Source organism: Candidatus Villigracilis sp. (genome assembly GCF_057083605.1).
This window is the reverse complement of the sequence record NZ_JBXMTI010000044.1, coordinates 1-40609: the sequence shown is the minus strand read 5'-3', so window position 1 is coordinate 40609 and position 40609 is coordinate 1. Positions and strand designations below refer to the sequence as shown.

At 49.7% G+C, this 40609-nt stretch carries 32 protein-coding genes and 1 other RNA gene; 24 read left to right on the top strand and 9 right to left on the bottom strand.

Annotated elements, in window-relative coordinates:
• A partial coding sequence (locus AC14M5_RS07385; RefSeq protein WP_484029003.1) for a sortase occupies positions 1 to 1311 on the top strand: 1311 nt, incomplete at its 5' end.
• Between the two features lie 46 nt (positions 1312 to 1357).
• Here AC14M5_RS07385 and AC14M5_RS07380 read toward each other — a convergent pair.
• Both AC14M5_RS07380 and AC14M5_RS07375 read right to left on the bottom strand, forming a co-directional pair.
• On the bottom strand, positions 1358 to 2728 hold the full coding sequence (locus tag AC14M5_RS07380) for an HD domain-containing phosphohydrolase (RefSeq protein WP_484029002.1): 1371 nt from the start codon (positions 2726 to 2728) through the stop codon (positions 1358 to 1360).
• A 30-nt stretch (positions 2729 to 2758) separates the two neighbouring features.
• Positions 2759 to 3202, bottom strand: coding sequence for a response regulator (locus tag AC14M5_RS07375; protein ID WP_484029001.1), 444 nt, complete (start codon positions 3200 to 3202; stop codon positions 2759 to 2761).
• A gap of 179 nt (positions 3203 to 3381) precedes the next feature.
• On the opposite strand from AC14M5_RS07375, the gene AC14M5_RS07370 reads away from it, so the two are divergent.
• The 13 genes from AC14M5_RS07370 to AC14M5_RS07310 all read left to right on the top strand — a co-directional run bounded on the left by AC14M5_RS07370 (position 3382) and on the right by AC14M5_RS07310 (position 18602).
• Positions 3382 to 3717, top strand: coding sequence for an STAS domain-containing protein (locus AC14M5_RS07370; RefSeq protein WP_484029000.1), 336 nt, complete (start codon positions 3382 to 3384; stop codon positions 3715 to 3717).
• Positions 3718 to 3803: 86 nt separating this feature from the next.
• Positions 3804 to 4214: an ATP-binding protein gene (locus AC14M5_RS07365; protein WP_484028999.1), complete on the top strand. Its 411-nt coding sequence runs from the start codon at positions 3804 to 3806 to the stop codon at positions 4212 to 4214.
• Positions 4215 to 4219: 5 nt separating this feature from the next.
• Entirely contained in the window at positions 4220 to 7486 is a 3267-nt protein-coding gene (locus AC14M5_RS07360) for a GAF domain-containing protein (protein WP_484028997.1), read from the top strand.
• A 205-nt stretch (positions 7487 to 7691) separates the two neighbouring features.
• On the top strand, positions 7692 to 8825 hold the full coding sequence (locus tag AC14M5_RS07355; RefSeq protein ID WP_484028996.1) for a M4 family metallopeptidase: 1134 nt from the start codon (positions 7692 to 7694) through the stop codon (positions 8823 to 8825).
• 1 nt (position 8826) lies between these two features.
• A complete protein-coding gene (locus AC14M5_RS07350) occupies positions 8827 to 9138 on the top strand; it encodes a protealysin inhibitor emfourin (RefSeq protein WP_484028995.1) in 312 nt (103 codons plus the stop codon).
• Positions 9139 to 9453: 315 nt separating this feature from the next.
• Complete coding sequence (aspS, locus tag AC14M5_RS07345; RefSeq protein ID WP_484028994.1) at positions 9454 to 11217, top strand: aspartate--tRNA ligase; 1764 nt, start codon at positions 9454 to 9456, stop codon at positions 11215 to 11217.
• Positions 11218 to 11360: 143 nt separating this feature from the next.
• Complete coding sequence (gene dapB / locus AC14M5_RS07340) at positions 11361 to 12188, top strand: 4-hydroxy-tetrahydrodipicolinate reductase (protein WP_484028993.1); 828 nt, start codon at positions 11361 to 11363, stop codon at positions 12186 to 12188.
• Between the two features lie 139 nt (positions 12189 to 12327).
• Positions 12328 to 12627 carry an Asp-tRNA(Asn)/Glu-tRNA(Gln) amidotransferase subunit GatC gene (gene gatC / locus AC14M5_RS07335; RefSeq protein ID WP_484028992.1) on the top strand — a complete coding sequence of 100 codons (300 nt, stop codon included), beginning with the start codon at positions 12328 to 12330 and terminating at the stop codon, positions 12625 to 12627.
• Positions 12628 to 12708: 81 nt separating this feature from the next.
• Complete coding sequence (gene gatA / locus AC14M5_RS07330; protein WP_484028991.1) at positions 12709 to 14169, top strand: Asp-tRNA(Asn)/Glu-tRNA(Gln) amidotransferase subunit GatA; 1461 nt, start codon at positions 12709 to 12711, stop codon at positions 14167 to 14169.
• A gap of 93 nt (positions 14170 to 14262) precedes the next feature.
• Positions 14263 to 14949: a tyrosine-protein phosphatase gene (locus AC14M5_RS07325; RefSeq protein ID WP_484028990.1), complete on the top strand. Its 687-nt coding sequence runs from the start codon at positions 14263 to 14265 to the stop codon at positions 14947 to 14949.
• 79 nt (positions 14950 to 15028) lie between these two features.
• Positions 15029 to 16480, top strand: a complete 1452-nt coding sequence (gene gatB / locus AC14M5_RS07320) for an Asp-tRNA(Asn)/Glu-tRNA(Gln) amidotransferase subunit GatB (RefSeq protein ID WP_484028989.1) — start codon at positions 15029 to 15031, stop codon at positions 16478 to 16480.
• A 122-nt stretch (positions 16481 to 16602) separates the two neighbouring features.
• Positions 16603 to 18108 (top strand): S9 family peptidase, encoded by a 1506-nt coding sequence (locus AC14M5_RS07315; protein ID WP_484028988.1) that lies wholly within the window; start codon positions 16603 to 16605, stop codon positions 18106 to 18108.
• Positions 18006 to 18602 (top strand): alpha/beta hydrolase family protein, encoded by a 597-nt coding sequence (locus AC14M5_RS07310; RefSeq protein WP_484029004.1) that lies wholly within the window; start codon positions 18006 to 18008, stop codon positions 18600 to 18602. Before AC14M5_RS07315 ends, AC14M5_RS07310 begins: the two co-directional genes overlap by 103 nt.
• A 150-nt stretch (positions 18603 to 18752) precedes the next feature.
• Here the strand turns inward: AC14M5_RS07310 and AC14M5_RS07305 are convergent, their stop codons facing one another.
• The 3 genes from AC14M5_RS07305 to AC14M5_RS07295 form a co-directional block, all read right to left on the bottom strand.
• Positions 18753 to 18896 carry a hypothetical protein gene (locus AC14M5_RS07305; protein ID WP_484028987.1) on the bottom strand — a complete coding sequence of 48 codons (144 nt, stop codon included), beginning with the start codon at positions 18894 to 18896 and terminating at the stop codon, positions 18753 to 18755.
• Positions 18897 to 19021: 125 nt separating this feature from the next.
• The gene (locus AC14M5_RS07300; protein ID WP_484028986.1) at positions 19022 to 21439 is read right to left on the bottom strand and encodes an FtsX-like permease family protein; all 2418 of its coding nucleotides are present in this window, start codon (positions 21437 to 21439) and stop codon (positions 19022 to 19024) included.
• Positions 21436 to 22173, bottom strand: coding sequence for an ABC transporter ATP-binding protein (locus AC14M5_RS07295; protein WP_484028985.1), 738 nt, complete (start codon positions 22171 to 22173; stop codon positions 21436 to 21438). Before AC14M5_RS07295 ends, AC14M5_RS07300 begins: the two co-directional genes overlap by 4 nt.
• A gap of 316 nt (positions 22174 to 22489) precedes the next feature.
• Here AC14M5_RS07295 and AC14M5_RS07290 point away from each other — a divergent pair, with 316 nt between their 5' ends.
• The 5 genes from AC14M5_RS07290 (at position 22490) to asnS (ending at position 25853) form a co-directional block, all read left to right on the top strand.
• Positions 22490 to 23047 (top strand): TetR/AcrR family transcriptional regulator, encoded by a 558-nt coding sequence (locus AC14M5_RS07290; protein WP_484028984.1) that lies wholly within the window; start codon positions 22490 to 22492, stop codon positions 23045 to 23047.
• A gap of 111 nt (positions 23048 to 23158) precedes the next feature.
• Complete coding sequence (locus AC14M5_RS07285; protein ID WP_484028983.1) at positions 23159 to 23440, top strand: UPF0175 family protein; 282 nt, start codon at positions 23159 to 23161, stop codon at positions 23438 to 23440.
• Positions 23437 to 23922 carry a PIN domain-containing protein gene (locus AC14M5_RS07280; RefSeq protein ID WP_484028982.1) on the top strand — a complete coding sequence of 162 codons (486 nt, stop codon included), beginning with the start codon at positions 23437 to 23439 and terminating at the stop codon, positions 23920 to 23922. Before AC14M5_RS07285 ends, AC14M5_RS07280 begins: the two co-directional genes overlap by 4 nt.
• A gap of 76 nt (positions 23923 to 23998) precedes the next feature.
• Positions 23999 to 24433 carry a hypothetical protein gene (locus AC14M5_RS07275; RefSeq protein ID WP_484028981.1) on the top strand — a complete coding sequence of 145 codons (435 nt, stop codon included), beginning with the start codon at positions 23999 to 24001 and terminating at the stop codon, positions 24431 to 24433.
• Positions 24434 to 24509: 76 nt separating this feature from the next.
• The gene (asnS, locus tag AC14M5_RS07270) at positions 24510 to 25853 is read left to right on the top strand and encodes an asparagine--tRNA ligase (protein WP_484028980.1); all 1344 of its coding nucleotides are present in this window, start codon (positions 24510 to 24512) and stop codon (positions 25851 to 25853) included.
• Between the two features lie 62 nt (positions 25854 to 25915).
• On the opposite strand, the gene AC14M5_RS07265 is transcribed toward asnS, so the two are convergent.
• The gene (locus tag AC14M5_RS07265; protein ID WP_484028979.1) at positions 25916 to 27970 is read right to left on the bottom strand and encodes a hypothetical protein; all 2055 of its coding nucleotides are present in this window, start codon (positions 27968 to 27970) and stop codon (positions 25916 to 25918) included.
• A 180-nt stretch (positions 27971 to 28150) separates the two neighbouring features.
• The gene (locus AC14M5_RS07260) at positions 28151 to 29170 is read right to left on the bottom strand and encodes a GH25 family lysozyme (protein WP_484028978.1); all 1020 of its coding nucleotides are present in this window, start codon (positions 29168 to 29170) and stop codon (positions 28151 to 28153) included.
• Positions 29171 to 29314: 144 nt separating this feature from the next.
• On the opposite strand from AC14M5_RS07260, the gene ssrS reads away from it, so the two are divergent.
• A non-coding RNA gene (gene ssrS / locus AC14M5_RS07255) (6S RNA) lies at positions 29315 to 29490 on the top strand.
• 43 nt (positions 29491 to 29533) lie between these two features.
• On the opposite strand, the gene AC14M5_RS07250 is transcribed toward ssrS, so the two are convergent.
• Positions 29534 to 30958 carry a flavin monoamine oxidase family protein gene (locus tag AC14M5_RS07250; RefSeq protein WP_484028977.1) on the bottom strand — a complete coding sequence of 475 codons (1425 nt, stop codon included), beginning with the start codon at positions 30956 to 30958 and terminating at the stop codon, positions 29534 to 29536.
• 700 nt (positions 30959 to 31658) lie between these two features.
• Between AC14M5_RS07250 and AC14M5_RS07245 the strand changes: the two genes are divergently transcribed.
• The 4 genes from AC14M5_RS07245 to AC14M5_RS07230 all read left to right on the top strand — a co-directional run bounded on the left by AC14M5_RS07245 (position 31659) and on the right by AC14M5_RS07230 (position 39295).
• Positions 31659 to 32543 carry a methylated-DNA--[protein]-cysteine S-methyltransferase gene (locus AC14M5_RS07245; RefSeq protein WP_484028976.1) on the top strand — a complete coding sequence of 295 codons (885 nt, stop codon included), beginning with the start codon at positions 31659 to 31661 and terminating at the stop codon, positions 32541 to 32543.
• Between the two features lie 134 nt (positions 32544 to 32677).
• The gene (locus tag AC14M5_RS07240; RefSeq protein ID WP_484028975.1) at positions 32678 to 33610 is read left to right on the top strand and encodes an EamA family transporter; all 933 of its coding nucleotides are present in this window, start codon (positions 32678 to 32680) and stop codon (positions 33608 to 33610) included.
• A 90-nt stretch (positions 33611 to 33700) separates the two neighbouring features.
• The gene (locus AC14M5_RS07235) at positions 33701 to 35041 is read left to right on the top strand and encodes a glutamine synthetase family protein (protein ID WP_484028974.1); all 1341 of its coding nucleotides are present in this window, start codon (positions 33701 to 33703) and stop codon (positions 35039 to 35041) included.
• 150 nt (positions 35042 to 35191) lie between these two features.
• Positions 35192 to 39295 (top strand): AAA family ATPase, encoded by a 4104-nt coding sequence (locus AC14M5_RS07230; RefSeq protein ID WP_484028973.1) that lies wholly within the window; start codon positions 35192 to 35194, stop codon positions 39293 to 39295.
• Between the two features lie 203 nt (positions 39296 to 39498).
• Here the strand turns inward: AC14M5_RS07230 and AC14M5_RS07225 are convergent, their stop codons facing one another.
• Positions 39499 to 40509 carry an ATP-dependent Clp protease proteolytic subunit gene (locus tag AC14M5_RS07225; RefSeq protein WP_484028972.1) on the bottom strand — a complete coding sequence of 337 codons (1011 nt, stop codon included), beginning with the start codon at positions 40507 to 40509 and terminating at the stop codon, positions 39499 to 39501.
• Between the last annotated feature and the right edge of the window lie 100 nt (positions 40510 to 40609).

The window sequence follows — 40609 nt, the reverse complement described above, 5'->3', positions numbered from 1 at the left end:
CAGTGTACGTTGAGCGCGCCGACGGGTGACGATGGGGATGGCATCCTGGAGACGACGGAGACCTGGGTCTACACCTGTTCGGTGACAGCCGCTGCGGGATCGCACGACAACACCGCCAGCGCTTCAAGCGATGAAACTCCGACCCCTGTCACGGACGATGCCAATTACTATGGCAACGCAGCAAGCATTTTCGATCCTCCTTCCGCCATCAAGACCTTCAGTGAGGCGGGCCTGCCGCAATTAGAATTCCGCATGGTTTGGATCAATAGCAGCAATGTTGATGCCATCAATGTCCAAATCGTAGATGAGATCCCAGCCGGAACAACCTACGTAGTTAATAGTCTCACCTGTGTATCACCGAGCCCTGCCAACACATTTACAAGCCCTGTAAATGCCACGACCCCCTTGGAGACAACTCTTTCATCGTGCGCATTTGATCCAAATTTTGGCACCAACGGCAGGATCCAGTGGCAGGGTACGATTGGTGAGGATGATGGCAATCTAGATGAAACCTCCGCTGTCAACGAATTGGTGATCACCTTCCGCGTAACGGTTGATGATGCGGTGAATCAGGTTCAAAACACAGCTCTTTCAGCCACTGATTTGGCTAATGGTGGAAGCTTTACAGATGATTGGAATAATCAGCCATCTATTGTTCCGTCGAATGTAGTTGTCTGGAATCGAACCACAAACGGTGGCGGTGGTGGCGGTAATAGTGGAGGCGGTAATCGCGACAGTACTAATGATCCAGCTGTGAGCTTGCCTTACTTCTTACCTGTCACAGGATTTGCACCCGGAATCAATACTATCCTGCCTGAGCAACCCGCATCGAAGATGTACGCAGCTACGGATGTATGGATGGAGATTCCGAGCCTGGGTGTTTCACTGCCAATTGTTGGCGTGCCTTTGGTGGACGGAGATTGGAATGTCTCCTGGCTGGGCAATCAGGCTGGTTGGTTGGATGGAACCGCTTTCCCATCCTGGCAAGGAAACAGCGCGCTGACCGGGCATGTGACCCTCTCTAATGGCAAGCCCGGCCCGTTTGCAAAACTTGGTAACCTCAAATGGGGTGACAAGGTGATCATCCACGCGTATGGGTATGCATATGTGTATCAGGTTCGAGAGAACAAGACCATTGCTCCGAACAATACTTCGGTGTTGAAGCATGAAGAGGATTCCTGGCTGACATTGATCACGTGTAAGAACTACAATGAAGCCAAGGATACATATGCCAACCGTATCTCAGTCCGCGCTGTGTTGATCAGCGTAACAAAAGAACAGGCGAAAACCTCGTCAGGCCGAGCGCGATAACCTAACCTTAAAGTAAGAGACGGCACACACTTTGTGCCGTCTCTTTTTATTTACTTTCAATTTCCATGATTGAGAGGAAGACCTTTATGAGCTTTGGGTCAAAAAGCTGGCCTGATTTTTCTCGCAGGTAAGCTATCACTTCTGCGCGGGGTAATTTTTTTCGGTAGGGACGGTCACTGCTTAATGCATCCCAAACATCTATGATGGCAAAAAGCCTTGCGGCGAGAGGAATGTCTTCACCTTTTAAGCCTCGCGGATATCCGCTTCCATCCCAGCGTTCGTGATGATAAAAGGGGATTTCAAGTGCAGGATGAAGATAGGTGATGGGGGAGAGCATTTCATAAGCATACATGGGATGACGACGCATTTTTTCCCATTCCACTTCGTTGAGCGGACCTGGTTTCTGTAATATTTCATCCGGGATCGCCATTTTCCCCATATCATGTAACAAGGCGCCGCGCTTGATGTGTGAAAGTTCTTCATCGGTAAAGCCAAGTGTGGCGGCCACCCTTAATGTCAATTCGGTAACGCGTTGTGTGTGGCCTTCAGTTTCGCGGTCTCGAAGGTCGAGGGCGCGCACCCAGCCTTCTATTGTTCTTTCGTAGGCCTCCTGCAGGTGAGTATGCGCGTCTTGCAGGGCTTGCTCGGTTCTTTTTCGTTCAGTAATGTCACGGGAAGCCGTCTGCACCTCGAGAATGGAACCAGTTTTACGGTCAAGAATGGCGCGGGTGGATGATTCCAACCAGACGTAATGTCCATCTTTGTGCAAGGCTCGATGAGCAATCGTGTAGGTGGCGTCGGATGGATTTCCATTGAAAAGGTTTCTTACAATTTTGCGGTCATCTTTATGAATAAGTTCAAAACTATTTTTTCCAGTGAGCTCTTCAGGGGTATACCCTAGAAGGGCTTCACAGGCAGGTGAGACGTAAAGCAGATTTCCGTCGGTTGAAAGCCGCGAGATCATGTCGCTGGCGTTTTCGGCGAGCAAACGGAATTGCGCCTCACTTTCAAGCAGAGCCTTCTGCATTCGTGCGCGTTCGGCGCGAGCAGCCCATTGCTCGATGGCGCGTTCAGCGAGATGAGGCATATCGAGCATGGACTCGGGGGATTTGACCACATAGTCCAGCGCGCCTGATTTTAGCGCCTCCACAGCGATGCGTTCGTTTCCATAACTTGTCATGAGGATAATGGGCGTGGCCAGCGGGTCTTGATGATCGGGAAGCAGTTCCATGCTTTCGCCATCCGGCAGCCGCCAATCTGCAATGATGAGCGCAGGTTCTTCTGTCAGCATATGCGAACGCGCTTCGGTGAGGGATCTAACGCGGTAGATGCTAACCTGGGAACCCTGATCTTCGAAAGCGCGTTGAATTAGTTCTGCGTGGGGGTCTTCATCTTCAATTAACAGAATGTTGATCATGTCATGCGACATCTTTTCTTTCGGAGAATTTTATACGCGAGGATGTGTATTCCAGCCTAACCAATAGAAACCCAGGTCATTCATAAGCTTGCTGAATTCTTCGAAGCCCACAGGTTTTACAAGATAGCTATTGACATGGTTATCGTAAGCGCGAGCCACATCTCTTTCTGCCTCGGAGGTGGTCAGGATAATGACAGGGATATTTTTTAGCTCGTCCTCTTCTTTTATCATGCGCAGAACTTCGAGACCGTCCACTCGAGGCAGGCGCAGATCGAGCAGGATCATGTGTGGGCGGGGACTTGATTCGGGCTTTTCATACTCGCCTCGCCTGAGCAGATAATCCAGCGCTGACTGGCCATCTATAAAATGCAGTATCCTATTTGCAATACGGTGATCTTCCATGGTTCTGATCACGAGTTCGGCATGATCCACGTTATCTTCCACCAACATGACTAGGACAGGTTCACCCATCATTATGATTCTCCTTCCTTGAGCACTTTATTGTAAACGATTTGACCATATAACAAGTATGGCCTTTCACCATTCATTTTGAAGATAAACATAGAGCGCCAGCCTCAGGGTTCGCCTGTGAGAACGTGATATAATTTTACCATTCAGTAACATAGACCTCACTTGTTGACGAAGGAGAAATTATGGAAATCACAACTCAGGAATTCAAACATTGCGATTTATTTAAGGTAAAGGGCCGCGTAGATAGCGCCACCGCTCCCGAGTTTTCTAAAGTTCTTGAGAAAGCCAATAATGATGGTCGTTTTAAGCTCATCATTGATATGAGTGAGCTTGAATATATGTCCAGCGCGGGCTTCCGTGCATTGCTGGCCACCCAGAGGAATTGCAAACGTTATAACCGCGGTGAACTTGCGCTCGTAAGCGTTCCAGAACGGATCCGCGAGGCGCTTGAACTGGCAGGGTTTACGGAACTTTTTAAGACCTACAACGATCCTGTTGAAGCGGTAGGCAGTTTCTAACGGACGCCCTGGCGCGTTCTTGATTGGAATACACAAGGAATGCCGTCTCATCTAAACGATAGAGGCGGCATATTATTTCATTATTTATGCCAAATTTGACATTTCCCGCCAGGTTTGAATTCCTGGATGAGATCCGTGAATTTGTTGCACGGGTCGCCCGTGAGGGCGGCTTCACGGATAAAGTTATCTATTCCCTCCAGCTTGCCGCAGATGAAGCCGCCTCCAATATTATCGAACATGCCTATGCAGGCGTATCGGATGCATCTCTGCATGTTTCATGTGATATGCGCGGCGATAAACTTGTAATTACCATGCGTGATACCGGCAAGCCTTTTGACCCATCCAACGTCAAACAACCGAACTTAAAGGCAGACCTTTCAGAACGCCAGATCGGGGGACTTGGTGTGTACCTCATGCGAAAACTCATGGATGAAGTCCATTATGAATCAAACGCAAAGACAGGCAACCTGCTGACGATGATCAAGCGGAGGGGATGAACCGCATGAACGCCGCAACACGCGCAGAGCGCCCTGGATCATGGGATTGGCTCCAGATCGCCAGCCTTGGGGAACAACTGCGAAGCGAAAATTCTCTTAGCGCACAACGCAATCGAATCGTATCCATGACAGAACGCCTCATTGAAGGGATGGTGGATGTCTGGTTACAGGAGAAAATTTTCCGCCTGCCAGATTGGGAGGATGGTCACGTCTTTCCTCCTCAACCGACCCTGGATGGAATGAAACAAGCCATCAAAGCCGGCAAACTCTTCAGCCAAAATAAGAGGACAAAAAGCGCCGCTTCGCACGCGACCTTTGCCGCGATCCCGCTCGAAGATCAGGGGATTACCCTGGGAGTTCTTCAAATTACCCGCCCCAAAGGGCCTGGGTTTTCCACCGAAGAATTAGATCTGCTTCAAGGCCTGGCCCAGATCGTCTCCGTCAGTCTGTTTGCCTCGCATCGAGCCGAGGTCGAGCAGTTCCGCCTTAGGCAGCTTAATCTGGTACGCGAGGTGAGTACGCAGATCGCGAACGTGCTCAACTTGGATGAACTGGCCTCCCGTGTTACTGAACTGATCCAAAAAACCTTTAATTATTATTATGTTGCCATCTTTACTTTGGATTCAAATTCCAATGCCTTGCGATTCCGCTCCAGCGCTGTTGCGCCTCGTAAAGGCAGGAAGAAAGCTTCCATCGCGCTTGAAGTGGAAATTGGGCAGGGGCTGATCGGTGAGGCCGCCCAACATGGCAACCAGATCGTTTGCGACGATGTTCAATCAGACCCACGTTATCGCTTCATAGACAGCCTGCCCGAAACAAAATCAGAAGTTGTTATTCCATTAAAAATAGAAGACCGTGTGCTCGGCGTGCTGGATGTGCAAAGCAACCAGAAAAGCGCTTTTCACCCGAACGACCTGCTCATCCTCCATGCGCTTGCGGATAATGTTGCGCGCGCGGTGGAGAGCGCTCATTTATATAGTGATTTGCGCCGCCGCGCCGACCAGCTTACCTTGGTCTCCGAAGTTAGCAAGAGCGTTACATCCACTCTTGAGCTTTCACAATTAATGCGTGATGCTGCATCTTTGATCCATGAAAAATTTGGGTATCCTCATGTTTCATTGTTCACAGTGCATCCAAACCGCCGCTTGATCGTTTATGAAGCGGGCAGTGGGAAACGCAGCAAAAAATTGGAAGGCTTCTCCATTCCACTGGACGATGCGAGCGGCATCATGCCCTGGGTGGCGCGGAATGGGAAAACCGTGTTGGCGAATGATGTATCAAACGATGATCGTTATGTCCATTCACCTTTACCTCCCAGGAATACACAATCTGAGCTGTGCGTGCCTTTGATCTTTAATGAGAACGTGATCGGCTTGCTGGATATTCAATCTGATAAGTTGAATGCATTCACTAAAGATGACCAGATGATGTTTGAAGCTGTGGCGGATACCATGGCGGCGGCGATCCGTAATGCAGACCTTTACCGATCCGAGCAATGGCGCCGACAAGTATCCGATAGCTTGCGTGAAGTGGCGGGTTTGGTCTCTGATAATGTAGGTGTGGATGAGGTGCTGGAGACTATTCTCACTGAACTGGATCGCAACCTTCCGATCGATATTTCCGCGGTATGGCTGCTACAGGATGGTGAGCTTTGCCTGTCTGCGGCACACGGTGTGGATGCAAGCAAACTTGAAAATATCTGCATTGCCAACCCTGATGCAACTTACGCCATGGCAGAGGCTTTGATCTCCGATTTTCCCATCATTCGCCGCCCCGATGAACAAGTGTGGCCGAGTGGGTTGGCGGCAGGATATGAAGGCAATTACTCTTCTATTGCTGCCCCTTTGCGTGTAGGTGATCGCCCGCTAGGCGTGCTGACACTTGCACATCACACTGCTGGGCGTTACGGCCACGAAGCGCAAGCCATCACCACCACCTTTGCCAGTTATGCCGCTGTTGCCATCGAGAATGCGCGTCTATATGATTCTGCACAGGAGCAGGCGTATGCCTCGGCTGCATTGTTGCAAGTGGCGCAGGCTGTTGTAAGTTTGAATGACTTGGATGAAATACTGGCTTCCATCACACGTATTATGCCGATCCTGGTAGGTGTAAAACGTGTTGCTTTATATCGCTGGGATGCGGAGCGCACATGCTTTTCAGCTTCGCAGGAATATGGTTTCTCGGAAGAGGAAGAAGTGATCATGACGGAAAAGGAGTTTCACGCTGGCGTGTTCCCCTTCCTTGATGCTGCGCGTGAACAAAACCTTTTAATCACGCATTCACTAAAATCTAACGAGATGCCAAAGTCCTGGTTGATGATCAAGCCTGATGTCCAGAGCGAAGCGGATGTGATCAATGCCGATCGATTGTTGATGGCGATGCCTTTGTCGATCAAGAATGATCTGTTTGGAGTCATGTTGATCGAAGAGACCGAGAATGGACGCCGTTTCCGCTCGCGCCGTATCGAGATCATCAACGGGATTGCCCAACAGGCCGCGCTCGCGATTCAGAATGATCTACTTCAGCAGGAGATGGTAGTGCGCGAACGCCTCGAAACCGAAGTGCAATTGGCGCGCCAGATCCAACAAACGTTCATCCCGCAAAGTTTGCCTGAGTACCCAGGCTGGCAGTTGGCAGCTCGTTGGCGAACTGCGCGGCAGGTGGGTGGTGATTTTTACGATGTGATCGAACTGCCGAACAAGCGATTAGGTATTTTTATTGCTGATGTAGCGGATAAGGGTATGCCTGCTGCATTGTTCATGGCGCTCACACGCACGCTGGTACGTGCTGCTGTGATCGAAACAGATTCTCCCGCCGAGGCATTACGCCGCGTGAACGACCTGCTGTTGCCTGATACCAATCAGGGCATGTTCGTAACCGCTGTGTATGGCGTCCTGGATATGGAGCAGGGAAAATTCACTTATGTGAATGCGGGGCACAATCCGCCATTTTGGGTGAGTACAAATGGAAATATTGAAAAGCTCACCCGTACAGCAGTTGCCCTCGGCGTGATGGAACAACCGAACATGAAGGAACGCACGATCTCGCTTGTGCAGGGAGATACACTGTTCCTTTATACCGACGGTCTCACAGAAGCCTTTTCACTGGATGGGAATTTGTTTGGTGATAGCCGTTTGGCGGAATCGTTAAAATCCGCCAGGGCACAGACTGCTGACGAAGTGATCATTGCCGTTGAGAATAGTTTGAACGAATTTATCGAGTCTGTCCCGCTGGGAGATGACCTCACCATGCTTGCCATAAGAAGGGTGTGATACTCGAATGGCTGGTAACACCTTCGTGCGAAATTGAATCAAGTTTTATAATGCGCTTGCAGTATGGGGGAAGACGGTTATCTTATTCAACCAGGCGGGCATTTGGTCTCATGTTACTGACTCAAAAAACTGGTGATTGAAAATAATTTTTCTGAAGCGTATACTGATGTTACAAATAGGATCGGCCGTGTAAAAAGGAGAAGCCATGCACACCCATCATTCAATTTTTTGTATCCTTCCCCCACATATGCTTCAGGAGATCGTCCGTAATGGCTCCGCGACCCAGCGCGACGTTGCATTGCGGACATTGATTACCTCCGAACAATTGCGTGGTCAGCGGCGCATTATGAAGTCTATGGCTACCTTTATGGCCGCAGTCGCCCCGACGGGGGTTAAAGAGCGTGTTATCTACGATGCCAAAAACGGCTCTGAATTACCGGGCACACTGGCGCGGAGCGAGGGCGATCCCGCCTCCATGGACCCAGCTATTAACGAAGCCTATGATGGTTCGGGCGTCACCTATGATCTCTTCTACGATATCTATGGACGAAACTCAGTGGACAACAAAGGCTTGAAGCTAAGCTCCACAGTTCATTTTCAGAAAAGTTACGACAACGCCTTTTGGGATGGCAAGCAAATGGTCTATGGTGATGGTGATGAAGACCTGCCAGTGGCCGAGCGATTATTCAACCGCTTCACGATCTCCCTCGATATTATCGGGCACGAACTGACCCATGGTGTTACCCAGTTTGAAGCCAACCTTGCCTACTGGGACCAGGCCGGTGCGCTCAACGAATCCCTGTCTGATGTGTTCGGTTCGCTGGTTAAACAATATCAGCGAAAGCAAACCGCCGACCAGGCAGATTGGGTTATTGGCGAGGGCTTGTTTACATCCAATGTCAGCGGGGTCGGCATCCGCTCAATGAAAGCACCAGGCACAGCTTATGATGACCCCGTACTTGGCAAAGACCCTCAGCCCACGCATATGCAAAATTACGTCCGCACTGTTGAAGATAACGGTGGTGTACATATCAACTCGGGCATTCCTAATCACGCATTCTACATCACCGCGCTTGAGCTTGGGGGCAATGCCTGGGAAAAAGCGGGTCGTATTTGGTACAAGACGCTCAGCGATAAGCTTCAGGAACGCTCCACTTTTCAAGAGGCATGTAATCTAACTTTTGAAACTGCGGGCGAGCTTTTCGGCACGAACAGCCTCGAGCAGCAAGCCGTCAAAAAAGGATGGGATGCAGTCGGCATCACAGTCGGTGGTGATGCACCTCCTGGCTGCTTAAGCACCATAATGAACGCACTCGGCCTGACCAAAACACCGGCATAAAATGCGGATCACCTTTGAACGTTCTGGCGGCCTCATGGGATTAACATCCAGTTTGACCATCGACCTGGATGAACTGCCCCTCGATCAAGCCGAGACTTTGCGCCGGCTTCTGGACGAGGCGAATTTTCTTACGCTGGCAGAGAACCCACCCAGCACCCCGAAGCCAGATGAATTTCAATATACTTGTACCGTTACAACTGACACAATTCAGCACACTGTCCACGCCAGCGACTCAACCGCACCAGACGAATTACGTCCGCTACTTCAAGAACTTTCCCAAAGGGCACGTTCACAGCGCAAGCCAAAAACATAATAAGGAATCACATCATCTCACCCACTTTGTGCTATAATGCCGCCATCATGAAATTCAGATACAACTTCGCCAATAACGATAATAATAATGACAATGACGATCCATATATCGTTGGACGAAGCTTTGCTGGTTGACAGATAGTACAAGTCAAATCGAATCGCCCGACGCAAATGCGAAGGGCGATTTATTTTATCTAAATATCACCACCCGTCATTGCGAGGGCGTTAGCCCGAAGCAATCTCCACTACAATAAGGGGATTGCTTCGGGAAAAGCACCCTCCTCGCAATGGCGAGGAAAATTTTCGGAGGCGCATTATGTACAGAACTCATACTTGTGGAGAATTACGGGCCAGCCACGCGGGGCAAACCATTACCCTTTCTGGCTGGGTACACCGACGCCGCGACCATGGCGGACTTGCATTCTTTGATCTGCGTGACCGTACGGGGATCGTTCAAATCACCATCAACCCCGATTTACCCAAAGAAACATTGGATATGGTTGCCAATGTCCGTTTTGAGTGGGTGCTCCAGATCGAAGGGGTTGTGCAATTGCGCCCTGATGGCATGAAGAATCCCAAAATGGCAACTGGTGAAATTGAAATCATTGCCAAGGATGTGAAGGTTTTGAATCCCGCAAAGACTCTGCCTTTCATGGTCAGCACGAATGCGGACCTGCCCGATGAAAATATGCGTCTCAAATATCGCTATCTTGACCTGCGCCGCGAACGCTTAACTCAAAATATGGTTCTGCGTCACAAGGTCATCAAGTTCATGCGTGACTATCTCGATGAGCAAGGCTTCATCGAAATCGAAACACCGATCATGTTCAAAGCCACACCCGAAGGCGCACGCGACTACCTTGTCCCCTCTCGTCTATTTCCTGGACAGTTTTATGCTCTTCCGCAATCTCCTCAACAATTGAAGCAATTGCTCATGGTGGCTGGCATGGATAAGTATTTCCAGATTGCGCGCTGTTTCCGCGATGAAGACCTGCGCGGTGACCGTCAGCCTGAATTCACTCAACTCGACCTCGAAATGTCCTTTGTCCATCGTGACGATGTGTTGGCGCTGGTTGAAGATTTATTCACTAAATTGGTTCCCGCCGTTGCACCGCATAAGAAACTATTTTCGACACCCTGGCCCAAGTTTTCATACAAAGAAGTTCTGGAAAAATATGGGACAGACAAGCCCGACTTACGCTTCGGAATGGAATTGATCGAAGTCAATGATGTCTTTGCTAAAAGTGAATTTCGCGTCTTTCAATCCACGCTGGAAGCTGGCGGCGTGATTAAGTGTATTGTCGCCCCGAGATCAGCGGACATGTCCCGCAAGGAAGTGGATGCACTCACAGAAGTGGCGAAGTCGTTTGGAGCAAAGGGAATGCCCACGTTGGCGGTCACAGTTGAAGGCGTGAAAGGAAGCGCGGCAAAGTTTGTGACGGCAGAAGAAGTCGAAGCGTTGAAATCCAAAACGGGAGCAGGAGTCGGCGATCTGATCGTATTCGCAACCGATGAGCGCAAAGTTGCCAACAAGGTTTTGGGCGGACTCCGCTTGTGGTTCCGGGATAAATTAGATCTTGCCGACAAAGACATGATGGCTTTCGCATGGGTAGTAGATTTTCCATTCTTCGCATACAACGAAGAAAACAAAGCTTGGGAATCGGAACACCATCCATTCACCATGCCGAAGTTGGAAGACCTCGACAAGTTTGACACCGATCCTGGCGCAGTCGCATCGGATGCATACGACATGGTCTGCAATGGATATGAGACGGCGTCGGGTTCGATCCGCATTCATCGCCGCGATATTCAAATGAAGATGTTCCAGATGCTTGGGCTGAGCGATGAAGATATTCAAGCCAAATTCGGACACATGCTCGAAGCCTTTGAATACGGCGCTCCCCCGCACGGCGGCATGGCGCCTGGTATTGATAGATTGGTTATGCTCCTCGCGGACGAACCCAACATCCGCGAAGTGATCGCCTTCCCGAAGAATCAAGCGGGCCGTGATGTGATGGCTGATGCACCTTCTGCTGTTGAGCCGAAGCAGTTGAAAGAGTTGCATATTAAGTTTGAATAAAAAGAAAACCTCGGTGGTTGAGTAGCCCTGCATGTTCGTCGCAGGGCGTATCGAAACCACCAGTAAATAGTTTACTTTTAATTTTCTATTTGCCTTTCATTGTTGGTTTCGACTGCTTGCGTCTCAACCAACGGAGTTAACCTATGACAATCCACGTTTGTCTTGCTGGCGCTACTGGATGGGCTGGCTCAGCAGTAGCTCGCGCAATAGCTCAACTTGAAGATATGACTCTTGTGTCTGCGGTATCACGCACACATGCCACACGTACTCTGGGTGATGTACTTACAGAACCGCGTCTGACTTGTCCCATATATGCAACAGCGCAGGAAGCACTTACAGCGCATCCATGCGATGTGTTTTTCGAGTTCACAAAACCAAATGTGGCGAAATCAAATGTGCTGACCGCATTGCAACACGGAGCGCATGTGGTGATTGGAACATCAGGATTAACAGATGCCGATTTTGAAGAAATTGCGGCAGTCGCCGAGCAACATCAACGCGGCGTGCTGGCTGTTGGCAACTTTGCACTAACTGTTGTTTTATTACAAAAATTTGCTGAGATCGCCGCAAGGTTTATCCCCCAATGGGAGATCATTGATTACGCCCACGATGATAAGAAAGATGCACCCAGCGGAACCGTCCGTGAACTGGCTTATCGGCTATCCAAAATTAGACCTTCAGAATTGACTGTTCCTCTTGAACAAGTTCAAGGTGTTGCGGAAACGCGCGGCGCGCGAATGACAGGTTCACAAGTACATTCCGTCCGCCTACCTGGATATACCATCTCAGCTGAAATTATTTTCGGCATGCCCGACCAAAAACTTACCATTCGTCATGACTCTGGTAGTAGTGCCCAACCTTATGTGGATGGCTCACTTCTTGCGATTCGCAAAGTCAATACTTTTGTAGGTCTGCACCGCGGACTTGATAGCGTTCTTGATTTGGGTCGAGTACCATCGGTGGTTGAGTAGCCCTGAGCGTACTTGCGAAGGGCGTATCGAAACCACCAGTAAATAGTTTACTTTTGATTTTTCTGTTTGCCTTTCATTGTTGGTTTCGACACACCCCTCAAAGAACATTCGGGCCCTCAACCAACGGAGTATGGATAATATGACTCAAAAAATAGACACCGACATGGTCAAGCACGTAGCCCACCTCGTGCGGCTTGGAATTTCGGAAGAGGAAGCGCAAAAGTTCAGCGGACAATTCTCGTCCATCATTGACTACTTTAACATGCTCAACGAAGTGGATACGGAAAATATCCCGCCTGCATCGGACATCACCAACAATACAAATGTCCTGCGTGAAGACGTAGCCAAACCATCCATGAACCGCGAGGAGTTTCTGAAGAACGCCCCCCAATCCGAACGCGGATATATCAAAGTGCCAACCGTTTTGGGCGAAGAATAATGATCACCGCGGAGACGCAGAGAGCACAGAGTTTTAAAATGCTCTTCTCCGCGAACTCCGCGTCTCTGCGGTAAAAAAACCATGCAACTACACAACCTCACCATCCGCGAAGCGCACCAGTTACTGATTACCAAAAAGATCTCCAGCGTGGAACTCACGCAGGCGACTCTTCAACGCGCCCACGAAATTGACCCGAAGATCAAGTCTTACGTAACCATAACCGATGACGTTGCGCTCGAACAAGCAAAGCAAGCCGATGAGCGAATCGCCAAAGGCGAAAACATCACTCCGCTCACAGGCATTCCCTTCTCCGCGAAAGATTGCATCTCCACGCGAAACATTCGCACAACCTGCTCATCCAAAATTCTTGAAGACTATGTCCCGCAATACGACGCCACGGTCATCAACAAACTTGCAGATGCGGGCGCAGTATTAATGGGCAAGAACAACATGGATGAGTTTGGCATGGGTTCATCCTGTGAAAATTCCGCTTTCTTTAACACGCACAATCCGTGGGATCTCGAACGCGTCCCAGGTGGTTCAAGCGGGGGTTCCGCCGCCGCCATGTCCGCGAGCCTTTGTTCATTTTCATTGGGCGAAGACACAGGTGGATCGGTCCGCATGCCCGCGGGTTTTTGCAACGTCACAGGTATCAAGCCTACTTATGGCCGCGTCTCGCGTTATGGCTTGATCTCGCTCGTCTCTTCATTCGATTGCATCGGCCCCATGACTCGCGATGTCTATGATTGCGCAACTGTACTCGAAACCATTGCAGGTCACGATGAACGTGACAGCACGACTTTCAACTCGCCAGTTCCGCAATATCATCAAAGCATCAACAAATCAGTCAAAGGCATGACCATCGGTATTCCAAAAGAATATTTTGTGTCAGGCATGGAAGCAGGCGTAGAAAGTTCCATCCAGGAAGCCATCCGCACGTATGAAAAACTCGGCATGAAGATTCAAGAAGTCTCATTGCCCAACACCCAATACGCGCTCCCCGTTTATTATCTTTTGCTTTTCGCCGAAGCCAGTTCAAACCTTGCGCGCTTCGACGGCACGCGCTTTGGTCTCTCCGTTTCTAAAAACGCGAAAGATGTGATTGACATTTACTTGCAGACTCGTCACGAGGGATTCGGCGACGAAGTCAAGCGCAGGATCATGCTTGGGGCGTATGCTCTGTCAGCGGGATATTATGACGCGTATTATCTCAAAGCCCAAAAAGTGCGCACGCTTCTTCGTCGGGACTTTGAAACTGCTCTTGCGTCCTGTGACATTCTCCTCGCCCCGACATGTCCCACCACCGCCTTCAAACTTGGCGAGAAAACAAACGATCCGCTCGAAATGTATCTCTCCGATATTTATGTCGTCGCCACGAACCCGGCAGGCGTTCCAGCGTTAGCATTGCCATGTGGATTCTCAAATAATATGCCCGTCGGTATGCAGCTCGTTGGCAAGCACTTGGACGAGCAGACTCTATTTCAGGTCGGTCACGCGTATCAGCAGGAAACAGATTGGCATAAGCAATTGCCGCCGCTTTGACATGTCACCCTGAGCGACAGCGAAGGGTCTCTTACATTGTCGTAGAGATGCTTCGCTCCACTCAGCATGACAACACAGAAGGAAAGTAAGCAAATGACTTTAAATCGATTTCTTACCTGGGATGGCTGTATCAACGTCCGAGACCTTGGCGGATTGAATACATCTACTGGATACAAAACCCGCTGGGGCGCAGTGGTTCGCTCGGACCATCCTGCCAAACTTACTGCGGACGGCTGGTCAGCACTTTATGCACACGGCATCCGCACGATTATTTCATTACGCACGCATGGAATGATCGAAGATTTTCCCGACATAGCTCTGCGTCCATCCGACGTCGAAAGTATGATCGTAGAAATAGAGGATGTCACCGATATGGAGTTTGCCATGAAATGGGCAAGCTCAGACTTATGGAGCACGCCTCTTTATTACCGCGACGCACTTGAGCGCTGGCCCCAACGACATGCTTCAGCGTTCAAAGCGATTGCACAGGCTCAACCCGGCGGCGTCCTGTTTCATTGCAAACGCGGACATGACCGAACTGGAATTATCTCTTTGTTGTTGCTTGCGCTTGTTGGCGTTTCAGCGGATGAGATTGTTGCTGATTACGAATTAAGTGTTGACCCCGAACGCGAGGAGCTTCTTGCCGGTGAGCATACGACCACGCGTGAGACCCTTCTAGCCGCCCTCGCATCCCTTAATGTGGAGAATTACCTTCGTGAAGGCGGTTTGACTCAAGTCGACCTCAATGCCATCCGTGCAAGGTTCATTGAATCCGAGTAATACACCAACAAACAGATAACTGTTCCTCATTGGCAACTGCCCACTGATTGCTACTATTCGACTACGAGACTAACCAACTATGCAACTAAAATACGAACCTGTCATCGGACTTGAAATTCACGCTGAATTGCAGACCAACTCAAAGATGTTCTGCAGTTGTTCTGCCGATTATGGTTCCACGCCAGAGCCGAATACATTTATTTGTCCTGTTTGCACGGGGTTGCCTGGGGCTTTGCCTGTATTAAATAAAAAAGCCATTGAACAAGCCATATTGGTTGGTTTGTCATTGAATTGTTCTATCAACGAATTCAACACTTTTGCGCGCAAAAATTATTTTTATCCTGACCTGCCCAAAGGCTATCAGATCTCGCAATATGAACTCCCGATTGCATCCAAAGGCTACCTGGATATTTTAGACAACACAGAAAATCCACAACGAGTCACAATTCGGCGTGTCCATATCGAAGAAGATACTGCCAAGTTATCTCATGAAAAAAACTACGCGCTCGTAGACTTCAACCGCGCAGGCGTGCCGCTGCTCGAAATCGTCTCCGAGCCAGATATGCGTTCTGTGGAAGCTGCGCTTTCGTATGCAACCAAAGTCCGTGCCATCCTGCGTTATCTCGGAGTCAACTCTGGAGACATGGAAAAGGGTGTCCTGCGCTTCGAGGCGAATATCTCCGTCAGACCCAGCGGCAGCTCCGAGTTAAGAACAAGAACCGAGATCAAGAACCTCAACAGTTTCCGCGTGCTGACTCGCGCATCCGCATATGAGATCGAACGTCAAATTAAAGTCTATGAAAATGGTGGCGAAGTGGTGCAGGAAACATTGGGCTGGGACGAAGCGCGCGGCGTGACCGTTTCACAGCGCGGCAAGGAAGACGCACACGATTATCGCTACTTCCCCGAACCCGACCTGCCTCCGCTACAACTGGAGCGCACGTGGATCGAATCAATAAAGGCGCGACTCCCCGAATTGCCCGATGCAAAAACATTTCGCTTCATGGAACAATACGAATTGAAACGACAGGAAGCAATTCTGCTCACCTCCGAAAAATCGCTCGCGGATTATTTTGAAGCTGTCGTTTCCAAATCCAAGAGTCCTGCAAAAGCCATCCACTCATGGATCGCAGGCGAGTTGATGCGCTACATGAACGACTCAGGATTGGCTTTGGAAGATATTATTTTGCCTGCCGAACAATTCGCGCAACTCGTGGACATGGTCACAGATAAAACCATCAGCGGCAATTCAGGGAAGATCGTGCTCAACGAAATGCTCAAGAACGGCGGCGACCCGCAGGAGATCGTCAAGGCCAAAAATCTCGCGCAGGTTTCAGATACAGGCTTCATTCTGGAAGCCATCGAAAAAATACTGAGCGACAACCCAAAAGAAGTTGACCAATATCTCGCAGGCAAGGAGACTCTCTTCCAATGGTTCATGGGACAAGTAGCCCGCGCCACCAAAGGCAAGGCTGACCCAAACGTGGCGAAGGAATTGATGGTGAAGGCGTTGGAAGAACTGAAGAAGTAAAACCAAAGTGACGGTCATATTTGAGATGACTGTCACTTTTTTTCTATATGAACAACACTTCAAAAAAGGAGTGTTATGCAATCTAATTGAATTCCTTGAAGCCAAATTCAAAAGGAGATCCCATGCCGGCCCCCAAGAAACGTTTGATCACTGCTGAAGACTTGTACACCCTGCAACAACTATCGGATGTGCGCATTTCACCGGATGGCGGTCACGTTGTGTATCGACTGCAACGAGTAGACCGAAAGACCGAAAAGAAATATGGAAATCTATGGATCGTGCCGACTGGGGGCGGAGAACCGCGCCAGTTCACGTCTGGTGATCAATCTGACTCCTCGCCGCGTTGGTCACCGGATGGAAGCTCGATTGCGTTTCTATCCAACCGCGCCAATAAAGAAAAGCCAGCTCAGATCTTCATGATCCCATTCAATGGCGGCGAAGCGCACAAGCTGACCTCCATCGAAGGCGAGATCAACCTTGTCGATTGGTCTCCCGATGGGCGCAAACTCCTGTGCACAATCCGCAAGACAGATGCGGAAGCGTTGGAACGCGAGAAGGATGAAGAGAAGAAAAAACTCGGCGTCGTGGTGCGTCATTATGATCGGCTCTTCTACAAGCTCGATGGGTACGGCTATCTGCCGAAAGAACGCACCCATATCTGGCTGGTAGATGCGCGCACGGGCAAAAGCAAGCAGCTCACCGACAGCCCCATCTTCGATGAAGCCTTCCCCATCTTCTCGCCCGATGGCAAGTCTATTGCGTTTGTATCCAACCGCATGGACGATCCCGATGCCAACCCCGAACTTGATGACGTGTTTGTGATGTTTGCGGATGGCGGCGAACAGCGCAAACTCAAAACGCCATTAGGAATGAAGTCTATGCTCTCATTCTCCCCGGACGGCAAATGGCTCGCGTATTTGGGAACCGAAGGCGAGCATGAAGACTACAAAAACAACAGCCTGTGGGCCATGCCCATGGATGGTTCAAAACCTGCGAAGAACCTTTCAGAGAAATACGACCTGCACACAAATGCCGATGTCATCACCGATTTCGGCGCGACTGAGACCGTTCCGCCGGTGTGGTCGGCCGATGGCAAATATATCTACTTCCAGGCAGCAGTTCACGGGTCGACAGTATTGAAGCGTATCAGCGTCGACGGCAAAGAGCTGACCGAAGTCATCGGCGAAGGAGGGGCGCTTGGCACATTCTCGTTCGATAAAGCCCAGAAATACGTTGCCTACTTCCATGGTGAGATACACGACACGCCTCAGGTCCATTTGCGTGAGATGGGCAGCAACTCCATCCGCTACTTAACCCATATAAATCGTGATGTTTTCGCATCCATCAAATTGCCCAAAGTGGAGGAAGTCTGGTACAAGGGCGCGGATGGGACTGACCTGCAAGGCTGGATCATGTTTCCCCCCAACTTCGACGCGAACAAAAAGTATCCTTCCATTCTTGAGATCCATGGCGGGCCGTGGACGCAGTACGGCAAGTTTTTCATGCACGAGTTCAATTACTTTGCATCGAACGGCTACGTTGTGTACTTTACCAACCCGCGCGGCGGACGCGGTTATGGCGAGAAGCATTCGAAGGCGCATTTGGCGGCGCGGATTATGATGACCTGATGGCTTTTACAAATTTGGTGGCGAAGAGGCCATACATCGATACCAAACGCATGGGCGTGACAGGCGGTTCCTATGGCGGATTTATGACCCTGTGGATCGTCGGACACACCAATCGCTTCAAATCCGCCGTGGCACAGCGCAGTGTGTCCAACTGGGTCAGCATGTGGGGATCGAGCGATTTCAATTGGATATTCCAATTCTGGGCAAAATCAGGATCGCCACAAGAAAGTACAAACAGGCTGTGGGATATGTCGCCGGTCAAATATTTGGGCGAAGCCAAGACCTCAACCCTCATCATTCATAACGAGTACGACCACCGCTGCCCCATCGAACAGGGCGAGCAGGCTTTTGTCGCGCTCAAACGCGCCGGAGCCGAAACCGAATTCGTGCGCTTCCCCGAAGAACCCCATGGCCTTTCGCGCATTGGTCGCACCGACCGCCGCATTGCACGGCTCAATCACATTCTAAGGTGGATGGATAAGTACCTGAAATAGAAGACTTAAAGTACTTCCCGTGCCACGGAAGTCAAGGCGGACCTGAATGTAGCGAAGGCAGTTGTTGGTAAAGGCATTGGAAGAGCAAAGGAAACAATTAAAGTTAAGATGGTCTCCCACATTCACAGGAGACCATCTTAATCAGTGACATTATCCTCCGTGAATTGCTTTGAGCATATCCAGGATATTAAAATAGTTAACCAGGATGTGCATTGTTCCCAGCAAAGCTAAAATAACTACGACCCAAACTATAACTTTCACGATCTTCTTTTTTGTATCAACCTTTTGTTCCATTTTATTTCTCCTTTTTGATTTGAAAGGCCCTAAAGGTTTCCTTTGCCATTAAGCAATCGCTATGAGCAAGTCGTCCCTGCAAATTTTCTACTTGGTTTACGAGGAAAACCTTTAGGGTCTCTTAACTAAATATACGCCAGCGTCTCTCTCACCGTCAGACGCGACGCCTGTTGGGCAGGATAGGCACTTGCCGCAATCGAGCCAATGACAATGACCGATAGCCAAATGCCGAGACCCACAGGCGACATGATCAACGGCAACGGCGAGCGGAAAGACATCATCCCGATCAAATAGCCGATCCCCAATGAGAGCGGAATGGAGAGCGGCAAGGCAATCACCCAACTCATTAATCCGATGAAGACACCTTCACTGATGATATTTCTCAAAATGGTCTTCGACCTTGCGCCGATGGCACGCATGACGCCGAATTCACGTGTTCGTTCAATGACGCTTGTGCCCATGCTGGAGGTCAGCCCCAGTGCGCCGACCACCGCCATGACGGTTGAGATCAACATCAGGGCAACGATGAAGATGTACACGTGACCGCTGATGGCTTCGCCCAATAACGCCTCTGAAACCGTGACCTTGACGCTGACATTCCCCTCTGCTAATGCCTGCTCGACATTACGAGTGATGGATGCCATCGCCGCTTCGTCGCGGTCACGCATCGCAATGCGGACGGCATTCGTCAATTCGATAGGCTGACCTGTTACGTTCGCAAATGTCTGCGGCAGGACATAAGCCGTTGATGGGGAAAGAATTTGACGAATCACACCAACCAGGCGGAAGGTTTTGGGCTGTCCTTCGACCAGCAATTGGATTTCGTCGCCCATCTTTGCATTGGGGAATAGCGCCGCCGCATTTTGATTGAGCACAACGGCATTCGTGTCATCCCCTTCAAGCCAGCGACCATTCAACAATGGCGTTTCGATGAAATCACTTCCAAATGGAATGGAGCGAAGCGTAAAACTTCCATGACCGCCATCGGGATAGGTCCGCACGATTTCCAAAGCGTCGGGGCGATTCAACGCGGCGGGAGTCAGGCTCCATGATTCGCTTTTCTCCACGCCAGGGATGTTCGCAAGGATCGAGTCAATTTGCTCGGCAGGCATGGGTGAGTTGAATCGAACCTCCAAATCGTAGTGACGGTCTGCGGCGGCTTGGTCGAGATAGGCTTGCCACCCGCTGCGCACGTTGATACCTGTCATGAACATGGCACCTGCGGCGGACAAAAGACTCAACGTGAGGATCAACCGTCCACGGCGGCGGAAGGTGTTGCGCAGGGATAAGGTCAGGGTGTTGTCGAATGCCGATAGTTTTTTGAACCAACCGTCCCGTAAGTTTGAAGCGGATGTCGTCTCACGCGTGATTCCGTAATCGTTGAGAGTCTCCCGAACGGTGATGCGAGTCGTGCGAAGGATCGGATCCAATGCCACCAACGATGGAATCAGAATGCCCATCAATAGCAAGACAAGATAGACCCACGCGGGAATGGCGTCGCTATAAATTTCGAGATTGAGAAGCTGCGCGACAATGCCCGCAAAGCCGCGACCCGCCGCGATGCCCAACGGCACACCGATTAGCGATGCCGCAGCGCCCAGGACGACGATCAACATAAGATACAAACCTGTGATTTGCATCGAGCGCGCGCCGATGGCTTTCATGATTCCAATTTGTCGAATCTGTTGCGCGAGCAAAGCATTGATCATCGTTGCGGTGAGGATGGCGCTCAACAACAAAGCCATTACACTAAACACAAGCAGTAAGGTCAGCACGGAATTCATCTGACTCTGATGCGGATGCCTGCCCGGCGGCGGGATGCGAATTTCATGTACAACATAGCCCTGCCCCTTCAACCAGGCAGCCAACTCGCTCACCGTTGATTCAATGGTGGCAAGGTTATACGGTTCATTATTCACAACGACCTTCAGAATATTCAGCGTTTCATTTTCACCAAGCATCGTCAACATCGCGGGCGTGATGTATGCATATACCGTCTGCTCCTGCCAGGCGGGCGCAAGTGCGGGGTCATGCACCGTTCCCGAAATTTTTACCTGCTGTTTCGTACCGTTCGGTGTTTGGATCGTGAGCGAGTCGCCAATCTTCAAATCCAACATCGGCAAGACTTCACGTTCGACAAGGATCGTTTGCTCGGACGGAGGATACGCGCCCGCTTCGGGAGCGACCGCGCTGACATGCGACGTTTCAAAATCTGGGACGACAAACAATAACGTGGGCATCCATTCGTTTGGATTAACTTCCACGCGTCCCACCACCCATGAAGTTGCCTCGGCTTCCGATATGCCTTCTCTTTCGCTGACGGTTCTCACGAGCGCATCATCCACTCGATCCAATTCGATGAACGCAGAGGCGGGATTCGTGCCAAGATAATTAAGGCTCATCTCGCGGCTCAAAATGGTGTATGCGCTCAAGATCATGCCCACGCCGAAGATGCTGACGGCTATCGCGATCACCATCATCGCCATGCGACCACGTGCGGCTTGCAGGTCGCGCAATAGTTTTTTCCAACGCGGACTGTTCATTTTTCCCGTCCGTTCGCTATTGCGCCATCTACCAACATAATAGAACGCGTAAAGAAACGTGTGAGGTCGCGTTCGTGCGTGACCATCAACACAGTCTTGCCCTCCCTTGCGAGATTCGCAAACAACTGCATGACCGCATCTGACGTGGCTGAATCGAGATTGCCAGTCGGCTCGTCTGCCACGATCAATGGCGGATCATTCGCAAGCGCGCGGGCGATGGCGGCACGTTGTTGCTGTCCGCCTGAAAGATCGGCGGGGAGTTTATCTGCCTGTTCTGCAATGCCAACTTTCTCCAGCAGGGAGATCGCCCGCGCCCGCCGCTCGCCCACAGGGAATGTGTTGCAAAAATCCATCGGCAAAATGATGTTCTCCGCCACAGTCAACGTGGGCAACAATTGAAAGAACTGAAAGACGACGCCCACATTTCTGCCGCGCCATACCGCCAATTGTTCCTGATCCAGCGCATGGACAGCCGTGGACGCGACAAAGACTTCGCCCGAAGTAGGCGTGTCAATGCCTGTAATCATGTTGATGAGCGTAGACTTCCCGCTCCCCGACTTGCCAACCACCGCAACGAACTCGCCCGCGTCGGCTTGCATGTCCACAGCTTTCAACGCCAGGAACTTGCCTGCCGCAACATCATACGCCTTGGAGACGTTCCTCAACTCAATCAGGCGATTCTCCACGACAGGCTGAACCATCACCTGATTCTGACTTGCCAATCCTGTTTCCATTTTTTATTGCTCCTTTTCTTCTAAACAAATTTGATGTACACTGTATATGTTTCTGAACACTGTGTTCGGTTATACGAGAGCAGGAAATGAATGTCAACAACCAATGTGTTGAAATTCGTAAGTTATTGAACATGGAAGAGTGTTTTGTTCAGGAAAAACGCGGTGGTTGAGTAGGCAGCGCGCGAAGCGGTCCGCCGTATCGAAACCACCAGCAAACAAAGTGATTTTATTAGAGAGTATTTTTGGAAACTTGTTGGTTTCGATACGGGCGAGACAAGCACTCGCCCTACTCAACCAACGAGTACAGAGGTGATAAATGCCTAAAAAAGCCAAACCTGAAGACCGCCGCATCCAGCGGACACGACAACTACTGCAAAATGCCTTGAGCGAATTGATTCTGGAAAAGGGATATGAAAAGGTCACGGTGCAGGATGTGATCGACCGCGCCAATGTGGGACGCTCCACGTTCTATGCACACTTTGAAAGCCTGGACCAACTCCTCCTCAGCGGATTTGAACCCCTGCGCGCCCAATTTGAGGAATTTCTATCAGGAACAACTTTCGACATCGAGAGTCCCTGGGCGTTGAGTCTGACCATGTTTCAACAAGTGCAAAAACAACAGGGCGGGTATATCACGCTCACTCACATCCAGAAATTTCTATACGGGTATTTACTTGACCATATAAAACTACAATCCCCTAAGAGAAATAAAAACATCCCCCCTGAACTTCTGGCACATTACGTTGCCAGTTCTTTTATTGCCTTACTGACCTGGTGGATCGATAATAAATATCCGCTCCCCGCCGAGAAGATGAACGAATACTTCCGCCAACTGGTCGAGCCTGGGACGATGGCGATCATGCTTGGTGCATGATATAGAGGGACAAAGCCGACCCGAATGTGGCGAAGGAGTTGCTGGTGAAGGCGTTGGAAGAAAAAAGAAAATAAGAACCCGTGTTAAAATTACGGAAACAAGGAGTTTCCAATGACAGAAACAACTTTTAGTGTTCATGTTCCAAGCAACCTTCTCAATCTGGGATTAAGCCAGGAAGATATTCAACGCCGAATTTCAGAATGGCTGGTATTTTCGCTTTTCTCAGATGGAAAGATTTCATCAGGCAAGGCTGGAAAACTGCTCGGTCTAAGTCGCCTTGAATTTATTCAATTGCTGCAAACACGGGGAATTGCTTTTATCAATTACAGTGAAGATGAAATTAAGGAAGAGTTGAATGCAGTTAAAAAGCTTACTCCAAAAGCCAAAAAATGATTGTAGTTTCAGACACCACACCCTTGATTGGATTAGCATCTATCAACAGGCTAGAACTTTTGCACGAACTATTTGATGAAGTTTATGTTCCTCAGGCAGTTTTCGACGAGACAGTTACATCTGGGCGTGAAGAGGGAAAGGCAAAACAAGCAGTAACAAACGCAAACTGGATTCACGTTGTTGAAGTAAAGGACAGGCTTGCAGTAAATATTCTTCTCGACGAAATGGATGTGGGAGAAGTTGAAACTATCATTCTTGCGAGTGAATTGAACGCAGATTGGGTCTTAATGGATGAGAAGAAGGGGCGTAGAAAGCTTACCCAATTAAACATTCCAAAAATCGGAACACTTGGGATATTGCTCAAGGCGAAACAACTTGGTCTTATCGCCATCGTAAAGCCTGAAATTGAAAATCTGCAAAAAACAGGGTTTTCCATCTCCCCATTAGTCGTTGAAGAAGTTTTGAAAGTGGCCGGAGAGTAAGTCGTCCGCGCCACAAAAGGCAAGGCGGACCCGAATGTTGCAAAAGTGTTGTTGGTGAAGTCGCTGGAAGAAAGGCGTGGGTAAATATATGTATCCGTTTCCACATGCAATAAACAATTATTTCAACTTTTTAAATGATTATGGATTTTCTATAATCGAAAAAGAAGAATTCAATGAAAGTGTAATGGGAAACGGGTATTTTTGCTTTATGTCTGAGACAACTGGTATTGAAATAGTTTTGGATAGAGGGCAAGTCTTAATGAATATTGGAAAAAGCCATCAGGATAGGAAGGATTGGCTCGAATGGTCTATTGTGATCAAGGCTTATGCGCCCGATGTCAAGGCGTACGATTTTGAAATAAATATTGATTCACAGGTCAAGAGAATAAGTGAACTTCTCAAACAACACTGTGTAGCACTGCTTGAAGGTGATTTTAGCAACGAAGGCTTGCTTAATATAATCGAAGAAAAGATTGGCAAAGGATTCCGAAGACGTTTCTCACAATCCTAAACAAACCATTTCTCCATGAACCATTATAATAAGCGCCAGCAATAATAATTACCATCCAAAATAAAATGAGGTCTTCATGGCTGACTACATCAGCGTTTCAAAAATTTCAAATTACGTCGAAAAAGAAGTTACTATCAAAGGCTGGGTCTACAACCGCACCGATAAAGGCAAGCTGGTCTTTTTATTGGTGCGCGATGGCTCGGGTTTTGTGCAGTGCGTGGCCTTCAAAGGCGATCTTGACCCTGAAGTCTTTGATAGGGTCATGCGCCTGCCGCAAGAGTCTTCTGTCATCATTACGGGTTCCGTCCGCGAGGATAAGCGCGCGCCCGGCATCCCCGGTGGATATGAGGTTGGCGTGAAGCAGATCGAGATCGTTCAGGAGGCGGGCCTGGATTACCCCATGTCGCTCAAGGATCACGGTGTGGATTTTGCGCTCGATAATCGTCACCTGTGGATCCGCATGCAGAGTCAGTGGGCCATCCTGCGCATCCGCTCGACGGTTATGGCGGCCACACGCGAATGGCTTGATAACCACGGCTTCATCGCGATGGATACCCCCATCCTCACGCCTGCCGCCGCCGAAGGCACCACCACTCTTTTTGAAACGGAATACTTCGACGAGGGCAAAGCCTATCTCGCGCAAACAGGTCAACTGTATAACGAAGCGAATATTTTTGCATTCGGAAAAGTCTATTGCTTCGGTCCCACCTTCCGCGCGGAGAAATCAAAGACGCGTCGCCACCTGACCGAGTTCTGGATGCTCGAACCTGAGATCGCCTTCTGTGATCTGGATGGTTTGATGGAAGTCGAAGAGCAGATGCTGACGCACATCATCCAGCGCGTCCTGCGGGACCGTATGCCTGAGTTGAAATCCCTCGGGCGGGATATTTCCAAGCTGGAGAAGATCGTCGCTCCCTTCCCGCGCATTTCCTACGATGACGCCGCAAAGATGATCGCAGAATTACGTGAAAAAGAAACTGACCCAGAAAAGAAGGAATTGCTCGCCTTCGAATGGGGCATGGATTTTGGCGCTCCGCACGAGACCGCCATCACCAATCAATATGAGACGCCTGTCTTTGTGTATGGCTATCCCAGCGCGGTCAAAGCCTTTTACATGGAACCGTGGCCGGGCAGACCTGAGGTCTGCAAGTCTGTGGATTTACTCGCACCTGAAGGCTACGGCGAAATCTGCGGCGGTTCCGAGCGCATGAGCGACCATGACGCATTGTTGGCAAGAATTAAAAAGGAAGGCCTGCCAGAAGAAGCCTTCAAATGGTATTTGGAACTCCGTAAATATGGCTCTGTCCCCCATTCAGGGTTTGGCATGGGTACGGAACGAGTCACATCATGGATCTGCGGCATTGAACACATCCGCGAGGCGATCGCATTCCCGAGGACGATCAAGAGGGTGTATCCATAGTAATAAAGAGCCTCACGGTTTCAACCGTGAGGCTCTTTTTGTTCTTGAATCAACCAACCCGCTTAGGGGGATGCAGGCGGTTCTTCATTCTGTGTTTCCTGTGTTGAAGAAGGTTTCGAAGCAGTATGAGAAGCTACCATTCGATCTTCTTTCTCTTCGGCGGGCGCGCTCCGTTTACGTGCTTCGTTGACCCTGTTCATCGCGATGTCCATCATTGAAAAGAAAAGCTCAATATTGTATCCGACCAAAAAAGCGATGGCCAGCGGTGAAACGGAACCAAGGAAGTTTGTGGACTCGCCCGGCAGAAGGAATGAAAACCAGCCGACCATAATGCCCGCCAAAGCACCCAGTGAGATGCGCAACAGATGTTGAATCCTGGCACCTTCCGAATAAAGGACATTTTCAACCTGCCTCGAGAGGGTTCTCAGCACAGAAGTGCTGGCTCCTAAAATGCCATATAAAAGCGGTAGGACATAACTCTGCAAGATGACCAGAACAAATTGCCCAGCCAACTGAGCCTGACGCGAACTTTCCCGTCTGGCATCGGCCTGAGCCTGACGTTTCAGGGCATTCAATTCATCCGTCAATCTCTGTTTATCCTGACGCCATTGAATGACGATCTCCCCGGCGGGAACCAGCCGGGCGACCAGATCCTGGCTTTCGGCCTGCAGGCTTTGTATCTGCTCGGTATTGAAGTTCTTTCTTGCACCTATATCTATCAACTCTGTTTCCAAATCTTCCAACGTGCTGGTATTGCCTGAAATGGCACTCAGTTGATTTTGGAGCGTGGCAATCTGGTTTTCAACAATTTCCTTTTCCGCATTTAGCCCGGTCAGCTGCGCCTCCAGGGCACCCCCAAGGCTATCGCCCGTGACAGGATCTGTAGATGGGCTGGTCAGCTGAGTTTCAATCGCTGTAATCTGACTTTCAATTATCCCCTTCTGTGTCTCTAAAGCAGTCAACAGCTCCTGCAGAGTTCTGGTTAGATCCTCGACGGTTGCCGTGCCACTGGAGAGGGCGCTCAGTTGAGATTTGATATCCTCTATCTGTTTTTGAATCTCTGCCTCGCGCACATACAATTCATTATTGTCGGCATAAAGCTTGCCCAACTGCAGGTCTATGCTTTCCAATCTTGGGGTTAATGTGCTGTTCAAAAGATCGGCCGCTTTAAGACCATCCGGGTCCTCGGCCAATTGCTTGTCGATTGCATCTATCTGTGCCTGCAGACTTTCGATCTGCAAGGCGTACTCATCACCCGGCGTCAAATCTGCTGTTGCAGAATCCCCGGCAAAGGGTGTCAGATTGATCCTCTCAGAGTCCTTGTCAATAAATTGATCCCAGGGGCTGCTCCAAATCAATAAGATTGAAGAGTTTCGCTCCAGTTGGGATTTAAGTAATTCCAATTCCGTTTCCAGCCGCGCTCTTTCGGAAATAATTTCAAGAGTATCACGCTCCCATTCAGGGCTGGAATAAAAAGTGTACGTCCCGCTGGCCTTGAAGCTCTCTGTATTGATTTCGTTTTGTTTGTAGAGTATCTCTAATGCAGTGTAATCCTGTTGATTTTCGTTGATCTGAAGGTTTATATCCGCCTCCCGCTGCAACAGATCAGACAACTGGGTGGTCAATTGATTGCCGATCACCCAATAGATTTGCAGAATCAGCAAAAGGATCAGCACAACAACTGTAAAAACGATATATCGGTTGACGATCTTGCTGGCCTTGCTGGATGTTCTCCCCCCCGACCAGCGCGACAAAACTGAAGTGTTTCCGAATAGTCTGCTAATAGCTGTATTTTCGATCTGGAGGTTGGCTTTGATGCTTTCCGCGGTGACTGGTTTCACCAGTTTCCATATATCCTGATAGGCAAGCCAAAAGTCCGCCTCCTCTTTAGCACTTACCTCTTCATTATTTTCAACGCGACGCCTGGCGGCGATCAGCGTTTCAAGCGTCTCGCGTTGAATGTCATTCGGGCAATTGGTCGAAGCATACATCAACAAATATTGTGCATCGGACACCGCATCTTCAAAGCGTTTCTTATAAGGCGCGAGTTCAACCGCCTCCTCATGTTTTTCTGGGAGACCAGATTCAGGTTTTGGGTTTTCTGTTAGCTTTGCCATCTAAAACTCCCTTGTTCAGTATTCATTTAAATTCGGCAGAGGGGATGGAACGAGTCACTGCATGGATCGTGTATCGAAAATATCCGCGAGGCGATTGCGTTTTCTATATACGATTAAGAAGCTGTATTCACATATCAAAACTCGGAGGCCATCAAGACCTCCGAGTTTTTTTCAATAAAATTAAGGTATTACCAGCACTTGCCCCACACTAATATTGTTGATGTTCGCAATATTATTTGCAGAGGCAATCGCCGCAACAGTGGTTCCAAACTTGACGGCGATGATCGAAAGGTTATCACCTGCACTCACGGTGTAAGTCCGCTGGGAGGAGGGGGAGGTACCAGAACCGCCTCCACCAGTTGTCGTCGTGGAAGACGAGGCGCTTTCCTGGGGAATGGCAATCGCAACCGGGACGGTCAACTTATCGCCTGCGATGAGCAATTGCGGATTCGCGGCCACTAATTCGCGCACAGTCACCCCGTATGCATTCGCAATTGATTCAAAGTTATCGCCCTTTTTGATCGTATGCGTTTTCGGGGTCTGGTCTGGAATTTTCGCACCGGCAAATACATACAATTCTTCGAGCGTGCCATTGAACACATTCATATCCACCGAAGCGTTTATGCCGTTGACCACGCCCTTATCGCTATATTGCCAGAAGGTCCAATTGAACCAGCCGCGCGGCAAAAATGGTTTTGCGCCTTCCACAAATTGGTTGGGGTATTGTGCCAGCCAGAGCGGATAATCCTTGGCCCAGGCCGGTGGCCCGCCGCCTGCTACGATAAGAAAATCCTGCAAAAAATATTGACCCGAATAAATAATGGGCTTTTTGCCAAATGCGGCTTCCACGCGGTCCAGCCAAACTTTGGCGGCAGGCACGATCTTTTCCTTCGACACTCCGTCGTTGGTTTCGAGATCGAGCACATGCGGAAGTTCAGCATTGTCCTTGAACGATTTCACATAGTCGATGAAATAATCCGCCTGTTTTTTGGCATCCACATTACAGCGGAAGAAATGATAGGCGCCGCGTAAAAGACCCGCAGCTTTTGCACCAGACCAGTTAAATTTGAAGGTGGAGTCTTGGTACGTAATCCCCTCTGTGGCTTTCACAAAAACGTAGCGGTGCCCGGCGGCGCGCACTTTGGGCCAGTCAATACCCGCATCCCAATACGAAACATCAATTCCAGGAACTCTCGCCATGTTTACCTCCATTTTTTATCGATGCGAAAACAACTAATCTAGCGTAGCACAAAACATTCAGAAAATCAATTACTTTCTTAATAGTCGCAAACCTTAATGTTTAATAATTATCTACCATTGCCTATTGGAGTATGGTATAAGAATCACGCCCTGCTGTGTGCGTGATATCGCCCTCACGTTTTGAGCCAACACCTTTAAAACGGTCTCTTATTTTGAAGAAATAACGCGATAGGCCTGAGCCAAGGCGGCGTTTCCCAATACGAGACCACCTGCTCTAGCAGGTTCAAAACCTGGCGGTACACGGCATGAGCGGGGTATTTTCAACCTCATGCCCACTACTCTCCCGAAATTGGGAGAGTAGTTTTATTTTTCCTGATGGATCGCGGCTGCCGCACGCAACCCCGACTCGAACGCACCCTGGATCCAGGCATGGTAGAGGGATGCATGTTCCCCCGCAAAATGGATTCTGCCCTCGGGTTTGACAATTTCATCGTGGAGCAATATCTGCTGACCCGGGTCGAAGAGGGCGAAGGCGCCTCCTGCGTAGGGATCGTCATGCCACATATGCGAAGCGCCCGCTTCAAACTCCTCCCGGGCCTGCGGATGTATCGCTGCGACATTTTCCAACGCCTGTTCGATCCGTTCGTGCGGCAGGAGTGAACCCCAGCGCTGTGCATCTTCAGACCAGGTGTAACTGGCAAGCAAAATGCCGCGTCCTGTCTCCTTGCCATAATCTGTATAAAACAAATTGCGGATGGCCAGGTCGGTGACCGTGCCGCCGCCATAAATACCTTCATCCGTTTCCCAAAAGCGACGGCGGGTCTGAAAGAATATCTTGGCCGAGGCATCGTAATGCAATTGACGGATCGCTCGTTGCTTCGCGCGCGAGAACGGCTTTAACACCTCAACATGGCGCAACACGGGGAATGGAACGGTGATAATTGCATAATCGGCACGCATCTCAAACTTGCCTGCCCTCGTCTGATAATAGATGACGACCTCGTCGGGTGTCTGGTCGATGGCGATCATCCTCGCGCCATAGCGGATGCGTGATCCGTGTGCGGGCAGGAAGGCATGAGGCAGGTTATCCATTCCGCCTTCGATCTGGCACATATTAGTGTAATAGTTACCGCCATCTTCGCGGAATAATTCGAGGAACGAGGAATTCATAACCGACTCTTGATTGTTCAACAGGCCGAACATTTCGATCAGCCCCTCAGACCAGCCCTTCAGCTCCAGAAATTCACGTACCGAATACTGGTCATATTGCTCAACGATCTCATCCCAGCCTTCCTTCTCCACTTTTTCCACTAGTGGACGAATGGTCGCCTCCCAAATATCACCTGCAAGTTTTCCTTTTTCTTGCTCAGAGGTTGCAAACCCCATCAACTCAGGGTTCGACTGCACTTCCGCCATGCGGCGTTTCACTCCCCCCACATACACATACGCCTGCGGATTGCCCATCATAAAGTCTTTGGTTTTCAATCCAAATTTTTCAATATAGGCCATTGTCAACGGGTGAGCGCGGGGGATGCGCATGGCTCCTGCCTCGCCATACAGTCCTTGAGAAAACGGCTCGCGCAAAGTATAGATCCTGCCTCCCACGCGGTGCTGTGCCTCAAGGATATGAACATCGTGCCCAGCTTGGAGCAATTCATATCCTGCGGAAAGACCTGCCAAACCAGCGCCAACAATAACTACTTTTTTGGGTCTGCTGGTTTTGAATTTTTTTACAAGCCCCTGTTTGACGACCCCAACATAATCCTCAATGGGCAATTCGGAATTCATAACGGCCTCCTACAAAAATAAGTAATTTATCTTAGCCATAAGCCGCGTAAAATTCAATCCCCAATTTAGTACTTGACGAACCGGTAACCTGCGTGTAAAATCGCCGCCATTAGCTAGTCGGGATGACAATTGAATAACGGAGATATAAGCGGCTGGGTCTTGCATAGCAAGATCACGAGGTGAAGGTTCTCCCGTGCGAACGGGACGCTAACCAAACTCTCCTCTCCCTTTGGGACATTGTGCCCGTAGGGTAGAGGTCGGGTGAGGGAAAATCGGATAGATCAGCGGATGCCTTCGAAGCCAGATCACTGGCTTCCTTCTCCCTTCCAAAGAAAGCGGATATGAGTACAGGAGTTTAAAAAAACTCTGTTGCTCACCACTGAAAACCATGCGGCGACGCGTGAGACAAGGTGGACGCAGTGAACAGGCATTATTGATTAATTATATTGATCAATTGCTTGTAATATTTGGAAGGGCGTTTCTTTTTAATACCAGCGTGTATTGAAACAGATATGCCCAGGCATATCTGTTTTTTATTTCCTTAAACAAACCTGACAGGTCTTATGGAAAAATACAGAATCCTTCAATCATCTCTGGAGACCTGTCAGGTTTTAGCGTAAATGAGAAAAAATGAGCAAGAAACGGGTAGTATCCACGTGCATTGCCAAATACAATCTCCATCATCAAAAAGGAGATTGATATGGATAACAATAAAATTGAACCTTCACAACATTATAAATTGATCGAACAAGCCATTCAGTACATCGAGGCCAATGTGCAGCACCAGCCGGAACTGGAGGAGATCGCCTCCGCCATAGGGTTGAGCGAGTATCACTTCCAACGCCTGTTCACCCACTGGACGGGCATCAGCCCCAAGCGCTTCATGCAATTTCTGACGAAGGAACATGCGAAGAAACTTCTTAGCCAATCCGAGAATCTCTTGGAAACCACGCATCAGGTTGGGCTTTCAAGCCTGGGGCGTTTGCACGATCTTTTTGTCACTACAGAAGCGGTAACACCGGGCGAGTACAAATCTGGCGGCGCGGGTATTACCATTCGCTATGGAATTCACCCATCGCCTTTTGGCAAATGTCTCATTGCCACTACCGAGCGCGGCATTTGCGGCCTGGGTTTTGTGGATGCAAGCGAAGGCAAAGCCATTGACAACCTGGTTGCGGATTGGCAGCAGGCAGAGATGGTTGAAGATTACAAATCCACTGCCCCGCTAGTCACGCACATCTTCTCTGATGTTTCGACACGGCTCAACACAAGCCTTGAAGTTGATTCACCGCTCAAGCTTCATCTGCGTGGGACAAATTTCCAGATCAAGGTGTGGGAGGCGTTGCTCAATATTCCCACAGGCGCAGTGACCACGTATGAGCATATTGCCGCTCACATTGGCAATCCAAAGGCAGTGCGCGCTGTCGGCTCGGCAGTTGGGCATAACCCCATTGCTTATTTGATTCCATGTCACCGGGTGATACGCAAGAGCGGTGAGTTTGGAAATTACCTTTACGGGTCTGCCCGAAAGAAGATCATATTGGCGAAAGAATTCGGCCTCCCGAAGGACATCGGGACGATGTGAGCGGAGAGACGAGCGATCTTCGAGGAACGTAGTCGAAGGCCATCCTGAAACCATAATATCCTTCGACTGCGCCGCACAAAGATCAAGAACGTGCGGCTCCGCTCAGGATGAAGGCATAAATATAAAAGGAAAAAATGAAATCTAGAATCTGGTTACCGTTATTAGCGTTATATATTGTTTGGGGTTCGACATACTTTGGCATCAAAGTAGCTATCGAGACCATCCCTCCGTTTTTTCATGCAGGGATTCGCTTCCTGGTCTCAGGCATCATCCTGGTGATCTGGCAGCGTTCGGCGGGCTATGCAATGCCGACCCGCAAGCAATGGATCTCTACAGCCATCATCGGCACATTGCTGCTGCTCGGTGGTAATGGGTTGGTCGCATGGGCAGAGCAATTCATCCCTTCTGGGATTGCCGCTCTCATTATCGGTTCAGTGCCAATGTTCCTGGTTGTGGCCGAAGCATTCAGGCCGCATGGTGTAAAACCGAATTGGCAGTCCATCGTTGGCTTGCTGATCGGCTTTGTGGGCATCTTCATCCTTGTGGGGCCCGGTGAAATTTCGGGAAGCACCACACAGTTCGATCCCTTCGGTGTGATCGCCCTGCTGTTCGCATGTTTATTTTGGTCCCTTGGCTCCGTCTACAGCAAATCAGCAGACTTGCCAAAATCATCTCTGATGAGCACAGGCGCGCAAATGTTGATGGGAAGCATCAGTTTGTTCCTTGTTTCGGTATTAACGGGCGAATTGAATGGCTGGGATATGACAGCCATTTCATCCCGCTCGATCTACGGGTTGCTGTATCTTATCTTTGCAGGTTCATTGATCGGGTTTGCATCTTATGGCTGGCTATTGCAAAACGCCCCGATCTCGCTGGTGGCAACCTATGCATATGTCAACCCGATCGTGGCGGTATTACTTGGGAATTGGATCGGCAATGAACCGTTGGAACCACGCATCTGGCTTGCGGCAGCGATCATCATCGGGTCGGTCATGTTCATTAATAGCAGAAGCAAGCCCCAGGTCAGGCAAGAAGCGAAGGAGGTTGTAGTGGAGAGTGGTCAGTAGGCAATCATCAGCGATCAGTGTTCGGTTATCCGTTGTCGGATGTCAATCATCAATAATCATAAAACCAAAATTGAAAAGGAGAAGTAAACCATGGACGGAAAAGATTTGCTCAAAAAAGTAAAAGAAGATAATGTAAAGTTCTTATCACTCCAGTTTACCGATGTGATGGGCGCGGTCAAGAGCGTGGATATGCCGATCCGCCATCTTGAAGACGTGCTGGAGGATGGCGCGTGGTTCGATGGTTCATCGGTGGAAGGTTTCGCGCGCATTCAGGAAAGTGATATGCGTTTGATGGTCGACCCCGATACATACGCCGTATTGCCCTGGTCTTCAGCCGATTCAAAACGTGCGCGCGTCTTCTGCGATATCTTTACCCCGGGCGGCGAACCCTTCGAAGGCGATCCGCGCGGGTCATTGAAACGCATCTTAAAGAAAATTGGAGATCGCGGCTGGAAGTACAACATTGGCCCAGAGCCTGAGTTCTTCCTGTTCAAAGGCGAGAATGGACACGGCGTTCATCCTGTGCCTCATGATACAGGCGGTTATTTTGATTTCTCTTCCTTCGATGAAGCCGTTGTGGTGCGCACTGCGTTGATGGATGCCCTTGATGCAATGGGACTCGATGTGGAAGTGGGTCACCACGAAGTTGCATTAGGCCAGCACGAAATTGATTTCCGTTTTGCGGATGCACTCAAGGCCGCCGACAATGTGTTGACTTTGAAGTACACCGTGAAAGCGATTGCTGCGCAGCACGGACTGGTCGCTTCTTTCATGCCGAAACCTGTGTACGGCATTAATGGCTCTGGCATGCACTGCCACCAATCCCTCTTCGATACAAAATCGGGCAAGAACCTGTTCTTCGATGCGAAGGATGCCGCTCACCTTTCACCTGTGGCTTATTCATTTATTGCAGGTCAGTTGGAACATGCCCGCGCTTTAGCCGGTGTAGTCGCGCCGACTGTGAACTCATACAAGCGCCTCGTGCCTGGTTATGAAGCACCTGTATACATCGGTTGGGCTCAGCAGAACCGCTCGGCTTTGATCCGCATTCCGCGTTACACCGAAGGACGTGATAAGGCTGTCCGCGCTGAACTGCGCTTCCCTGATCCTTCATCGAACCCATATATGGCATTTACAGTAATGTTGGCCGCCGCTCTGGATGGCATTGACAAGAATCTCGCAGCGCCCAATCCGTTGAACAATATCAACCTGTATCACCTGGATAAGGAAGAACGCGCCAAATTAGGTGTGACCGAACTTCCTGGCTCATTGGCTGAATCCCTGGGCGAATTGGAGAAGGATGAAGTGTTGAAATCTGCGCTCGGAGCCACACTTTACGATGCCTACATGCGCGCCAAGTGGGAGGAGTGGGATGAGTTCCGCCTACGTGTGACAGATTACGAGATCGAGAAGTATTTGGAAACAGCTTAGTTCAGTAGACAGTTATCAGTTGTCGGTAATCAGCTAGACCTCCGAGTTTTTTGCAAAACTCGGAGGTCTTTGTTACGCCTGGAAGATAGACAGAGACAACCTGCGATATAATTTCGGCAGTTGCTCGCTCCTCTTCCAAGGTTCAACTGAATGAACTCATCCCTGATCAACACTTTAAAGAGTTATATCCCCGATATTTTGAAGAGCCGCATTGCGGATGATCCCACGCCGCCTAATAAGCCTTTTATTGAAAATTACAGCGCGGCGGTTTTATTTGTAGATATATCTGGTTTTACTGCGTTGACTGAAGAGTTCGCGGCACGCGGCCCTTCAGGTGCGGAGGATATTTCTGCGGTATTGAACGATTTTTACGGCCAGTGGATCGATATCATCAAAACTTATGGGGGGGATATTATCAAGTTCGCGGGCGATGGGCTGCTTGTCATCTGGAAGGAAGAACACATTGATAATGCCACCTTATGTGCCGCGCAAACTGCGCTGGAAGCTCGCAAAAAATTGGAAAATTTCCGCGCAAGAGACCGTGCCCTTTCGACCAGAATTGCTCTGGGGGCAGGTCAGATCGCTTTAACAGGATTGGGAGGGGTGTTCAATCGCTGGGAAATCGTGATCACCGGAGACGCTATTGATCAGGTGGGTAAGGCTCAGACTTCACTAAAGCCCGGTCAGATCATTGCCTCGCCTGAAGCATGGGAAAAACTTAAGGGAGAGGCTTCGGGAGAGTCCGCATCAGATGGGCATATGCTGTTGAGCAGTATCAGCACGAAGGTCGAGCATGAAGCGGGGCGGGCATTTGATCTTGAAGAAAATTGTATCCCCGCATTAAGGTCATACATCCCAGGTGCAATTGCAAAACGAATCGATGCGGGCCAGTCTGACTGGTTGGCAGAGCTGCGGCGTGTGACCAGCCTGTTCATCAATATCCCTGAAATGACGCGCGGCGCGGATACAGACCTGGCCCAGAAGATTGCGCAAATTTTGCAGAGTTCGATCTATCGCTATGAAGGCAGTGTGAATAAGATCGCGGTGGATGAAAAAGGTGTTTCACTTTTGGCGGCATTTGGGCTTCCGCCTTTTTCGCATGAGGACGATCCCTTACGCGGCGTGCTGGCCGCGCAGGATATTATGGCCGCAATCAAAAAACTTGATCTGAATTGTTATATCGGCATTGCCACAGGACGCATGTTCTGCGGCGTGATCGGTAATGAAAAACGCAGGGAATATACCATCAACGGCGATGCAGTTAATGTGGCGGCTCGTTTAATGCATGCCATTTCAGCCAATATGACCACGCCCGCTGGCAACCCCATCGAAATCATTTGCGATGCAAGCACATATGAAGGCGCCAGGAGCCGAGTAGACTTCATCACGCTGGCCCCGATCACGATCCGCGGCAAGGCCCAGCCTGTGCCCGCTTTTGTGCCGCAGGCCCGCCACGCAAAAGATATGGGGCATATTGCATTGTCCGATATGATCGGGCGCGAGAATGAACGCTTTGCATTGGCTGAAGCACTGCGGGCTTTGATCACAAAGGAAAGCAGGGTGGTGGTGATTGAGGGTGAGGCAGGGTTTGGAAAATCACGGCTGGTGGAGGAACTATTCCGCCAGTCTGATGCGATGAATGTGAAGATTCTGCTTGGCCTTGGCGAAGCGATTGAACAGAACACTCCGTATCATGTCTGGAAGGATATTACACAAAAAATATTCGACCTCGATGAGCAGGAAAGCACCACCGAACAAAAACTCGCTTTTGAAAAAATGATCGATGCAGATAATGACCTCAAGGAGCGCGCGCCATTGTTAAGCGCGGTACTGCCTTTTGCGATCCCTGATAATGAGAATACAAAAAATATTATTGGAGATGCGCGCGCGAGCGCCATGCATCAACTGATCATCGAGCGGCTCGCGCAGGTTGCCAGCCACGCCCCCACCGTATTAGTCATCGAGGATGTGCATTGGCTGGATTCGGGTTCATGGGCATTATTAAGTCTTGCGGCGCAGCGGGTCAATCCCCTGCTTGTCGTCACTACTGCCCGCCCGATGGGCGAGCTCGCGCCAGCCGAATACACTCATATGCGCGATATGGCTTCTGCAAAATTTTTGTCGCTTACCGCGCTGGGAAATCTGGATATTGAAACCCTGTTATGCCAGCGCTTGAATGTGCAAAAATTGCCCGATGAACTCGTCATCTTCATTCGCAACAAAGCAGAAGGACATCCCTTTTATAGCGAAGAGCTTGTTTATGCATTACGCGATGGCGGATTCATTGAAATAAAAAACGACGAGTGCCGCATCACATCCAGTGCGGGGAATTTGGATGAACTTAACCTGCCTGGCTCATTGGAAGGTGTGATCACCAGCCGCATTGACAAAATGCCGCCTTCGCATCAACTCACGCTGAAAGTTGCTTCCGTTATCGGACGCGTTTTCGCCCTCCAGGAATTATCCGCCATCTACCCCATCAAATCGGAGCTGGCTTCATTGCCTGAGTATTTATCTCATCTCGAAAAACAGGAATTGACCATCCTTGATTCGCCCGACCCTGAAGTTTCCTATTTATTCAAACATATCATTACCCAGGAAGTAGCTTACAACCTGCTGCTTTTTTCACAGCGACGTTCCCTGCACCGCGCCATGGCCGAATGGTACGAAGGCTCCTTCATGCAGAATATCATCGCATATTATCCCGTCCTTGCCCACCATTGGAAGCAGGCCGACGTTCCGCAAAAAGCGATTGAATATCTGGAGAAATCAGGCGAGATGGCTTTCCGCACCGGGGCGTACCGTGAGGCGGTTCAATTCTTCTCGCAGGCATTGGATAAAGCAGAAGCCTTCAAAGAGGTCAATGTATCCACACTGAAGCGGGCCTATTGGCTGCGCTCCATTGGTGAAGCGCAAATGGGACTCGGCGACATGGACTCGGCGCGGGAACATTTCCGTAAAGCCGCACTGATCCTGAAACACTCCAGCCCACGAACTTCTCTTGGCATTATTTTTGGTTTGATCACTCAATGGCTCATTCAGAGTCTGCATCGCCGCTTCCCCAATATTTTCGTCGGACGATTAAAAGATAAAGACGCAGAACTTCAGGAAGTGGCACAGATCTTTACGCATCTCGGCCATGTGAATTACATCAAGCTGGAAAGCCTGCCCATGCTTTATCATACTTTGGGAAGCCTAAATCTTTCCGAAGATGGCGGCAGCATGTCACCTGCGCGTGTCTGGGCACTTGGTTCCGCCAGTGCGATCCTCGGTTTTATTCCCAACCATGGAATGGCAAAACATTATGCAGAGAAGGCGCTGCACGCTTCAACACAGGTGGATAACCCCCGCTCACAAATGTGGACGTACCTTGCCGTGGGCGTATACAAACTTGGTGTGGCAGAATGGGATGCCTCACGGAATGCTCTGAAAAAAACCAAGGAAATTGCCTTGAGCGCTTCCGATAGGCAGATTGAAGGCAATGCTGAAACCATACTGGCAGGCCTGGAGTATTATCGCGGCGGTGATTTTGAAGCATCACAAAATTACTACAACAACCTGCTGGCACAGGCAAAACAATCTGGCAATCTTTTGCATCTGACCTGGGCGGCCTATGGAAATTCATTTCTCCACATCATTCGCGGCGAATTCAATCAAGCGCTTCAAAACGCAAAAGACGGGGAAAGGCTTGACCCAACCCCCATCAATGTTGCGCATCTGAAAAGCATTCGCGGCATTGCCAATTGGCGTCTGGGTGAGGAAGAGCTGGCGGTTCAAAACATTGCCCAGGCACTATCCATTTTGAAGACTCTCCCTCCGCAGGTGTATTCGTTACTAATGGCGTATAGAGTCACAGCGGCCATAACTTGTGAAGTTTGGGAACAGGGAAAAACTTTTGATATCCCTGGCTGGAGTTCAACAACGGAAGTTCAGAAGACCTTGAAAGCCATCATTCAATTGCTGAAAAAATATACACCTGCCTTTCCAATCGGGGAACCCTGTCTGCTGTATTATCAAGGGATGCAAAACTGGATGGAGGGTAGGCCAAAATACGCTTTCAAGCAATGGGATGATAGCGCAGAGGCCGCCCGAAAACTTGCCATGCCCTGGGGCGAAGCCAATGCCCTGCGTGAAATCGGAAAGCGTTCTGAAGGTGAAGAGGGCAGAGAATATCTGCGAAAAGCGCTTGACTTGTTTACAGCCAGCCACGCAACATATGATGTGATGGATACTAAAAGATTGTTGGAAAAATAAAAAAGGACTTCCAAGTTATTTTGGAAGTCCTTTTTAGTTACGCAGGATGTAGGCCGTTGCGTCACCCTCCCGAAGGATATTGGGACGATGTGAAGGAGCGCTCTTCAGCGGACTGAAGGGTCTCAAAAGTAAGTCACGAGATGCTTCGCGCCTGAAAAGCGGCACTCAGCATGACACAATCCCTTATCCACTATTGACGTTATTTATGCAATATGCAGAATGGATTTCTCCACCTTGTTGCCAACCTTCGCCACACGCCGCCAACTACTATTATCGTTGAGTGAAATCCAGCGGCGTTCTTCGGTGCGATAGAACCAATCTTTGTCCTGCTGATAATAAACAAGCACACCATGTGATTCCCAAATATTGAGGATCTCATTCCCATGCGCGTGTGTATCGTCAAAATCGGTTGTGGCGCGCTGACCCATCTCACTATAAAGTTCATTCAACTCAAGCAGGAGAGTGTTGATCTCTGGGGAAAGGTGGCTTACTTTCAGCCCAATCCGCTTCGCCTCTTCAAATAAAATCGGATACCCGTGCGATGGATATTTTGAATTCAATGTGGCGGCGATCTTATCTGCAGTTTGCTCTTCCTTGATATGGTAGGCGAGCAGTTCCTTGCATAACATAATGGATAATGACTCTGCACGGTCCACTGCGCCAATGACCAGCGGATGCACATGCTCGAACAATTGCTGATATGGATTCTCGCTCTTATCGGACCCTTGAGCCTGCCACAGTTTCACGACGCGGTTCAATTCATCCAGGCTGACGCTCACGCGGTCATTGTCACGGTCAATGGGTGAAAGTGAATGCGTCAGGGAAGTATCCACCGAGGTGAGATAGGCCATCGGGCCCATGTGGATTTCGTTTGCGCCAAGCGTGATCATGGTCGCAGCGGAAGCGCATTCAAGAGGGATGACCGCCACAATTTCCTTGCAATATTGACGCAGGAGATTCACGATCCGCAGGGAGGCTTGTCCGTTGCCTCCGCTGGATTTGATGAACAGATAGATCTTCTCCTGCTGCCCGATCTTCTCCATTAATTCAAACAATGCCAGCACATCATCATGGCAGACACTTCCGCGCGGGTTGTTGAAGTAGGTCACAAGTGTGCCGCCCAGCATCTTATTCACACTTTTGATGATGGCTTGTGTTTTATTAAATAAAATAGGTGGTTGTTTTTCTTTATGATGGGTGTTTTTCGCTGGCATACTTTACTCTCTTTACCTCAAGACTGGGTGGGATATTATCATCTTTTCAAAAAATTAATGACTCACCATCGTGATTCCCTGAGCGGAGCGAAGGGTCTCT

Excerpts from the sequence above, each read along its gene's own strand:
- gatA (WP_484028991.1), top strand. The coding sequence starts at position 12,709 with ATGCAACTACACAACCTCACCATCCGCGAAGCGCACCAGTTACTGATT.
- AC14M5_RS07360 (WP_484028997.1), top strand. The coding sequence starts at position 4,220 with ATGAACGCCGCAACACGCGCAGAGCGCCCTGGATCATGGGATTGGCTC.
- AC14M5_RS07305 (WP_484028987.1), bottom strand. The coding sequence starts at position 18,896 with ATGGAACAAAAGGTTGATACAAAAAAGAAGATCGTGAAAGTTATAGTT.
- AC14M5_RS07370 (WP_484029000.1), top strand. The coding sequence starts at position 3,382 with ATGGAAATCACAACTCAGGAATTCAAACATTGCGATTTATTTAAGGTA.
- AC14M5_RS07265 (WP_484028979.1), bottom strand. The coding sequence starts at position 27,970 with ATGGCAAAGCTAACAGAAAACCCAAAACCTGAATCTGGTCTCCCAGAA.
- gatC (WP_484028992.1), top strand. The coding sequence starts at position 12,328 with ATGACTCAAAAAATAGACACCGACATGGTCAAGCACGTAGCCCACCTC.
- AC14M5_RS07290 (WP_484028984.1), top strand. The coding sequence starts at position 22,490 with ATGCCTAAAAAAGCCAAACCTGAAGACCGCCGCATCCAGCGGACACGA.
- AC14M5_RS07285 (WP_484028983.1), top strand. The coding sequence starts at position 23,159 with ATGACAGAAACAACTTTTAGTGTTCATGTTCCAAGCAACCTTCTCAAT.
- gatB (WP_484028989.1), top strand. The coding sequence starts at position 15,029 with ATGCAACTAAAATACGAACCTGTCATCGGACTTGAAATTCACGCTGAA.
- AC14M5_RS07350 (WP_484028995.1), top strand. The coding sequence starts at position 8,827 with ATGCGGATCACCTTTGAACGTTCTGGCGGCCTCATGGGATTAACATCC.
- AC14M5_RS07250 (WP_484028977.1), bottom strand. The coding sequence starts at position 30,958 with ATGAATTCCGAATTGCCCATTGAGGATTATGTTGGGGTCGTCAAACAG.
- AC14M5_RS07300 (WP_484028986.1), bottom strand. The coding sequence starts at position 21,439 with ATGAACAGTCCGCGTTGGAAAAAACTATTGCGCGACCTGCAAGCCGCA.
- asnS (WP_484028980.1), top strand. The coding sequence starts at position 24,510 with ATGGCTGACTACATCAGCGTTTCAAAAATTTCAAATTACGTCGAAAAA.
- AC14M5_RS07380 (WP_484029002.1), bottom strand. The coding sequence starts at position 2,728 with ATGATCAACATTCTGTTAATTGAAGATGAAGACCCCCACGCAGAACTA.
- AC14M5_RS07245 (WP_484028976.1), top strand. The coding sequence starts at position 31,659 with ATGGATAACAATAAAATTGAACCTTCACAACATTATAAATTGATCGAA.
- AC14M5_RS07365 (WP_484028999.1), top strand. The coding sequence starts at position 3,804 with ATGCCAAATTTGACATTTCCCGCCAGGTTTGAATTCCTGGATGAGATC.
- AC14M5_RS07225 (WP_484028972.1), bottom strand. The coding sequence starts at position 40,509 with ATGCCAGCGAAAAACACCCATCATAAAGAAAAACAACCACCTATTTTA.
- AC14M5_RS07240 (WP_484028975.1), top strand. The coding sequence starts at position 32,678 with ATGAAATCTAGAATCTGGTTACCGTTATTAGCGTTATATATTGTTTGG.
- AC14M5_RS07235 (WP_484028974.1), top strand. The coding sequence starts at position 33,701 with ATGGACGGAAAAGATTTGCTCAAAAAAGTAAAAGAAGATAATGTAAAG.
- AC14M5_RS07280 (WP_484028982.1), top strand. The coding sequence starts at position 23,437 with ATGATTGTAGTTTCAGACACCACACCCTTGATTGGATTAGCATCTATC.
- AC14M5_RS07325 (WP_484028990.1), top strand. The coding sequence starts at position 14,263 with ATGACTTTAAATCGATTTCTTACCTGGGATGGCTGTATCAACGTCCGA.
- AC14M5_RS07260 (WP_484028978.1), bottom strand. The coding sequence starts at position 29,170 with ATGGCGAGAGTTCCTGGAATTGATGTTTCGTATTGGGATGCGGGTATT.
- AC14M5_RS07230 (WP_484028973.1), top strand. The coding sequence starts at position 35,192 with ATGAACTCATCCCTGATCAACACTTTAAAGAGTTATATCCCCGATATT.
- dapB (WP_484028993.1), top strand. The coding sequence starts at position 11,361 with ATGACAATCCACGTTTGTCTTGCTGGCGCTACTGGATGGGCTGGCTCA.
- AC14M5_RS07295 (WP_484028985.1), bottom strand. The coding sequence starts at position 22,173 with ATGGAAACAGGATTGGCAAGTCAGAATCAGGTGATGGTTCAGCCTGTC.
- AC14M5_RS07375 (WP_484029001.1), bottom strand. The coding sequence starts at position 3,202 with ATGATGGGTGAACCTGTCCTAGTCATGTTGGTGGAAGATAACGTGGAT.
- AC14M5_RS07355 (WP_484028996.1), top strand. The coding sequence starts at position 7,692 with ATGCACACCCATCATTCAATTTTTTGTATCCTTCCCCCACATATGCTT.
- aspS (WP_484028994.1), top strand. The coding sequence starts at position 9,454 with ATGTACAGAACTCATACTTGTGGAGAATTACGGGCCAGCCACGCGGGG.
- AC14M5_RS07315 (WP_484028988.1), top strand. The coding sequence starts at position 16,603 with ATGCCGGCCCCCAAGAAACGTTTGATCACTGCTGAAGACTTGTACACC.